Source organism: Veillonella sp. VA139 (genome assembly GCF_003992005.1).
In the GTDB taxonomy this organism is placed as follows: Bacteria; Bacillota; Negativicutes; order Veillonellales; family Veillonellaceae; genus F0422.
Genome location: NZ_RQVL01000004.1, coordinates 55,785 through 113,455 on the forward strand (window position 1 = coordinate 55,785; position 57,671 = coordinate 113,455).

The following is a 57,671-nucleotide window of genomic DNA, read 5'->3' on the forward strand; positions in this document are numbered from 1 at the left end:
ATCTTTCCCACAATAGGAATCCACGCATGCAACAGCAAGCCTTGTTCCTCTTCATAACATTGGCTATCTAGTACACATCGATCGGGCTCTACTTTATCTCGTATATATTCTACGAGGCTCGTTTTACCACTTCCCGTTTCTCCTGTGATACGCAAAGCTAAGGGAGTATCTTCAAAGAAATGTAAATACTTCTGTACCTCTCCTGCTTCTGCATCACGGCCCTTAAACATTGTATGTTCTACAAAGGACACCGCCTCTTGCTTTTGTACTTTTGATAACTGCATGGCTTCTCGAAGAGAGTTAGGTACACTTTCATCTAAATCATCTGCGTAAATACATTGTAGTTGATGGTATAACTGTTTCCCCATGGTCGTGAAACCTTGGCTCATAATCAGTTCCAAAATCGCACTAAACCGCTCTTCGTTATAGGGGTCATAGGACAATAAGACAGGAATATATCGCTCAATACAGGCGATATTTTTTTCCTCAATCCCTGCATCTACTAAATTATAGACCGCCTCCATGTACATAGATTTAAGACGACTTCGTTCCCCTAAATACCAATCTTCATAAGCCACTGCATCTTTTACATAAAATCCTTGTAAAAATTCCCCTTTATAAATATCTATATATTGTTTAGGATTCCTTTGAAATTGATGTACATCCACATAGATATGTGCCGTAGGATTCCATTGTAATACAGCGTTCCTCGGTGATACAAATACATCTGCCCCCAATAGCTTTTTTGCCTCATAAATGGCATTTCTTAAGTTTTTTCTGGCATTGACCTCCGATTTTTCCGGCCACAATAAACCGCTAATTTCATCTCGGAGGGCTACTCCTTTTATCACCATATAATAAATGAGCGCTTGTACTTTTCCATAGGTAAAAAAGATATCTTTCCCATCTACTTGTATCCGTGGTGTCCCTAATAAATGAATTTCTATCCCCATATGATTTCCTTCATTCCATTATGATGGGTCTTATACCTTAGCAAGACCTAACAATCGTTGTTCCTCTGCATCTAACACAGCTTCTATCTCTTCCATGCTATCTGCCAATTGTTTCACAAACTCTGCATCTTGTATAGAACCTAAATTAATTTTCACATTTAAAAAGGCACTCTTTACAGCAGCTCTTGCATTAATCACAGCAATCATCCCATCCGTAATGGCATTAGTATTTCCTTTTACAATGACTGTTTCCACCAAGGGTAATAAAGTATATGCTAATTTACCAATTTCATAAGGCACTAAGGCTGCTTGTTTCGTCGTACGTTGTATTTCAGCTTTACGGAATGTTTTTTCTTCATCCGTTTCTTTTGGTAATTTGAAAGCTCCCATTAACTCCATAAACGCAGCACTATCTTTATTAATATAGTGAACAAAGTCTTCTTTGACTTGGCTTACTTCTTTTTGAATAGCCTTCATCTCCTCATGGACCGCTTCGTATTTTGCATTCCCAATTGTTAAATTCGCTACCATTTCAATTAAAGCCGCCGCCATGGCGCCATTCATCGCCGCCACACTGCCACCTCCTGGGGCTGGTGCACTAGACCCAAGGTCACGAATAAACTCTATGACAGATGCGTTATGTAATTCCATCATTCCTCCTAAAACAATCCTTTAATAGTCCCTTCTGCTGTGACATCCATACCAAGAGCGGCTGGTTGTTTCGGTAACCCTGGCATGACCATAATATTGCTTGTTTGACACACAATAAATCCAGCCCCATTAGCAATTCGTACATCTTGCACAGTGATGGTAAAATCTGTAGGAGCTCCTAGTAACTCCGGATTATCACTTAAGGAATATTGTGTTTTTGCCACACATACCGGTAAGTCTGCCAATCCCCATGCTTCCAATTGAGCAATTTGCTTTTTTGCTGCACTTGTAAATGTTACACCATTGCCACCATAAATTTCTTTTACAATCGCCGTTAACTTGTTAGGGATGCTATCTTTCACATCGTATAAAGCAGTTGGCTTGATGTCTGTTCCTTCTAGCATACCCATCACTTGTTTTGCCATATCAATGCCTCCGGCGCCACCTTTTTCCCAGCATTCATTAAGACTTACATCCACACCATAGTGATCGCATAATTGTAATAACGCATCGATTTCTGCTGGTGTATCTGTAGCAAATTTATTAATGCTCACTAATACTGGCAAGCCAAAGGCTCTCATATTGGCAATTTGTTTCCCTAAGTTCACAAAGCCTCGTTCTAGCGCTTTTACATTTTCTTTGGTCAACTCTGATTTTGGAACTCCTCCATGCATTTTTAAAGCTCGAATCGTAGCTACGATGACCACTGCATCAGGGAAAATGTCTCCATAATGACACTTAATATGCAAGAATTTCTCTGCCCCTAAATCTGCACCAAATCCAGCTTCTGTAATAACTACATCCCCTAATTTTAATCCTAACTTGGTCGCAATGATTGAGTTACATCCATGCGCAATATTTGCAAATGGACCACCATGAATCAATACTGGTGTATGTTCTAACGTTTGTACCAAGTTCGGTTTGATAGCATCTTTCATGAGTAACGCCATCGCTCCTTCACAGCCTAATTGGTGCACAAATACAGGATCTCCAGATAGATTTGTACCAATTACAATACGACCAAATCGTGCTTTTAAATCTTCTAAATCACGAGCCAAGCATAAAATGGCCATAATTTCAGAGGCTACTGTAATCATGAAATGATCTTCCCTTGGTACGCCACTCATAGGGCCACCCATTCCAATGACCACATTACGTAACGCACGATCATTCATATCTAATACGCGTTTCCAACTAATGCGACGTACATCAATTTGTAGTGCATTACCTTGGAAAATATGATTATCAATCATTGCTGATAACAAGTTATTAGCGGCCGTTATGGCATGCATATCCCCTGTAAAATGAAGATTAATATCTTCCATTGGTACTACCTGCGCATAACCACCACCAGCAGCACCACCTTTGACACCAAATACTGGGCCTAAGGATGGTTCGCGCAATACAGCAATACTGTTTACACCAATTTGTTGTAAAGCTTGTGTCAATCCAATAGTCGTGGTAGACTTCCCTTCTCCTGCTGGTGTAGGTGTGATAGCAGTAACTAGAACTAGCTTACCGTTCGGCTTATCTTGTAAGCGTTCCATCGCATCAAAGGACACTTTTGCTTTATATTTTCCATATAATTCTAATTCATCTTCTGCTAAATTGCATCGTTTTGCAATTTCCACAATAGGTTCCATTTGTGCCTGTTGGGCAATTTCAATATCACTTAACATAGTCGCTCTCCCTTCACATCACTATCGTACACTCGTACGAAAAACTCTATACTATGATTTTCATTACCTCGCTTGTAAGGAGACTCCCATCCATACTTTTCACTAGTATCATAGTAAAGAAACTGTCTATTAGAACTATGATACAACGATTTCCCGTATTTCGTCTATTAATAATTACACTGAAAGTACTTTCATTTCCTATAACCAGTAATAGGAATCGCCCATTTCTATCTAAGAGAGTTGCAACGAGTCTTTGTACCATACTAGATACATAGAAAACACCCTATCCCATCTCCTAGAGATGACATAGGGTGTTCTATCTAACAATATGTGTTATGTGCGCGACATCCGCTATCTGTTATGCATGCGATTTATTACCTATTATGCGTGTGTTTCTGCCATATCTTCTAAACGTTTTTGTTCCATAGCAGCTACTTCTTCATCGGTTAATGGATTGTCAATTAATCGTGTTAAGTCTTCTGCGGACACTTCATTTTCCCAGCGGCCTACTAGAGCGGCTGCAATACAGTTACCCAATAGGTTACATACGGTACGACCCATGTCTAACACACGGTCAACCCCTAAAATAAGAGCCAACCCTTCTACAGGAAGACCAAAGGCAGCACTGGTAGCGGCTACGACGATTAAGGAACCACCTGGTACACCAGCGATCCCTTTCGTAGACAACATCAAGGTAATCATCATTAAGATTTGTTGTTCTAATGGGAATGGTACTCCATATACTTGCGCAATGAAGACTACTGTCAAAGCAGAGTACAATGTAGATCCATCTAGGTTAAATGTATAGCCTAATGGCAATACGAAACTTACGATATGATTTGGAATCCCCACTTTTTTCAACTTTTCCATAGCGATTGGCAACGCTGCTTCTGAAGCGGCTGTGGTAAATGCCAAGATAGTTGGTTCTTTCAAAGCAAAAAATAATTTAAATAAGTTCACCTTCGTAAATGCAGAGGCCATACCAAGAACGAGCACTAAGAATACAATCAAGGCTGCATATAAAGTAAGAACTAATTTTAACAACGGAATAAGCATTTCCAAACCGAATGCCCCTACTGTATACGCAATAGCTCCGAAAATACCGATTGGCGAAATATACATCACATAGTGTGTCACTTGGAACATGATATGGGTAACGCTCTTCGACAAGTCGACGATTTGTTTCCCCTCTTTTCCCATACTCGCTGCGGCAATGGCAAATAAGCAACTGAAGAAAATAATTTGCAACATATCCCCACGAGCCATAGCATCTATGATATTCGTAGGAATGATGTTCACCAACATTTGTACATGGTCCATTTGTTTAGATGCCGCTTTGTTAACGATGTCTGTGGCACCACTTGTGGCTGCCAAATTGACGCCTACCCCTGGTTCCGCAATGTTAACGGCAAAGAGAGCGATGAATAATGCCAATGTAGTAGCTATTTCAAACCATAAAATTGCTTTCCCGCCTAAACGACCTAATTTTTTGAAATCTCCGGTGCCTGCAATCCCCATAATGAGAGAGCTAAAAATCAAGGGCACCACGATCATTTTGATCATGCGAATAAATACGTCACCTAACGGCTTCAACTGTTTCGCAAAGTCTGGTGCTATGGCACCCACGACGACACCAGCTAAGAGGCCAATGCCGATCCAACCTGATAGTCCAATTTTCTTTATCATGTCATAGAATCTCCTTTTTACATACCAACACTTACCTAGGTCATAGTAAAAAGAGGCGATGGTGTACAAGTACAGAACGTCTCTTTTAGAACCTATTTTAAAATTCTATAGAATGTATTATAACAAATCTTAATCCATGGATATAATAAAATTTTTTTATATTTGACATTCCTTGGACGTTCGTGGTTTATACTACAGATACAGAGTAACAAAACTTTGATACTCTCTTTCTTGTGAAGTGATGTACGTATATTATAAACTCCTCAACTCCTTTATAGGGCCTGATAATATATGTATGCGACATAACCAGCTACCTCTACCATGCTACCTCTATGGTGTGTCGCGAACAGGTACGCATCCTTCATTCACATCTTTGGGTCTTCTCCTCTACTCTTCCCTACAGATGACCTAAAGAACTCTATCAACAAATACCATGTACATCGTGAAGATGGGCATGGTATTTTTTCGCCTATTTTCATCTATAATCCCATTTCTACAAACTCTACAGCCCTACCCTTATACATCACTATATCTTCTACTATCACAACATGCCAAAAGAGACTGTTCAGATGCGTCTTATCTAAACAGTCTCTTATGATACACATCTATTGAAAGTGTAGTTCTTTCAAGACCTTACCTAATTGAAATACCTTTACCTTTGTAAAGAAGAACCCTACAACTATTTCTTTATTCCTTGTATCGACTAAACGGTAATACTTTTACTAGGGTTCCTTTCTCTAGTTCTCCACTATTACCTGGGATTTTAATTAAACCATTAGATACAGATAAAGCTTTTAGCCCCCCCGATGTCATTCCCAAATTAGGGTATGCCCAGCAAGAACCTGCTTCGTATCTAATCTGTCCTTGATAATAACGGTCAAGAGGATGTTTTCTACCTACCATTTCACCTAGGTGACATTCTATCCAGCTAGTCATAACTGCCCGCCCAGATAACCGTGCTAATACAGGCAACACCAGCAAATAGAACTGATTCATCGCTGCCGTAGGGTTTCCAGATAAGCCCATACACCACGTAATATGCCCCTCAGTAGCAATGATACCACCAAACGATGCCGCACCTGGTCGCATATGCAATCGGCGATACAAGGTATTAGCGCCTAATCGTTCATATAATTCTGGCATGGTATCATAGTCCCCTACGGATACACCTCCAGTGCTGATAATCATATCTACTGGTCCCAATGTATCTAGCATATGTTGTACGGCAACAATATTATCATCTACTGTACCAGGCGCATCCGACAGATGGGCTACGCCTACCACATCAATCCCTAGAGTATGTAAGGTTCCTTCTAATAAATATCGATTAGAGTTATAAATATGCCCTTCTCGACGTGGCTCTGTCGGATCTTGCACTTCACGACCTGTGGTTAACACAATCACTCTCGGTTTGCGATATACAGATACTTCACTATATCCTTGCCCTGCTAAGATACCTACTTGTTCTGCTTCCAACACAGTACCAGCAGATAATAATTCTTGACCAATTTGTATATCTTCCCCTTCTGGGATAATATGTTGACCCACTTCGATTCGACTAGGCACCGTTACTTCTGACTCATGAATCCAAGTTAGCGCCTCTTTTACTACTACCGTATCTGCTGTGTTTGGCACCATGGCGCCTGTCATGATTTGAATCCCTTCGCCAAGTGCCAATTGCCCCTGAAAGACCTCTCCTGCCCCAATGGTATCTACTATCCGATAGGTCCTTGTATCTGGTGTATATCGAATCGCAATGCCATCCATGGCAGATTTTCTAAAAGGAGGATAGTTCATCTGTGCTAAAGCCGTTGCACCCAGTACTCTGCCATAGGTCTGTCCAATCGGTACAGATTCTACCTCTACTCTATACTCACTATCTATAAAAGGAGATTCCACTAGATGCAAGCCTTCTTCTACACTTACTACTTGCATTATAACAACTCCTTTACAATCCAATCTGCTAAGCGTTCCATATCTTCTTCACTGAAACTGAATTGCTCGCAGATCGCATTTCCTTCTAATGTATCATCTATATCGGTGACTACCGCCACAATCTCTTCTAATTGTGGTAATCGTGTTTCATTATGGTTGGCACGGACCACTTCAATAATCGGTGCCACTCCATGACTGCGACTTTCTAAAATGACCAAGTCCACCGGCATTTCATTAGCCAAACGAATTAATTGCTGTTGACGTTGCATACCTTCACCATGTACCACCATAGCATATCCATTGGGGCCAGCTATTGCCACCGCCTTCGCTCCAGCTTGGCTAGCTTTCCACGTATCAGTACCTTCCTGATCCATGCTGAATCCATGACCATCGCTTTTCACCATTCCCACCACGATGCCTCGTTGTGAAAGTTGATGAATCAGCGCCGTAGCCACCGTTGTTTTTCCCGATTTAGATTGACTAGCACTGATTGTCACAATCGGCACTGAACGTTCCCGATTAAGTGCTTTTGCTTTCGCCAATTTATAGGATAAACGCGTATTCACATTGCTATACAACTCGGCTTCCTCAATCATGTCCATTTCCATATAAGGAATCTTCTCTAAGATGCCGTGCATAGATACATCTTCGCCATCTAACGCCTCTTGAATCGTATCTAGTACAGACCGCTTATAAATGGCCGCCAAAGGTTCGTATTCTTGCAGCCCTACATAAGGAACCATAGCTAATAACTCCCCTTGTAAAAATGCATCGATATGTACTTCCCAAGATGGCAACCAGTGAAAGGAAAACCATGGCATATCTGCAGACACTACGATATAGGCTTCCCGAGTGCCTATTGAAAGGGCTGACTGCAATCCACTCAAAGGGCCTTTCATAGCAATCGTATCTGGCACTAATTGAATATCTCGCCCAAAGGAACGAGCTTCTTCAATAATATGTACCTCTGACTCCTCTAATTCTCGATTGATGGAAACTAAAATTTCTCCACACTCTGTAAGGACCGCCTTGCGGAGCATTTCCCCTAATAAAGTTGTGCTCCCCCAAGGCAATCTCGTCTTATCTGTTCCCATACGAGTGCTGAGTCCACCCGCTAACACAATAATTCCTAATTCAGAAATCATACATATCTCCTGTCCTAGATGTTTTCTTATTTATGGCTTGGGGTCACACGACCTAATCCACGCATCACTGGCACATATAATAATGCCAATACTACAAGATTAATCACCATATCTGGCAACATATACGTTGCATTATACGTTAGGGAGTAAATCCAAGGGCTTGTTCCCTCTGGTGCATAAGACCCAAATACGACCACACCGCTAATGGCAGACATAGCAAAACGTGTTAAAATCGCATAGATAGCGCCAAAGAAAGCTTTCACTGTACCAGAACCGCCGAAGAAACCAGCAATACCAATGGCACCATAGGCTAAGATATAGTCCAATACGATACTCATATAATGAATAGAAAATTTAAATCCCAATAGGAAGTGAACAATTCCATAGGCAATACCAGTTAAGATGCCCGCACGACCACCCCAACGATAAGCATAAATTAACAATGGCACCAAGTTAGCTGCTTTCACAGCACCACCTTGTGGCATTTGGTAGATGACATACATACTTAAAATTTGTGCCATAGCGATGACTAAACCGCCTTCTACTAACATTTTTGTTTTACTTGAACTTGTATAACTCATATCTATCTCCTTTTCACACTATGATACATTGAAATACATTATCAAAATACTTTTATTTATTCCTCATATTGTATCACTTTTAATCTATTTTTATCTATATGTTTTTTCACAAAACACGGTATTCCTCTAGTACAAATTAGCATATCAAAGATGACTAAGTATATCTATCCCCTTGTTGCCAAGATAGGAGGTCTTATGTATAATAGATAAGGATTATGTCGTAATCCTAATTCTGTCTATTTAGGGGGCAACAAATAATGATCAATACTACAAACATTTTCGATTATGAAGACGTGCAATTGATACCGAACAAGTGTATCGTATCTAGCCGTAGCGAATGTGACACAACGGTGAAACTAGGAAATCGTACGTTCCGTTTACCAATTGTGCCAGCTAATATGCAAACTATCATCGATGAAAAGTTAGCCAAAGAATTAGCTGCAAAAAACTACTTCTATATCATGCACCGATTCCAACCTGAAAAACGTTTGGCTTTTGTAAAAGACATGCATGCGGCAGGTTTATTTGCATCTATTTCCATCGGTGTTAAACCAGAGGAATTTGCATTCGTGAAAGAATTAAAAGAAGCAAATCTATGCCCAGAATATATTACCATCGATATCGCTCACGGTCATTCCAACAGCGTTATCGACATGATTCAACACATTAAACGTGAACTTCCTGAAAGCTTCGTTATCGCTGGTAACGTAGGTACTCCAGAGGCAGTTCGTGAACTAGAAAATGCTGGTGCTGATGCGACCAAAGTAGGCATCGGACCTGGTAAAGTATGTATCACAAAACTAAAAACTGGTTTTGGTACTGGTGGTTGGCAATTGTCCGCTGTTCGTTGGTGTGCCAAAGCGGCTACAAAACCTATCATCGCTGACGGCGGTATCCGTGACCACGGGGACATTGCAAAATCTATTCGCTTTGGCGCTTCCTTTGTCATGATTGGCTCTTTATTCGCTGGTCATATCGAATCCCCAGGTAAAGAAGTGACGATTGACGGCGTAGCTTATAAAGAATATTTCGGCAGTGCTTCTGAACATCAAAAAGGGGAACGCAAAAATGTAGAAGGCAAAAAAATCACAATTCAGTCCAAAGGTAGTATCTTCGATACATTGACTGAAATGGAACAAGATTTACAATCTTCTATCTCCTATGCTGGTGGTACTACACTACAAGCTATCAAAAAAGTTGACTACGTTATCGTGAAAAACTCTATTTTTAACGGAGATCGCTAATCTCTTATACACACCATAAGAGGACCCTTGCCTAACAGTGGTCCTCTTTTTTATGACTAAACTGTTTTTACATCTTGCCTCTATCCCTCTCAATACACAATTAACACCGTAACAAGTTCTATGTCAAAGGAAGCACTACTTATTTAAAATTTATATTCAATATTTCGTCTCACACTTAATACCTATCTACATATCATATATCACGAATCACTAAAAGAGCTATGAGAACTCCTTTACAAAGATCTCATAGCTCTTTTCATACTTACATCATCAGATGCACTATTTAAATTTTGGTCGTCTTCCTTCTGCAAAGGCTCGTACACCTTCACGGAAGTCTTCTGTTTCGCCCAAGGAATTTTGGATTTTTACTTCTAATTCTGCATATTCCTCAAAGTTTGTAAAGAAACTAGCCCACATCATTTGTTTCATGGCCCGGAAAGAATTGACTGGACCTTTCGCCAAGCGTTGCACTAAACGATTCGTCGTACGTTCCAAAATCTCTGGTTCACATACTTTATAGACAAAGCCATATTCCTTACCTTTTTCAGCTGTTACCGCTTCCCCTGTCATAGCCAGTTGCATAGCCCGGTTGATACCCACCGCACGACTCAACAAGTACATACCACCAGCATCTGGCGCTAGCCCTACATTGACAAAGGCTTGAATAAACCGACTATTCGTAGATGCCACGCACATATCCGCTGCCAACACCATATTAAAAGCCGCCCCTGCCACAGCACCATCCGTGCACATCACAACAGGTTTTGGCAAATGTTTCATAGCTAAAGAAATTTCCATCACCAAATGAGTAATCTCAAACAAGGACTCTGTATCATCTTCTTCCACGGCTCTTTTCATTTCCGTTAAATCACCGCCTACAGAAAACACTTTCCCTTCCGCTTTAAAGACTAATACACGAGCATCATCAGTTTCCTTAACCACACGGATAGCGTCCAGAATTTCTTGACACATCGGCACATTAAAGCCATTTTGCACCTCTGGACGATTAAAGGTAATGGTAGCAACATTGCTCTCTATGGTAAACAATATATTATTGTACGTCATATATCACCTATTATAACCCCTTCGTAGGATCTGCATCATCAGACTCTTCCGCCAACGTGAACGGTTTGCCTACCCCATCATTACGTAAACGGTCAGCTTTAATCTTAGCCCAATCAATAGGTTCCCCTTTTTCAAGAGCTTGCCCTGTTACTGCATCTACGATTACGCTGTACTCTTTTTCATCTGTATCTTGAGTCCGTACAATGTAACGAACTTCATTATTTTCTGCTTTGATTTCCCAACCTCTAGTGAAAGAGCCTTCTCCCACCAAACCACGAGCTGCTACTTCCGCTTCTTTTGGAGAAATTACTTTCAACGGGTTGAACACTTTGGATGCTACATCTTTTGCCTTGCTAGAACGGAATTCACGTACTACTTTACCAGTGATTACATCTACATCAATGGTAATTTTTTGTTTTGGTGTGTACCCTACCACCACATATTGATAATTACCTTTTGATGGATCCAGTGTAATGGAGCTAACCGCTGCTTTCACATAACGACCCACAAAGATACCTGCTACTTCACGCATGGACAATACCATGGATTGACCAGGTTGGCGCACCACCACGGTTTTATCATTTAAATTCGAATATTCATTGATTTCAGCATGTGCTTGCGGTGCCACTGCAAAGGTTGTAGCAAATGCCATAGCGCCTATTAAAGCTAATGTACTTTTTTTCATTGGTCTCTCCTATATATACAATTCTATGAACAAAACTTACATGACCATACTCCATGAAGCTTGCATTCTCAATCTTGAGATATCTCTTTCATTATACCGTATCTATGCTAATTCTTCAATATAGTACATACATCGTGCTGATTATCTATCCCCTCTTAGCACTTATTTCTCATCTATGCTCCTCATAATTCCGAGACGTTTCTACCTATATAGAAGAGCACCATATTACTTAGGTTATCATACGATGCATCCACGTTCTTCCTTACTTCCACGCACCTATCTCAATAGAAACTAAAAACGCCCTTACCTAAGTAAGAACGTTTTTATATACATTATAGATATTTACTAAGCACGGCTTGGAATGCTTCTGGTTGTTGTTCTTTCCATGTGTCAAAATCTTGATTTGCTTCTTCAAGAGCTTTCACAAGATCGATAAAGAACTTAGGAATGTCCGCTACTGTGATAACGCCTAGTTCATCGGACATACGCTGACCTTCTACTTCGCCATTACCGTTTACGAACACCTTGAAAGCCGGTTGAGGTTGTTTGTCTACCACTTTTGTAAATCCATGGAACCCTAATGAACCCACTTGGTGTGTACCGCAGGAAGATGGGCAACCCGACACATGCAATTGTGGTAAGCAATCTGTAGATAATCCTTCTGCTTCCAACGTTTCTTTAATCACTTTCACAAGTCCAGAAGAATCTTGGAAACCGATTTGACAAATCGTAGCACCTACACAAGAGACCGTCTGCTCGAATTTGTTTTTCGCATGAGTATCAGCGATAATAGTTGCTACCGCATCTGCTTCTTCACCAGTTAAGTTCACAATATATACCGATTCGTCACCACAGATACGGATTTCTGTTTCTTCTAAGCCACCGACATACTCAAATAATTTTACGAATACATCAATCGGTGGTGTACCTACTAGTGGTTTATATTGAATATAATACAAACCTTTTTGTTTTTGAGGTTTTGCCAAGGCTGTCGTCGGTGTTGTTGTACCTGCTTTTTTCACTTCGTAAGGAGGCACTGACAATGTTAAATCATGAGTCGCTTTAGATTTTGCTAAGTACTCATGGTAGACTTTGCGGAACTCCTCAGCCCCTAAGCGTTGCGCAATGAAACGAGAACGAGCTTTGCCACGATTTTTAAAATCCCCTAATTCATGATACAAGTGCAACATACCTTCGACATGGTGTAATGTTTCTTTTGGATCTACATCTTCTGCTACCAATACGCCAAAAGCAGAACCACCACCGATACCGCCACCCGCATAGACATCAAAAGTACCATTTTCTTTTGCCAAGAACCCTAAATCCTTAAAGTTGGCATGCCCCTCATTGTCTACCACAGAGAAACCGATTTTATATTTACGTGGTAACGCTAATGTACCAATTAAGGACACCGCATATTCACTCGCTGCTTGTAAATAGGGAGTCACAGCGAACGGCTCATCAGGATGCACTCCATGTAATGGACTTGCCGTTACATTACGCAAATTATCTCCACCAGTCCCACGATTGTATATATCATGTTCAAAACAGTCTTTATACAATTCTAAGATTTGTTCACCTTGCAATTGATGGAATTGAATACATTGACCTGTTGTAAAATGTACATATTTCAAATCATATTTCTTTACAGAATCGACTAAGAATTTCATTTGGTAAGGAAGAATACGGGAGCCCATGAAACGCAAACGTAACATCGCGCTTTCAAACCCACGTTCCGCATAACTACCAAATCCTCCACCAATGCCTTTGAAATCCTTTGGGGCAATTTCCTTCTTAAAGAAACCTTCAATCCCTGCTTGGAACTTTTCAAACTCTCCCGCAAATCGTTGTCGTACTTCTTCTGAAATAGCCATTATACCTTCTCCTCTCTGAGCACTCGCTCAACAGAAAACTCTTCTTCTCAAGTATAACAGATATTAAGGCGGATTTCTATAGATTGAAATCCGCCTCTTTTCATAGGTTATATCACTTAGTTACACAGTGAATAACCGCTTTCTATTCATTTTTCTATTCGATGAAAGCCACTACTCCATCGGTCAATTCATTCTGCAATTCATTAGAACGATCTTCAGAATCGAACGTATCATCAAACGTCACCGCCATGCGACGTGCTTTCGCTTTCATTCCTGTCACGAGGCGCATAAACATTTTCTTTGCCCCTTCATCATCACTATACACAATGTCCTGCACATCATCCACTAAGAGCAAGTGCAGTTTGCAGTATTCTTCCATATAATCTGCTACTTCCCCATAGGTCACGCTGTCGTTATATTCTTTGATGAATTGCGCGCCTGTCACATAACGCACACGAATAGCAGCATTCTGCTTCACTGCCTCTTCTTCCATCGCCTTCAATAAATGCGTCTTACCCACACCAGACTGACCAAATAGAAATAGTACTGGCTCAAAACACTTTGTAAAATCAGTCATCGCCAACGCCGATGCCATACCAAATTTATTTTGTTCTGTTACGTTGAAAGTTTCAAATGTTTGCATAATAACTCCTTATTTCCTTGCCACAATGGAAAAGAGTGGCACTGGATTATATAATTCATCTTCTTCATCATAGATACGGCTACTTACCGCCATATCTAAATACACTCTGGAAAAGCCTGCTTTACGCATCATATGTGCGTCCCAATGAGGCCGATCCATACGACTGATAGAAAGTTCCTCTGTAATGGCAATACATTCTTGCATCGTTTCATTCGCTACCCCTTCATGAATGTGATGATGGGCCACTACGGGCACCTTAAGTTCTACTCCATAATCGCCATCAATATTGATGAGCACCCCTTTTGGTGCAAGTACTCGATACCATTCCTTGTAGGCCGACTCCACATCTGGCAAGGTCCATGTCAGATTCCGTGCCAGAATCACATCGAAAGATTGGTCAGGAAAATCTAATTGCATCGCATCCATACAGCAAAAGTCCACAGTCCCACGCAGAGAATCTTGTAACTCCACAGCTTGCGCCTTAGCCACCGCAATCATATCTTCCGTTAGATCAATACCAGTCACAGAGTAGCCTTGTTGTGCTAGCAAAAAGGCAAAAAAGCCCGTTCCCGTCCCCAAATCTAAAATTCGTTGGTGAGTGTCCTTAATATGCGGAGTAATCTCTCGCAACCAGCGAGGCGCTAAGTTCGATTGTAATTCCTTCATGCGTAGCGCACCAAAATCACCGCTCCGCCCTTTCCAGTAGGCAATAATCCTATCTCGTATCGTCATAGGCCCTCCTTGTATCGTATGTATTATACCATGAGGAGAGATGCTTTGTATGTAGCTTGAGTCACGAACAAATATATAGTACAATCTTTCATTATCCTTTACTTGTTGGTCCTATATCTTTACTTTCATCCAAAAATCTTTACTTAATTGTATAACGAAATTGGACACCCATTAAAATAAAAAATCTGAAATTTGTACATCCTTATATCGTCATTTCTGTACATTCTTATGATAGCATTTATACTTAGTACCTGATATATAAAAAAAGTAGTTAAAACATTAGATAATTTAAGAATATAGTTTATCTATTATATTCATAGCACAATTAGACCTTTTACCTAATCTGGTTGACTAGTCTCCCACTCCAATAAATCTTTTCCAAGTTATTATCTACAACAATCCAAGATCCATCAGATTCATATAATTTAGCTGCTGAAAGTAGATTCTCTTTCAATATGTTCTTCTCTATTTTTCGTAAAGTTCTACATATGTCATTGTATGTCTTAATATCTCTTAATGATTCACCTGAGCAGGCTATCCCCATCGATGCATTCATCATAACACAAATTTTTTTATGCATTTTTTTGTCATATACCTCATCTATTACATTCAAATGAGATTTGCGAAGTTCGCCTCTTTGATAATCATCAAAATTTACTTCTAGTTGTGCCCCAGGAAGAGCACTAAACATCTCTGGCCAATTATCATAAATCTTTTGAAGAAGTTCTTGTCTAGACCAAGACGGCGGATTATGATGGTATAGACCAAGTACTCTAATCTCATTAACTGTATATAACAAAAAGAGCAACTCACCTGTTCGCTCTATAAACCGTGAATTATTTATATGAGGTTTCTTTCCTAAGTGAATATGAAGTATATTCCAATCATTAAACATTAAATCTTGCTGACAATCGAGATTTATACTTTGTGTTGATAGATAAGGAGTTATATCTTCCCCATTTGATAAATACTTTAATATACTTTTAACTCGTTTTTGCCATTTCTTTAGAATTTGAATATTTCTAGCGTAAGAAACAACCTTTTTGTTTCCAACACCTATTTTTCTATAAAAATTTAAGATTCTAATAACAGCTTGTTTTCTATCACAATCAGAAAAAACAAGACCTTTCTCTTCTCCATATTTTATAACTATATCCTGAAAATCTTTTTCTAAATTAATCATACTCACCTCATTTGATTACAAATAAATTGAACTATCCACTTATGTACTCTGGTGATCCAGGAGGGATACGAGAACAACTTAGGGTTTAAGGAGCCTAGCGACGCAAAACCCTTAGTGTTCCGATTCCTTGGAATAGCGGCTAGCTTAGTTCTCTAGAAGCGTAGCGACGCAGAGAACTTAGCGATAGCATCCCTGCCACACAAAAAGAATCCTACATCAAGTAGAATCCTTTGTACTCTGGTGATCCAGGAGGGATACGTAAGCAACTTAGGTCTCTAGGAACGCAGTGACGCAGAGACCTTAGTGCGTCGATCCCTCCAACATAAAAAGGATTCTAGAAAACATAGAATCCTTTGTTAGTGGTGATCCAGGAGGGATTCGAACCCCCGACCCACGGCTTAGAAGGCCGTTGCTCTATCCAACTGAGCTACTGAACCATATGTAGTTATGTCATGGTATTTTACTGTAAATAATAAAATAACCCATTACATAGACATTGTCTCTGTATGGGAACGTATTAAATACAATCACATGTATAAGTGGAGCGGGTGAAGGGAATCGAACCCTCGCAACCAGCTTGGAAGGCTGGGGCTCTACCATTGAGCTACACCCGCACATAAGAAAATGGTCGGAGCAGCAGGATTCGAACCTGCGACCCCCTGGTCCCAAGCCAGGTGCGCTACCAAACTGCGCTATGCCCCGATATCTTCCATTCATAGTAACGAACCATCTTAACTGTCCTTGGGAAACACTATTTCGCTACCGTTTGCTACTCACTGTAACAACAAATATATAATATCATATCCACCACATCTATGCAAGTGTTTTTTTATAATTTATTTAATTTTTTCTAACCCTTAAATTGCAAGTAGAAATTGAACACTTTAATATAAATAATTTAACACTTACATGGCAATTAGAAATGAAACATATTTGATCTATACTTTAATACAAATAATGTAACTTAGTAAAAGGGATATCTAGCTTTCTACATATCCCTGTTACATTCATCCTATCAGTAACTGCGGTAATGTCCATCACATATGCTTGAGTTTCCACTTTTCTTGTATACGTTCTATCAGGTCTGACCATTCATAAAAACCGTTATCTACAGGAAGGATATCTAACTTTTTTCTTTCATCTTCAACTTCTTGCATTTTCCGACTTACCTCTGCCTGCAACCTATAGAGCCCCTTTTGTATTGCGGTTACCATGTCACTTTCAAGATCTAGTCCTTTATTGTCATGGGACTCCAGCAATGCTATCAACGCTTGTAACGCATACAAACCATATGCATGATAGTCTAATGTAAGCAAAACTGCCAAAAACTTAGCAAACAATGCAGCTACCACTTGTATTCTCTGAGATTGACCGTCATACAGTAACACTTGTCCTACTACACCTTCCTTCGTAGGATTATAGTCAATATATAATCGAGCTTTACCATCTTCCGACTTAGCAATCAAGCACGCATTCCATTGCGACAAACGAGCTCGTACCCCTTTCGGTCGTACTGAATACTCTAAGGCTGGTTTTATAACCTCTAGATCTTCAAGACCGTGTGCCATCATCTCTTCTGCTGACAATAGATATAGTTCATGCTTTTCAAACATAAAAATAGGTACTTTTAGTTGGAACTCTGAAAACCTTTGATTACAAGTTCCATTCACTATACCAAGAATGTCCAGCAATCCTTGTGGAGTTTCAGGAAACACTCTTTTTAATTCCTGTTGACCTGCATTCTTTAGACCTTTCCAATCCTGTTGCATCTTTCGCCATATAGGTTGCACAAAATGACGATATGGTCGAGTTATTTGATTCATATAATACTCTTGTATTGTCATGTTTGAATCAGCCGTGTTAATAGAGACTCCCAAAAACCATCTAAATTGATCTATACTAGCATTGATGGCGTCTAGAGCTAATTTTTTATCAATCACATAAAAATACAACACCGCACTATGATTAGTTATATCTATCACCGAACTGCTAAATATTTGCATGCCACCAAGTAATGCGAGCACTCTCGAATACACTCGTTTTACAAAGACTTCATTCGCAATAGGGCTCACACGAAGCTCATAGCTAAGGTCTACTTTAATCACATGCAATCGCCCTATACGTTTGATCACTTTGTCATTATGACACAATTCACTGCCTAAAGGAAGCCCATGGTCTGAGAGAGTGGAGATAATACGGTCTATCACTTTGTTAGTATTCCGTGCAATGAAATCAATAGAGCAATTTCCTAAAACTTTAAACAAACCAAAATGTTTCCCATAGTCACAGACTTCCCCATCATCCTGCAACTCCTCTTCTATAATCTGCGCTAACGTTTTTAAGGAAGATTCCTCAATATATGCTGGAATGATGAGTTTATACAACTTCTTAGGTCGTATATCTTGCTGTGCTTTTACCTTCTTTACCTTCGTGTCTTTTCGCTGTCTTCTAGTTCCTTTTTTCTTCCCCACATCTGTCTCCTATTTAGTACTTTATCCTAGTAACTCGTTTTATATGAAAGGAGCATCGCCAACGCCACGCCCCTTTCATCATGTATGTATGTATTTATTCTTCTTCGCTTTCATCAAAGTAAATTTGTATACTTTTCAACCCATCTGCGTGAACCGGTTCATCGATATGAACTATCATTTGCTCTTCCTCAGTTCTACCAACGGAATCACCATCTTGTACCGTTTTATCTGATGTTAAGACATACTCTGCTACACTTAGCACATAATTCCAAGCTTTTTCAGGATGCCATGGGCAATGTAGAAATTCCACATTTAATTGTTTAAACAATTCCATACCACTCGTAGATAAGGAAATCGTACCATCATCTTCAAAATCCATATCTATCCATATTAGATTCGCCATAGGCAACACATCATCTCGTAACTGTTCGGTCTCCTCATGGTACTTATTCGCTTCATACAAGACACCATTCGTATATATAGCACTAGCTCCCGTTTGCTCCGTCGCCACTGAAAGTAATTTCGCTAATAAAATCCCGTCTTCTAATGGCTTGCCAGGACCTTCTACAATGCTAATCGCCACATGCCCCGTATGATGAACTACCGCATCCAATGCATCTTCCCAGAGATAATTTCGGGTAGCTCCTTGCATAACAGCTTCCATCGGCATGGCAAAGGAAAATGGTGCCACCACTACTTTATAGTCATCAATCACCAGAAAGTGTGCTTCTTCCATATCCTCTTCGTCCACGGAGTCTACATCCTTTGTAGCAATGGCTGCACGAACTTTCATTCCTTCAGGACTTGTAATTGACTCAATATCCCATTTTCTGAGTAAATCTTTCTTAAAACGATTCACATCGAACTCTGCATTGTCCAGCAGTACCATGCCCATAAACCCACGTTTACCAACCATAGGCCCCATGCCACCAGTGCTTCCCAAGATTCTTTCAGCCAAATTACGCATAGCATCAAACAACAGTTGATTCTCTGCACTTTGTACATCCGCCATATCTATATCAAGACTCATCGTTTTTTGGATGATGTTTTCAATTAAATAATCCCCTACACCATTCGACTGTTCTCGCATCAACACCAACAAGGCTTCGCTAAAAGACGCCCCTAACAACGTCAATGTATTCGTATCTCCATCAAAATAGATAACTTGTCCTATAGTGCCAGATTTCGTTGGATTATAGTCGATGTACAACCGGGACGCCTGTTCCCCTTCTCCAGTAGCTGCAAACAGGCATAGATCTCTCTGTTTAGAAGGTGCTCGTACTTGTGTTGGTTTTACATCAGGTCCCAGTACATCCATATTCATCACTTCTCGCCCGTGAACATCAAAGTCTAACATTTGACGAGCCGATAATAAATAGAATTGTTTATCATCATACATAAACATAGGGAATGTTACTTTCAAAGACGTGTATTCCTTTTGGTAGGTACCATTCACTACATTGAGTAAGAAACTAAGACCCTCTGGTGTATGAGGGTATCGTCGCAATAGATTCATCCAGTCTTGCGGCGATATACCTTTCCACTCGCTTTGGATAACATTCCATACATCAGGGACTAAGCCACGATACACACGCGATATATCTGTCATATACCGTTCATGAATCGTAAGCCCTGAGTCCACTACATCAATAGTAGCCCCTTTTCCCAGCGAACTTCTACGAAGATACTTTTCAATAGTACTAATAGCTAGGTCCTTATCTGCGACGTAATAGATAAAGGTAGCTATTCCCTCTGGGATACGCAATCTCGTACCACTAACAATGTTATTTTCTTCTAAAGCACGAGAGATTTTTGTATCCAAGCGCTTGAACTGCTTCGCATCCCCAAGAGAGGCGTCCAAAATTACATGAATATGATGTAAATTTCCTAGTTCCGCAATGACATTCCCATTTTGATATAACTTAGCACCACAAGGTATACCGAGTTCCTCTAAAGAGATGAGTATTTCCTCCACTAACTCATCGCCTTCATCCATAGAAAACCGAAGTACACAATGGTCAATTTCACCATTTTCTTTATACACCGATTCCCCTTCATGAACAGTACCCACATCTGTTAATTTATGCTCCATCAGCACTTCCAAAGAACCCCTACAGGAATCATCAAATTGAGCTGGAATATATAGTTCATAGGATATTTGTTGTTTCTTTTCTTCTGTTGCCATATCTCTTAGTTCTCCACTGTACACATTGTTTCTAACCATGATTACCACTATGTGGTGTCTCTCTTTCACAACTTGCTTCATCCACGAGAGTCACAGAAATGGGTAGGGATTGCAAAATTTGTACCGCCAATGCACGGGTTGATTCAGTGGTGCGCACCATGCACAACCCCTCTGCATTGACCGTCGTCATGACCCCCACATATTCATAGCCTTCTAATATACGATTCACATAATTCGTATGCGTTCGGTCAATCTGAAAGTACACATACTGCGGATCATAGACAATCTCCTGTTCTTGCATCCTTGACCTCCCTAGTTCGTTACAGACTTATTTTTGCTTTGTTTCACGGCGCATCATGGAGTACTCTTCCAATGGTGTGTCGATATATAGTCGTAATTTCATTTGTGCATGTTTTGCCACATCAATATCATTACCGTCTTCATCGGTCATACGTGTGATAACATGTTTTACTAATGGCCCATTCGGTTGGCAAAATTCTACTGTTTCCCCGACTTTGAAATTATTGCGTTGCTCCATATACGCATAGCCTTCTTCTGCATTGTACCCTTCTACAAGACCGATGAAATCATGGGTTTGTGTATTGGAAGATTTGCCGTAATTTTGCGCCTCTTCCCCTGGTTTTTCCATGGCAAAGGCCTCTGTATATGGACGGTGAGAGATTTTTTCTAATTCCGCATACCATTCATCACGTACATACCAATCGTCACCTTCTTCTAAGAATGTATCGATAGCTTCACGATACACTTTAGATACGGTCGCCGCATAGTGCACAGATTTCATACGACCTTCAATTTTCAAGCTATCTACGCCTGCTTTGTACAGCTCAGGGATATATTTCAACAAGCATAAATCTTTGGAGTTAAAGATATATGTGCCATGTTCATCTTCTTCGATTGGGTAATATTCACCAGGACGGTTTTCTTCCACCAAATTGTATTTCCAACGGCACGCTTGTGTGCAAGCCCCACGGTTTGCATCACGGTTGGTCATATAGTTACTCAACAAGCAACGGCCAGAGTAAGAAATACACATAGCACCATGAACGAAGGCTTCAATTTCGATATCTGCTTTTTCACGCATTGTTTTGATGTCTTCAATGCTCACTTCACGAGCTACCACCACACGAGCCGCTCCTTGTTCTTTCCAGAACTCCGTTGTCAAATAGTTTGTTGTATTCGCTTGGGTGCTCACATGCAATTCCAATCCTGGAGCCACGCGTTTGGCTAACAAGAAAATTCCTAAGTCTGCCACGATAATAGCATCCACTTTGATACTTTCCAAGAATTGTAAGTATTCTTCTAAGCCTGTTAAGTCCTCATTGTGAGGAATGATATTACAAGTAACGTAGATTTTTTTGCCATGGCTGTGTACAAATTCTACAGCCTCTTTCAATTGATCATTGTCAAAGTTAGAGCTAGCTGCACGCAAGCCAAAGGCACGGCCAGCACAATATACGGCATCTGCTCCATAGCGGATGGCCATTTTTAATTTATCCATATTACCAGCTGGCGCCAGTAATTCCATATGTCGTTTCTTCATAATCTATCCTTTCCATACACTGACACTCATGCCATCTCCCATAGGATAAATGGTGGTGTTATAGTGTTCTTTTTGTTCTACATAGTTTAAGTACTCTTGCAACCGCTTCACAATGGTTTTGAAGCGGCGTGGCGGCTCTTTCTCTCCCCGCACATAGCCTCGGAACAGTACATTATCTGCTAGCACTACGGCATTTTCGGCTAGTTTCGGTTCAATCAATTCTAATTGTTTTAAGTACTGCCCTTTCGGACCATCTAAAAACACTAAATCAAAGGGACCTTCTAGACCTTCGAGCAATTCTGTGGCATCTCCTTTTAATAGAGTGATTTTCTCTGCATAGTCTGATTGTGAAATGAAATGAGTCGCCATACCATGACGTACATCATCTAATTCTATGGTGATGAGGTGACCTTCTTTATCCATATGTTTTGCCAGTAACAGGGATGAGTATCCAATAGCTGTGCCTACTTCTAGAACACGTTTTGGCTTATATAAGCCAATTAAGTCTTCAAACAGTTCTACTTCCGATTCTCGCAAAATTGGCACATCATGCAAGAGTGCATAAATGCGTTGTTCATTTAAAATCTCTTTAATCTTCATAAATTTGATCCACTATTTTTAAATGTTCTTCATAGGTTTTCGTGAAATGATGGTGCCCCTCTTTGTCAGCCACAAAGAATAGGTAGTCTGTCGGTGGTGCATAGAGAACAGCCTCCATGGATTTGATGCCTGGGTTTGCAATTGGCCCCGGTGGTAATCCTTTATGAAGGTATGTGTTGTATGGGCTTTCTAATTTTGTATCCTCGATGGTGATGAGCGGTTTTGGATAGCCTAGAATGTATTGGATACTAGCGCAAGATTCTAGAGGCATACCTGTTTTCAAGCGTTGACGAAATACAGCAGCAATAATCGGTCTGTCTTCATCAAACTTTGCTTCTTTTTCCACTAACGATGCTAGTGTGATGAACTCAAAAATAGTCATCCCTTGGGCTTCAATATCTTGACGCATTTTCGGTGTCAATTGACGGTTCATTTCATCCGCCATGATGGTCATCACATCTTCTGCTTTACTGCCTACGGGAATCTCATAAGTGCTAGGGAATAGGAATCCTTCCACCCGATAGGTCACAGGCTTCGTGCCTACCATGTACTCGTAAGGCGTATAGGTCTTGCCATATTCCATGAAAGCATACTGCGTATCGATACCTTGCTCTTCGATGCGTTTCCCAATTTCACCGATGGTAAATCCCTCTGGAATGGTCAGTTTCACCGTTTGTAATCTTCCTTGTTGGAGCAGCTCAATAATCTCACTTAAGCTAACGTGATGAGGGATTTGATAATATCCATGTTGTAATTTATCCATGGTCCCCGTCAAGCGTAAAGCTGCACGGAACACCGTCGGTGACGTGATGAGGCCTCTTTCATAGAGCACATCGCCAATCTCCGCACCGGTTTGGTTTTCACTAATGACAACCGTTTCTACCTCTTCCTTAGAACCGCCTGTCCAAGGAATATAATACATACCTGCTAGCACACCAAGTACAGTGGCCAACAGAATCGCTACACATCCGTAGATGTATTTTACATATTGTTTCACAGCAATCTCCTTTTCAATGAATACTATATTATACCATTTTAGGAGTGTATATAGCAATTTTTCTATATAGCATAGGTCAATCTAGGAACTACACTCACCTATACTATATCCTTCACAGTGAAAGTTCTATTAATCTCAGTACTCCACCGTTCTTTTACGTAAGTCCTTCCATACAGAAAAAGGGCTGTAACCCCACTGCCTATCGACAATCTGTTACAGCCCTCATGACTGATTAGTCCATTGCTTCGTACAATTTGATCACTGCATCGAATTCTTCATCAGTAGGAGCCACGTAAACTTGTTCTCCCTCTTCTTCATCAATGCGTGCAATAATCACTTCTGGTTCATCATGTTCAGTGTCTTCTTCTGGAGGAAGAGATACTAAAATCGCAAATGCTTTTCCATCATATTGAATTAGCATTTCCTCTTCATAGTACATTTCTTCTCCATTTTCATCCTCAATGACAATCACAGATACTTCACCTTCGTAACCTTGTTCGATCATGGTAACCTCCTTATGAACGACTATCTAAATAGCCTTGTAAAATGACAACTGCTGCCATCTTATCAATGACTTCTTTCCGTTTTTTTCGACTTACATCAGCAGCGATCAGAGATTTTTCTGCCATCACCGTGGATAAACGTTCATCCCAAAATACAACTGGTGTGGAGATGACTTCTTTCATCTTCTCCACAAAGGCTTCCGTTTTTTCTGCCCGTTCCCCTTTGGTACCATTCATATTTTTCGGCATACCTACCACAATGGTATCTACCTCATATTCACGGATCAATTCCGCAATGCGCTGAAAGTCTTTTTCGTGAGATGTGCGACGAATGGTTTCGATGCCTTGCGCTGTAATATACAACGCATCACTGCATGCTACACCTATAGTCCGACTTCCCACATCAAGTGCCATAATACGCATTATAATTGTTTCGCTTTCACATACTCTTTCACAAGTTCTTCAATGAGCTCATCCCGTTCGATACTACGAATATCTTTCCGAGCATTGTTATAACTTGTAATATAGGTCGGGTCTCCCGAAATGAGGTACCCCGTAATTTGGCTAATCGGATTATATCCCTTTTCTGCCAAGGCCTGGAACACATGTTGGAATACTTCTTCTGGTGTTAACGGCGTCGTTTGTACCGGTTTAATCACCATTGTTTTATCTGAAAGATTCATACAATCCCTCCTTTTCATGAGTTTTCTACTGAAAGTCTCATCTATCGTAAACTTATCCAACCATGGATTGGATCGTTTCTTTACCTGCTGCTAAGGCTTGGTCCATAGCTGCTGGATCTTTACCACCAGCTTGCGCCATATCTGGACGACCACCGCCATTGCCACCAGCTGCTTGCGCTGCTGCTTTTACGATGTTACCACAATGGATACCTTTGCCCACTACGTCTTTTGTAGCCATGCAGACAAAGTTTACTTTATCGCCACCAGCTGCACCTAATAATACTACGCCAGATCCGATTTTGTCACGAACCATATCTGCCATGTCACGCAATTCGCCCATATCAGATACTGGTACAGACGCAACTACAGCTGTCACATCGCCTACTGTGAATTGACCAGCTAAGACACCATCAAGATTACCGCTGTTCAATTCTTTTTTCACTTGCTCTAGTTCACGCTCTACGGCTTTCGCATGGTCAAGCACTTGCTGTACTTTGCCTACCACGTCTTGTGGTTTCGCTTTCACAAGAGAGGCTACAGATTTTACTGTTTGTTCTTCTTGTTGTGCTAAGGCAAGAGCTGCTTTACCTGTGACCGCTTCGATACGGCGTACACCGGAACCGATACCACCTTCAGAAGTGATACGGAATTGACCGATAAAGCCTGTATTTTCTACGTGAGAACCACCACACAATTCGATAGAAAATTCCGGCACAGATACAACACGCACTTCGGAACCATATTTTTCACCAAACAATGCCATCGCACCTTTTGCTTTTGCTGCATCAATGGACATAGTTTCTACTTCCAACGTGGAAGCACGAAGAATTTGCTCATTCACCATGTTTGTAATGGTTTGCAATTCTTCTGCTGTCACAGGGGAGAAATGTGTAAAGTCAAAACGCAAATAGTCAGGTGTTACTAAGGAACCTGCTTGGTTCACATGCGTACCCAATACAGAACGTAAGGCAGCATGCAATAAGTGCGTTGCTGTATGATTGCGTGCCATATGTTGACGGCGTTCTACATCCACTGCAAAGGTTACTTCGTCGTTCACAGAAATGCTACCTTCTACCACGGTACCTACATGGTACGTAGTGCCTTCTGGTAATTTTTTCGCTGTATGTACTTCTACTTTACCCAATGGGCCAACGATGAAACCTGTATCACCTAATTGTCCGCCTCCCTCTGCATGGAATGGAGTTGTTTTTACGATGATCGTCACATCTTGACCATCTTCGGCACGGTCGATAGCTTTCGCACCTTCACCGATTAATAATACAGTGGATGCTGTAGCGCTTTCATCATCAGAAATATGTTCATTAGATAAATGCGTAATGTCTGGAGTTGCCACTTTTGCATCTACATCTTCACGAGCCTCACGAGCACGAGTACGTTGCTCGTTCATAGCGCTTTCAAAACCGGCTTGGTCGATAGTGAAACCTGCTTCGTGAGCGATTTCTTCTGTCAATTCCCAAGGGAACCCGTATGTATCATATAATTTGAACACGTCTTGACCTGGTACAGTGGTAGTGCCCTCAGCTTTCAATGTATCCAACAATTGGCTTAACATATCAAGGCCAGATGCTAGCGTTTGGTTAAAGCGCTCTTCTTCGTTCGCCACAACACGTTTTACAAAGTCTTGTTTTTCCACGATGTTAGAGATAGCTCCGCCCAAGATATCTACTACGATATCTACTAATGGTACCAAAAATGGTCCTTGAATGCCTAATAGGCGACCATGGCGAACAGCGCGGCGCAAAATACGGCGAAGCACATAGCCACGGCCTTCATTAGATGGTAACACACCATCTGCAATCAATGCCACAATAGCACGAATATGGTCAGCGATAACTTTCAAAGAAACATCTGTATTCGCATCTGTATGATACGTAACACCTGCTTTTTTCTCTGTGGCTTCGATGATTGGGAAAATCAAATCTGTTTCAAAGTTGCTTTCTTTGTTTTGTAGTACAGATGCCAAACGTTCTAAACCAGCGCCGGTATCAATATTTTTCTTAGCCAATGGTTCATACGTACCTTCTGCAGTACGGTTGAATTGCGTAAATACAAGATTCCAAATTTCAAGGAAACGGTCACAATCACAACCTGGTGCACAATTCGGATCGTCGCAACCACGTTCTGGCCCTAAGTCAAAGAAAATCTCGCTATCTGGACCACATGGACCTTCGCCAATTTCCCAGAAATTATCTTCTAAACGGCTGATATGGTCTTCTGGCAAGCCAATTTCATTATGCCATGTATCGTAGGCTTCTTGGTCATCTGGATATACAGTAACGTATAATTTCTCTTTATCTAATTTGATGACTTCTGTTAAAAATTCCCATGCCCAATGGATGGCTTCTTTTTTGAAATAATCACCAAAAGAGAAGTTCCCCAACATTTCAAAGAATGTATGGTGACGTGCTGTACGTCCTACGTTTTCAATATCACCGGTACGAATTGACTTTTGACTCGTCGTAATACGTGTACAAGGTGGCACCAATTTACCTGTAAAAAATGGTTTCAAAGGCGCCATACCAGCACCGATTAATAACAAAGATGGGTCGTTATCTGGAACAAGAGAATAACTCTCTTGCTTTAAATGTCCTTTACTTTCAAAAAAATTCAAATACGCTTGGCGTAATTCATTTCCTGTCATGGTTTCCCTCCTAAAATTGTCTATTGCTTTTATTATATCATAGATTTTGATGAAAGTATGCATTTAGGTGAGGTCATTGACGTATAAGCACTATTGCTAGATTAATTATATCGTTGCTTCATCTCCCTAAGCCACATGCCTAGATTTTGACTAAACTTAAGTTTATGAACGAAAGCGTTCTCATAGACCTGTTCTATTGCACTCTCGAAGTTAATAGAGTTATCCAATTCTTCCTTATTAGGAATAACTTCAGGTTCTTTTAAAGAATATTTATCATACACCTTTTTTAGAACTGCAAAATTTACACCATATTTTACTGCATAGTCATGTATCTCTGTATCTCTCTTTTGCTCTTTCCATGCATAAAAGGCATCTAACTTTTCTTCTGAGCTTAATTGACTATACTTTTCATATTCCGTATATATAAACTCTCGCAACAACTGTGCTTCTTCATAATGACCCAAATTACTAAATTCTTCTATTTTTTCCTCAATGATATCTGGTATTTCCCCATTAGCAGTCTCCTTGATAAGACTTAATATATATGATGCATCAATATCTTGTACTCCTACTATTGTGCTTTCTCTTTCTAATGGTCTGATAGGAACTTCCTTATCCTCATCATGGTCACCAGGGAATAAGTTTCTATAAGCGCCTACATACTGTTTCCAAGTCGTTTCACTCATTCCAAAGGTTTCTGGATTCCATGCGTACGCATAATATTGCTGAACAAATCTTAGTTGTTTTTTCGCATGCTTATAGGCTACTTTAAAAGTCTCTTTCATCTCATCATCACGACAGAACGCTCCCCATCGTGTAGGGTCTTTTAATACTGCTTTCAAGGCTATCATAGCTGCATGTAATTGTCGCACGGCCTCATCATAATAGGGCATAATTACCGAACTACTCTCTCCACCACTACCATATAACTTTAAAGCCTCATTCACATTATATTCCGAGATTCGAGGAAACTTAAAATTAATTATACTACCAAATTCTTTGTCTTCCCCATAGATTCGATTCGTTCTGGAATAAGCTTGAATTAACTTCTGTAATTCCAGTTCTCTATCTACATACAGTGTATTTAAATATTTAGAATCATACCCAGTTAGTAATCGTTCTGCTACGATAATTAAATCGATATTCTTAGGATTTCTACCGCTACCACCTCTAGTCCCTCGCTCCGTAAGATCATCATAATAGGCTGATTCATCATAACCCATATCATTCACATTAAAACTAATCCCCGTAAAAGCTGCATAATCTTCATAGGTTTTACCGATGAACGCTTGCTCTTCTAAAAATTCCTTTTGATTCTCCCCAGCTGGACTAAAGGTAACTGCTACATTTAATTCAACATTCTTGTCATGCAATTGTTTTTTAAACTCTAAATAATAGGCAATAGCACGTTTTTTCTCAGCTACGGTCAGAATAGCATTAAAGTATTTTTCACGGGACTGATTTTCCCAATTTTGTATGATATCAGACACCACACGAGGAATATGTACTTCATCTTGATAAAGCAATATCTTTCGGTCTCTAGCCTCTATTTCAACCCTTGTTTCATCCCAACTATTGACTAATTGTTTCACTTTGGTAGGCTTAGAATCTTCCTCTTTGTTCAACATATGTTCCACTATTTTTTCTCGCAAAGAGTCATAACTTGTAAACTCGCCTGTATTAATATATTCCACATGAAAGCCTAACACATTGTGATCTGAAATTGCCTCATCTATAGTGTATGTATGCAGACAAGGTCCAAATAAGTGCTCTGTAGTACTTATCCTTTTATTATTCTCATCAATTTTTCCTTGCACCTTATTTTCATCAAATAAAGGAGTGCCAGTAAACCCAAAGAATAAACTGTTTTTCTTAAAATAGCTTATTATACTGCCCATCATATCTCCCATAGTTGTTCGATGGGCTTCATCAACAATAAATACAAAATGTTTATCCCTCAAGGAATCATCTTGATTCTCTTGCAATACTTTTATTAAGTTATGTAGCTTAAAGATTGTGGTAACGATAATTTTACTTAATTTTGACTCTAAAAATTTTTTATATCACCGCTATACTGTGTTTCATCTACATTGACTCCCTCATACATAGCAAATGCCTTAAAACGATCTATCGTCCGAGCATCTAGCTCTTTCCGGTCCACTAAAAATATAACCTTATCATATCCAGATTGGGTTGATAAAAATTGTGCCGTTTTAAATGCGGTTACTGTTTTACCAGAACCAGTGGTATGCCATATATAGCCACCATTACCTTTATATTTTCCATTAGCTTTATCAATGGCAACACCCCTAATAGCTTGTAACGCAAAGACTTGATACGGTCTCATTAACATATGTCGTTGTTCTTCTGCTAATTTGGCATTATCAATGATTACAAAATCCCCCACCATTTGGTGAGCCATAGGAATCATCAAAAAATTATCCACAATATCTTCCCAAGAAGTCATCTTTTCATTGCACTTGCCATATGCAGTTTTTCCATCATATGACCAATTAAAGAGAAAACTAGGATTGAATGCATCCACTGACTTTGGAGTGGCAAAATACTGCGTATTCACTTCACTCATGACAATCATCATTTGAGAGAATGCCATAAAATTATTGACAAATTCATTTTTTGCATAATATCGTTGAAATTGATAAAATGCTTCTTCCATAGATTGATCACTTCGTTTTTGTTCAATATTGATTAATGGCAATCCATTGATAAGCAGAACTATATCAAATCGATGGTCTTTCGAATGCCCCCATACTTCTCTCGCAATTTTATAACTAGAATCACCGCCACTGACCTCTTCTTTTTTAAAGATTGTCAATGTGAGTTTGTGATTTCCTGGTCTATCACTGACATCACGGATAATGCCATCTATTTTTCCTTTTCCTGCTTCCGCTGAAAGTAATTTGGCAGCTTCAAAACTATTAGAGATTTGATTAACCCTCGTCATCACTTGCTTGAACTCATTATCGGTTAAAGGAACACCGTCTAACTTATCTGCATTAAGACGATTTAACTCTTGTCTCCAATTATTAATTAAGTCATCTACCGTCACTCTTCTTTTATTACCATTTAATTCCTCTGGCGCTTCCCACTTGTATTGTTCCATACGCTTTACAAATTTTTCTTGAAACAACCTTTCTGAGTAACTTTTTTCTCTGCGAGCCATAATTATCTCCTTGTTAACACAGGTTTATACCTTAATTAATCATAACTATAACAAATTATACCTATTTACCTTCGTAGTATAGAATAAATATATCTCTAGGCCACTTTTCTAAAAGGAGTTAGTATGATTTCTCACCATAAAGAAGAACTGTTTTGTGATTATTACGAAAAGTGGATTATCACATATAAAGAAGGAGCCATTCGAGAAGTAACTTTAAAAAAATATCGCATTACATTATATTGGTTGCGCACTTTAATTCCCACATTACGCGTCTGTGACATGACACGCACGGCCTATCAACAATTATTAAATGCATTTGCTCAATCTCATGAACGCCAAACAACGATGGACTTTCATCATCAACTGAAAGCTGCTATTCTTGATGCTGTTGACGATGGGTACATCGATCGTGATCCTACAAGAAAAGCCATCATCAAAGGTAAAACACCTCGTCCTAAAAAAATTAAATATCTGAATCAATTTGAATTACATACTTTATTGTCAAGTCTCAATCTCCAAGATTCATTAAATTGGGACTGGCTGATTTTATTAATTGCTAAAACTGGGATTCGATTTTCAGAAGCACTCGGTATTACGCCAGAAGACTTTGACTTTTCACACCAAACCCTGCACATTAATAAAACTTGGGATTACAAAGAAAGTACTGGTTTTCAACCCACGAAGAACGCCTCATCAGTTAGAAAAGTCCAATTGGATTGGTATACCATCATGCAATTCTCTGAATTAATTAAAGGATTACCAGCTGATAAACCGATTTTTGTTCATGGACGAGTCTTTAATTCAACTGTCAATGATATCCTCGCACGGCACTGTAAACAATTGAACCTTCCTATCATTTCTATTCACGGGTTACGACACACACATGCATCACTTCTCTTATTTGCAGGTGTTTCCATCGCAAGCGTTGCTAGAAGATTAGGACATGCCAGCATTAATACAACTCAAAAAACGTATTTACACATCATCCAAGAACTAGAAAATAGAGATATCGACATTGTAATGCGTTCTCTATCTAGTTTAACCTAGATTATCATTGGCCTAGAGATATTTATCTAACTAAGGCAGTCATTATATATATGATACATATCACAACATTTCATTATCAAAATCTTCACTTATGCTGATGAAGGGTGATAGAATCATTTAATAGCTTAAATATTTTACCAATACTAATTTGTTCCTCTATACTTACAGGTATCAGATACTCTGTATTTGCCACTAAATTCCAATCAGCCCTTGGCATTTTAGTTCCAATGGATTGGTTTGACGCTAGCTCAAACCTTTTACTTTGTATAAGATTATACAAAAAACTACTTTCTACCTTTTCTGATCTTAACACCCAAAAGTCCCCTATAGCTTTTCCCGAAAACTCTGGTAATAACCAGTTTTTTAGATATGGTCTTAACTTTCCGTATAAAACATCCCCTTTTCTAAATAATATTCCTTTTTTATTACTTAGCTTTTTAGTGATATCTTTATTTAGCCTACCTTCTCCAGAAATTATATCTTCATACTCTACTTGAGGTATTTCAGAATCTTCGCTTGTACATGATACTCGTTCAACAACATCCCCCAACTTACGCTGTTCCCAAGATGGCGTATTTAAAAACTGTTTGAAACGACGTTTTGGTAGTTTTTTTTCATCACTCATTCTATCACCACCAGATCTTGTAATAAAGTTTCTAAACTTTCTTCTAGACGAGCAATTTCTTCATCCATATCTTGTAATGTATCTTCATAACGTTCCCGTAACATAGCAATCACATCGATCTCAGATTGAATCGAATTTTTTAATATCTTCGTAAATGCCTCTTCTATACCATCGAACCATTTACAATATACAAGATGTTCAATTTCTGCATTTGTTAACTGACTAAATTTATTAGATACTAAATTATTTAGTTCTACTTCAGCTTCTTTATATATTTTATCTATAGATGATTTTTGCTCTAATATTGCCTCTGTTTCTTTTAATAATACATATTCTTCACTATTTTTTTCATAGTTTTTTAGCTCATTTGTTATATGTTTCTTTACAAACTTCCGTTTTGCTTCTCCTGTTACCTCTTTTTCAAGGCATTCATATAGAACGTCATACTCAAGCGTTCCTTCCTCTAAGGCTTTATCTATGGCTTCATTTAATGCATCTATGTTCCTATCCAACTGCGATTTAATAGAATTTAAATGCTCTCTTTCAGCGCTAAACAATGTTTTAGATAATAACTCATTAGGAATCACTTCTCCTATCCAGCCTTCTTGAACCATATATGTTTTTTTATTCTTCGTCTTTTTCACCATATTTGGCTTAGTTAATTTCGCACCTTCATAGAATCCTTTTTCGAGGATACATTCTAAATCATGTGTCAATGTTGTTTTCCATAGTTCAGCAATGATTTGATACCCTTCATAGGGATCGACAACACCTACGCGTTTTAGTAACTCTTTCATATCATACAGCATGGTTTCTTTCACATGCACTAAATTTTTATCGCTGTTACTATGTAATAATTGCTTCCACCATTTTTGAATATATTCTTGTAGGCTATCATGCAAATTATTAAATAAGGCTTGCACATTTTTATTTTCAAAAATGTCTCGACTTATCTCTTCTGTAGGTTTCACAAAATCAATATAACCAGCTCTAATTTCTTTATAAGAACTTTCCAAGGTATCTTTTGCTAATTGATTTAACAATGTTAATCCTTCAAGATTTTTATATAGGATCCCCCCATATACATGAGCTTCCACATCTTGTGGGATATCCTTATTCACATCCTCTACATATCTTGGAATATTAAGATTATATTCATTCTTTTTAATTTCATCTATAGTAGTTACATGACTATATCCTGCTATCTCAGTTTTATATATGCAGGCATCAACAATTTTTGCAATATCTTTTTCTTGCAACACATTATTCTTTCCTACTTTCACAAAGTTTTTAGATGCATCAATAATTTGTATTGGTTCCCCTAATGTACGGTTTTTCTTCAATATAATAATACATACTGGTATCCCCGTATTGGTAAATAGGTTTGACGGTAATCCGATAATCGCATCAATTTGATTTTTATCTACTAACCGTTTACGGATTTCAGCTTCTGCACCACCTCTGAATAATACCCCATGTGGCAAAACAATGGCCATCGTACCTTTTTGTCCCAAATGGTATAATCCATGCATTAAATAGGCAAAATCACCTTTTGAGCTAGGTGGCAACACACCAAAATCAGCAAATCTAGGATCATTTACTTTCAAAGGGATATCTTCTCTAGAATTCCATTTTTTATCAGAATAGGGTGGATTCATAACAACAATATCGAACTGAACCCCCTCATTAGGTCTTTCAGGATCTTCTGGCCAATCTTGTGCTAAGGTGTTACCGTTTTTGATTGTCATTTTTTCTGGACGAATGCCATGTAATAACAAATTCATACGTGTTAAATTGTATGTCTCCGTATTAAATTCCTGTCCATAATAGTGCAAATCGTCTTGCACATCACCATCCAAATGTTTACGCACCGTCAACAATAATGAAGCCGACCCTACTGTAGGGTCATAAATAGATGGATGAGATTTGTGAAACTCTGTAGACTTTGCCACAATTTGTGCCATAACCTCACTAACTTGTCTTGGCGTATAGAACTCGCCTGCTTTTTTTCCTGCATCTGAGGCAAACATACCGATTAAGTATTCATAGGTATCCCCTAATACATCACCATTTTGCAGGCTAATCATATCTAAATCAGAAAATAAAGAGATTAAGCTCTTAATATTTTTACTTCGCTTATTTAAATCCTCGCCTAATGCTGTATTGCTGACGTCAATAATTGATGATGAAAATAGTCCTTTGAAATCATTTACATCTTTTGTGCCTACAATTAATCGTTCAAATTCACTTAAACTATTGCTTACATCATCTACTTCAAAGGTATTATCTTCAATTTTTTGTAACCATGTTTGGTACAAACAATTTGGTTGAATGACATAGCCTAAGGTAGTTTTGATATTTTCTATAAACAGATCTTTATATTCATCATTTTCAAAACAAGCTGTGTATTCTTCTACTACCTTTTCTTGTGGTACCTCACCTAGTTCTGCAAATTTTCTAAAATAATCTAATGTTCTATCACTTAAAAATTTATAGAACATCAGCCCCAACATATAGTCCTTATATTTACTGGCATCCATTGAACCACGTAATTCATTAGCACCTTCCCATAATATACGTTTTATCTCTTCCGATGTTTTCATGTTTATACTCCTTACGAAACATTTCTGTATATATTCAGTATAGCATAAAAGCAGCCATCAAGGCTGCTTTTACAAAATTTATATATAATTGCTATCTGCACTTCACCAAATTCACTAAGAATGTCACCACATACAGCCCAATAGCTGTCAACACGATGGTCCCCCCTGGTGCAAAGTCTAGCCAAAAGGCACTACAGAGTCCACCGATGACGGATAACACTGAATATACTGTAGCGATGCCCCATGTTTCTTTAAAACCTCGTTTCCATAAATGGGCGGATGCCACTGGTACTATCATCAATGCACTAATTAATAGAATGCCCACCACAGTCATCCCCATGACAACGACCAAGGCTGTTAAGACAGCAAAGATCATGTTCACACGGTTCACATTGATGCCCACGGTACGAGCAATCTCTTCATCAAAAGAAGTAAGCATCAAGGAGTGATACACGAATTTCATGATGATGCCCACCACGATCGCCACAGTACCAATACCATAAATATCTGTCATAGTTACCGTCAAAATACTACCGAATAAAAAGTTCAATAGTCCTGTACTTGGCATTTTTACCAGTGTGGAAAATACAATAGCTAGGGCTAAGCCTGCATAAAAGAATAGCGCCATAATCATATCGGCGTATTGTTTTTGATAGCGACGTACTAGTTCTATGCCCATGGCGGACAGCACGGTCAACACCACCGCACCCAATGGAGGGTAGACTTTCAGTAAGGATGCCCCCGTCACACCAGCAAAGGCAATATGTCCTAAGCCATCGCCAAGCATGGATTGCCGTTTGATGACGATGAACATACCGATTAAAGGGCACATGAGCGCCACAATGAGCCCCGCTAAAAAGGCACGTTGCATAAATGTATAGGATAAAATATCCATCTTAACCTCCTAAATGCCATGCCAAACGAGAGCCTTGATGACTGTCCATAAAGCCTTTACAAGGTCCGTAGTAACAAGCATGTCCATCCACACATAAAATTGTATCTGCCACTTCCATGGCTTCCGTCACATCATGGGTGACCATGATGACGGTGATATTTTCTTTTTTTAGAGAACGTAACACGTCATAAATTTTTTTACTTGTTTCATAATCAATGCCGCTGGTCGGTTCATCCAACAAAATATAGTTTGGTTTCCGTGCTAAGGCCTGTGCTAACATGACACGTTGCTGTTGACCTCCGCTGAGCTCGCCGATGCGGCGTTTCAAGAAATCTTGCATGCCCACCAATTCCAACGCATCCAAGATGCGTCCTTTTCTATCTGCCTTCGGCACATGAAATAATGCAAGTCCCACTACCTCTTCTACGGTGGCTGGGAATTGTGCTGCATTTTTGTTATAAATTTGCGGTACCAAGTGAATAAGACCTTTCATCTGTGCCTCTTTCGGACTTATGCCATCTAAGCAAAGACGTCCAGAGGTCGGTTCCAGTAATCCTGCTACCATACGAAGCCACGTGGTCTTACCTGACCCATTAGGGCCGACCACCAACACAAACTCACCTTTGGGAATGGTGATGGTCATATTATGGATAATCAGCTGCGACCCATAGGAAAATTGTACATCTTGTATATGAATGCCTGCGTGCGTCATAGTTAACTCCTTTATATTTCTAGTTATCGCAGATATGGTAAAAGCTGTAATGACAATAGCATTACAGCTTGTATGTTATAGTACGCGTTTTGCCCCTCTGTAGCGCGGTCCCCAATAGCTGTCATCAATATCAGCCACGGCTACGCCACTACTCGATGTGGCACTAATGAATTGCCCATCTCCGATATAAATACCAGAATGGGAAATCCCTGGTTCATAGGTTTCAAAGAACACTAAATCACCTGGTTGTAGATTACTTTTTTCTACTTTTTTGCCTACCCTGAACTGTTCGTCCGCTTGGCGTGGCATATCATAGCCTATTTTTTTGAATACATGGCTAATATATCCAGAACAGTCGAAGCCTTCTGGCGTAGTACCACCAAATTTATAAGGCACGCCCGTGAACGTATGGGCATAAGTTAACACCTCTTTCACATTGCCAGACACGTGTTGATGTCCAATGTCTAATCCTTTGTATGTTTTACCTTTCTTTTTGAAAGTCAGCCCTTTCGGTGTAGCTTTTCCTTTTTTATGCTTCAAAGTAGAGGTAATCGCTGTAGACTCTGTGGATCTACTCGGATCGATATGAGACAATAGAAGTGCATCTTTTTCAGAAATGGCTTTCTTTTTAGATACTGTTTTTGTCACCGTTGGCAAAGATTTCCCCATTAATTTTTTATAGGTCTCTGCCCCTAGTATACCATCCACTGTTAATCCATGATCCTTTTGGAATAATCTAACAGCCCATTTTGTATTTGCATCATATTCGCTAGTCTCTCTAGCTTGATAACCAGCAGCGATGAGTTTCTTTTGAATACCAAGAATTTCCTTGCCTGCATCACCATATTGATAAGCACCTTGTACGCTAGTACCTAAAAAGCCTACTAATAGAGCAACCGCCAGGTATTGTTTCTTTTTACTCGTCATAGGACTCCTCTCTTATATACGATTATTTGTCTTCTATGTGACAGTTTATGGTGTCTTTCACCCAATATAACGGTCGTTGTTTAACCTCTTCAAAAATTCGTCCCACATATTCTCCGATGATACCAATGCCTACCAGTTGTACGCCACCTAGGAAGAAGATAGCTACCCCTAGGGTAGACCAACCACTGATAACATTGTCAGAGAAGAAGTGAACAAACAATATGTGTCCGATCATAATTAGGCTCAGCAGTCCGCATAGCAAGCCGATATATAAGGCTAACCGCAAGGGCACTCTAGAAAATGCTGTAATGCCATCTAAAGCAAAGCGCATCATTTTCTTGACACTAAATTTAGAAGTACCTGCAAAGCGTGGGGGTGCTACGAAGTGAAATTCATGTTGCACGAACCCTAAGTCGCCTACGATACCTCGCAAAAATCTACCATGTTCCCGGAAGGATTTCAATGTTTCCAAAGATTTACGATTCATCAAGCGGAAATCAGAACCGCCTTCCACAATAGGGACATTGGCTAATTTGTTAAGCACTTTGTAATAGTATTTCGATGTAAACGCTTTTGCCCAACTAGCATCTTCTGTGGAATCGCGAATGGTACGCACTACATCTGCACCAGATTCCCAATGTTTAACTAGTTCTGGAATCAACTCTGGTGGATGTTGCATATCTCCATCCATGGTGATGACCGCATCACCTTGGGCATAATCTAGTCCACAGGTTAAGGCTAATTGATGACCGAAGTTACGTGCCAACAACAACACTTTTACCTTTGGATCTTGATGTCCAATATATCGAAGCATGTCTGCACTATCATCGCTGGACCCATCATCGACGAAAATAATTTCATGGTCATAGTCAAGACTTTGCAATACATCTTTGACTGTTGTATAAAATTTTTGAATATTATCTTCCTCATTATACACGGGAACAACAATTGACAGTAACATAGCTCCTCCTTATGATCTTTACCTATCTATTTTACAGGATTGAGGACGCTTTTGCAAACTTCATGAAATCAGACATAATAGCTACGCCATTGAAAGAATGTTGCAGGCATTGTTGATAATTGTGCTCGTGTATGCCACCTAAAGCAATGCCTTGTACTTGTGGGTAATGTGTCTGAATTTGTGTCAACAGATTTTGTCCACGCTTGACTCCGATGCCGGGGTGTCCTGTTTTGCATGGTGTGGGAAAGATGGGGCTGATTAAGACGTACTCCAAATTAGGGATTCCTAGGGATGCTAACAACTTGATGTCATCTTCGTTGTGAACGGTGCTCCACAAAGTTATGTTCTGAAAATGTTGTTGCAAGGTAATCCATAGTTCTTCTTGTTCAGATTGCCAATGGCGTATTAGATTTGTAGGCATATGGATGCGTGGTTGTCTGTGTAAGATAGTCTCTAGCTGCATTCGGGTAGTGATTGCTTTTCCATGGTATACCACGGTACTCCCTATAGTATCGCAGAGATGGAGATACTCCTCAAAGGGTAAGTCTGTGTCACGGCATAGTGTATATAGACTACTGTGATTTCTCATCCAGTTGTCTGGTTCATCACTATCTGCCCTCGCATCAGGCAATCTAGTGCTATGAAGATTCGCTTTTACTGTAGATCTATATGCTCTACGTATATTATACGTTAAACTGCTTTCTTCTGTATGATTAATACAATGCTTGCCATACTTTTCTAGTCTTTCTATCCCTCTAGACAGTACTACACCATATGTTGCTAAGCTAATGTCATCTTTCAGTAGCTGTCGATTTGTAATCAACACTAAGGTGTCTATAGATGGGTTATTTTTCTTCATAGAGCACATCGATATAATCACTCATCACCACTTGCATTCCTAAGGCTTTCACATCTTCCATAGCTTCCGCTACGGTTCTACTGTCGGCAATTTCAAATTGCGCATCCCCTTCTTCTTGTTTCTTTTCTTCCGACGAATGTTCCCCAATGCCTGTGCTGACACCTGCTGACAATTTCGTCGCTGCTAATGGTAGGACCCCGTTACGGAACCTGGCTGTTTCTCTAGTGGAAATCGTAATATTTGCATAGGGTAGGAATAAGCGATATGCCAAGATGACTTGCAACAATTGTGCTTCTCCTACGTCCCCTGCATTGATGGTGTCATCATTAACGATAGGGCGTAGGCGCGGACAAGAAATACTAATTTCTCCATGGGGATAGGCACGTTGTAGGAGATGAGCATGCAAGGCTGTGGCAAAGGCATCTTTTCGGAAATCATCCAGCCCTAATAATGCTGCCAAACCTACTCCTCGCATGCCCCCTCGCAAGGCTCTTTCTTGTGTTTCTAAGCGATAGGGAAAGATACTTTTATTACCTAACAAATGCAATGTTTTGTAGTTTTCCCAATTATACGTTTCTTGGAATACGGTCACATAATCGCAACCACATTCTCGTAGGTACGCATAATCGTCTACATTGGCAGGGTAAATTTCTACGCCTACTACTTTGAAATATTTTTTTGCTAATTCACAAGCACGCCCAATGTAGGAAATCGGACTATGACGTTCACTTTCACCGGTGAGAATTAAAATATCTTGTAATCCTGTTTTGGCAATGTTTTTTAACTCTTCTTCAATACCTGCTTCATCTAACTTCGCTCGATGGATCTGATTTTTACAGTTGAAGCCACAATACACGCATAGGTTATCGCAATAATTTGAAATATATAACGGTGTAAACAAATATACAGAATTGCCAAAGTATCGTGTTCGTACGGCCTTTGCTTTTTCTGCTAGTTCTTCCAAAAATGGTTCTGCTGCAGGAGATAGCAAAATTTTTAGACCATCTACATCAATGGTATCTTCTTGCAATACACGTCGTACATCCTCTGCTATATAGTGATTGTACGTATATTGTTCACGTTCTTGTAACACTGTTTCTAAAATAGGACTTTCAATTTGATCCATGTGGGGACGATACTTCCAACAGGGATCGTCTATATGGTATCTGGTGGTACTAGACATGGCTATTCCTTTCCTCATATTGTCAATCTATCACTGAGGCAATTTTCATATATTTTCACTCAGTATCAATTCTTAGGTTCATTTGCTCGTTCATAGGTATATCTTACATAGGACTATAGTTGTCACTAACTGTAACATATCACCTTATATTACCGTAAAAATCCGGTTAACGGAGAGGATGCTGTACCACCTGTTTCAAGGGTTGGCCCCAATTTTGACAAATACGCTAATCGTCCTGCTTGGATGGCTAAACCAAATGCTTTCGCCATACCTCGAATATGACCCGCAGATGCTACGGCAGTATTTGCCATGATGGCAGCTACGCCCATTTCCATAGCTTCTGCTGCTTGGGATGGAGCTCCAATACCTGCATCTACGATGATAGGCAAGTCAATTTCGTTCACTAAAATTTTGATAAATTCCTTCGTCTGCAATCCCCGATTAGATCCAATTGGCGCCGCCAAAGGCATCACTGCAGCGGCTCCAGCATTCACCAAATCACGAGCCACTTCTAAATCTGGATACATGTATGGCAATACGATGAATCCTTCTTTTGCCAATATCTCTGTAGCTTTAATGGTCTCCCCATTATGTGGTAATAAATATTTTGAATCTTTCATGATTTCTACTTTCACAAAATCTCCACAACCTGTGGCCCGTGATAGTCGCGCAATGCGCACCGCTTCTTCCGCATCTCGAGCACCACTTGTGTTAGGGATTAAGATGGTATCCTTTGGAATGGCATCTAGGATATTTTCCACTTCTCCACCTACCGCACGACGCAATGCTAGGGTAATCATTTCTGCGCCCGCTTCTTCTAGGACTGCTTCAATTAAGTCGATAGAAAATTTTCCCGACCCCAAGATAAATCGAGAATGTAATGTATGTCCCCCTAAGGTCCATGTATCTTGTGTTTCCATATCTTTCACTGAAAGTGTCATAGGTTCCTCCTTAATCAATATCTTCTCCATGTAATAGTTGAATCACAGCATTTGCCATATGTCCGGCACAAACCATGACACGAGCGGCAGTAATTTTTCCGATAGAATCGATATCACTCACACCGTCACCGCATAAATACCAACGATGATGTCTCCGTTCACGGCGGATACCATTACTATCCCCCCAACCTGCCATACCGGAACAGCCAACTAATAAAGGCTCTGATGGATGGGTCAAAATAACTTCTGTCATCCAAGCTTTTGTAACCGCCTTGTCTACTGCTTCTACGACCATGTCATAGCCATCAATTAGTTCAGATAATCGCTCTGGTGTGAGGCATTCATTATGCACGATGACTTCACAGTTTGGATTCATCCGATTGAGGTGACCTTTCATAGCCTCCACTTTTAACACGCCTACATCATTCACATCATAATATTGACGCCCTAAGTTACTTTCATCCACAACGTCAAAATCTACAATTTCTAGATGTCCAATTCCTGCACGGCACAATGCCACTGCCACATGGGAGCCAACACCGCCCACACCGATAAGCAGAACTTTTTTATCTTGTAAAGATACCATTTAGCCACCTCCTACAAAGGTTACTACTTCCATTGTGTCTGCAGCGCTGACACGAGTGGATTCCCAATCCGCTTTGGAAAGGATTTTACCATTATACTCCACAACAATGCGATCCATACGAAATGCTAAAGCTTCCAGTACTTCCTGTACCGTTTGCCCTTCATAATTATAAGTACTTCCGTTGACTTTCATAGTATCCTCCTAACTATAGCGTTTGCTATATACCTATTTCAAACTAGCATAATGCCAATCATTTGTTATGGATCTTTCACTACATACTAGTATAAAAAACAGCACGAAAAACCATACCCGCGGTGGTATGCCCCTTCATGCTGTAGCACTCTATCGTCTCACTATTCTATTCCACTTGTGCATCCATTTCGATGTACCTCTATTCTGTACCCCTATAGGATAGACCATCCTATGAAAGATACAAAAAAAGGACATCCTGTTGGATGTCCTCAGTATGACGAATCAAACTTATCCTACGTTGGCATTATCCAAATCAGGTTATGGGTCAAAACTTTCGTTTACTCTCAGCCATTAGGCTCCCCAAAGTTCTCTTTCAGTATACGCTGATACGTTGCAATTTGCAAGCCTAAGTATCAACAAAATCTATCTTCTATGAACGACATATAATACTGCCACACTAGTAAGATATATTATCCTCTTCGCTTAGACACAGAGGCATAGTTTTTAATCACCACAATCGGCGTCATTTGGCTATCGTTACCAAATGGATTGTCAATCAAAATTTGCGCAATTTGTTGTGGCTTTAATCCACGGCTATGCCCTAAAATAGCTGCTCGTTTTAAATCATTCACATCTGCTACACAAGCCCCATAGGCACCTGTTGCTTTCATAATAGCATCAGCTACTGCATGTGGTTGTTTTGGTCCATATACAATGCATTTATCAAAAGGTGGCATCGTACCCGTTACATCATCTGTTAAGGATGCGGTCCGTGCCATTTGATAGAACACGCCAGATTTTTTAAACACTTTCGCTACGGCTCCACAGAAGAAGGCAAACATCATTTTCCATTCCCCTTCTTTATCCATAGCTGCTTGCATACCATACACAGATGCCATCGATCCATCTGGATGGATAAAACGATTTAAGAACTTCGCTTGCCAAGATACTTTTAACTCTTCTGGTCGCGTGAACTCCCCTTGCGTGATAGCCACAACGGATTCTGCGACGCACACAATATCTTCTGGTCCAATATAAGGACCTGCAAATTCAACGATAGCCTCTACGATATCATCTTTATTCGTTAAAATGCGAGTAGGGATTGGTAAAAGTTCTAATTCTGCCATGATGTACCTCCTATTTACGCATTGCTACTTCTAACTCTTCTGCAGTTAGAGTAATTCTAGTTTTTGAAATACGGTATGCCTCCCGACCTACCACTTGATGGTAAATATCGATAGGCATATCAGGGAATCCCACTAAATCTTTACGAATGTTACCACTATTAGCAGTCATGACTAGACGCAAACGAATCGTACTGCCTTGTCGTTGCTTATAGACTAAGGCTTCCCAATAGCCATCATGACGTTCTGCTTTTGCATCGGTCAACCACGATTGAATGGATACATTGTCGAATTGCTCTTGTGGCAACAAATGACGTGGGAACATATCCATGATAGTTCCGTATTGTTTTCCTTTATTCACAAAAGGAATATCTGTAGACAACACGACTTGATCAAAACTAATATCTTCCACTACAAAGGGAGTACGGCGTTTCACCATGATTACTATATCTTCATTGCCTTGGCGCCATGCAAAGATGCGGTAGGCGATATAAATGATGGCAATGATACAGGCTATCCACACTAGGGTATCTATGAATGTGTAAATATACATAATTCCTCCTAAAGAGTAATGAGCTTAGCTTCTAAGCTAGTATCCTTGAAAATATCTTGTACGATAGAGGTTACTCGATCTGCATGGCTAGTAACACAAACTTGTATAGAGCCTATTCTACCTGATGTCTGTTCCAAATCTTCTCCGTACAAAATAGCCCCTACAGCATCGGATGTTTCCCACGCAGGGTCTACAAAGCAAATACGATTATCCGTCAACTCTTGCAATACAGGTTCTACTAATGGATAATGGGTACAGCCTAGAATGGTCACTTCTACATTGGCATCTATCAATGGTTGTACATATTCTTTTGCACAATGTCGTAAAACCGCATCATCTAAATGGCCTTCCTCAATGCAGGCTGCCAAGTCTTTACAACCTTGTTCTACCACTTTCACATGAGGTTCTAAATTATGCACCGCATCCATATGTGTATGACTATTGATGGTTGCTACGGTAGCCATAATACCTAATGATCCCTTTCGCTTCTGTTTCACTTTGATCTGTAGTGCATCATGAATCCCTTGCGACATGCCTACAATAGGTACGTTAAATCGTTTTGATAGTTTGTCCAAAGCTACTACAGAAAATGTATTACAAGCAATCACTATGAGCTTCACTGGCTGTGCCACTAAAAATTCTGCAATCCTAGTTGCTATGCTTTCAATTTCCTCAATTGGCCTATTCCCCACTGGATTGTTAGCACTATCTCCGACATAAATAAAATCTTCTTCTGGAAATTCCTGTACGAGCACAGATAATACAGATAATCCACCGATGCCAGAGTCGAATACTCCAATAGGCAATTCTTTCTGTATGGGCGTCATTCCCTATTCCTCCTCTGCTACGGCTTTCATAGGTTTAAAAAATACATCTGGCAAACGAATTATTTTACCGGTTTCCTTAGAGGTAAACACATTTTGTGTCTCCCCTGTACATATCAGCGCATCATCACTGTCACGGATAATCCGATATGTGAAAGTACATTGCGCCCGCGATAAAGAAGCCACCGTTAATTCTACCCGCAATACGTCGTCAAAACGCGCTACTTCCTTATATTCACAGCTCACTTTTGTGATAGGAAATACGATGCCCTCTTGCATCATGTCCCACAGACTAATACCACAACGGCGGAAATATTCAATTCTTCCCATTTCAAACCATCGTAAATGATTCGTATGATGGGCAATCTCCATCATGTCCGTTTCGTAAAAGCGGACGCGCAATGATGTAGAAATCATCGTATACTACCTTTCCTATGCAATAAGAGGCTCCAAAGAGCCCCTTCTACTACTTAATCAATTGATCCGATTGGCACAAATTTTTGTGCTTGCTCTTTATGAGAAGCCTTAATATAACGATTGGCTACTTTCATAGCAATCGCTAACACAGCTACATCGTCTACCCAGCCAAGACCTGGTACACTATCTGGAATAAAATCGATAGGTAAAATTAAATATCCCAGAGCCCCAGCTATAACAGCTTTCACAAATTTTGGTGTGTCATTGTCACGTAAACAATAATATAACATAACTGCTTTTCGTGCAAACATAATATTACGGCCCATACGATTTACAGTAGACATAAAAGCATCAGATGTAAATGTTTTTCCATACTTAAGGATTTGTAAAATATTCATAGTGATGACCTCTCTGATTATTGTCTGAACTTATCTTTTGCTTGTTCTGCTAAATCGATGGCTTTTTCTTTTGTTTGTTCCGCTAATTCTACGGTTGCTTCCTTCACAACTTCTGCTTTTTCACGAATGTCTTGCACCGCTTCCTGTGCTTGATCAATCGCTTTGGCTGACAATTCAGAAGCTTTCTCTTCAACTTGCTGTAGTGTTGGTTCTACTGCTTCTTTAACTTGTTGTAATTTCGGCTCTACTGCATCTTTTACATCTTGCATAACAGCTGTCGCTTTTTCTACTACTGGTTCTACTTTAGTTTGTAAGGAACCATTTAATGTTTGTCGCACCGTATCTGCTTTTTCATAAGCAGCCTTTGTATACATACTTGCTTTAGATGCAGATGTACCAGCTACCGCTCCTGTTAAGGACAATGCTTCCGTTGCTAAAATTTTAAGTAAGGAGCCAACGCCTTTTGCCGCATGACGTGCATTATCTAGCAATTCTTCATTCCCACTTTTTTCTAATGTATCCTGTACAGTTGCCGCCAAAATAGATACGGCCCCTACCGCAAGGTCTTTTACAGCACCAATATTAGCTAATACATCAGCACCTACGAAAGAACTTGCAAAGCCTTTGGCACTTGCTAGGTAATCATTACCAGATACCTGCACACCTTCTAAAAAATCTACATTTTCATTACCCAATGGCTTATCACGAAGTGGGGTATTGGCCAATGTGATAACTGTTTCTTTATTATATTCATAAATATCTACCAAGCGTTGGCGATATTCTTCAAAATTAGGACACGTTGGCATACCATCTTCAATCCATTTTGCGGCCATTTTACCAACACCATAGGTGATAGCAGCTGCCACAGGAACACGAAGAATTACTGTTGGTACCATAGTACACACTAAGGCAGCTACAGCACTCCCACCAAGTCCTACTAAGAATCCAGTAATACCTTCTTTCGCAGGGCATACACCATAGACTTGAGCAATGCGAGATACCATGTACACATCATTAGCCAACAAACCTGCATAATTAAATTTTGGCAACGCCGCGATGCCAGCAGCACGTGCTGCTGCCCAACGGCAAATCATTTCTACTTCTTCTTGTACATTCGTTGCTTGAATAAGTGTTGCATTATTGTATTCCATATTTGTCTCCTATACGTACCACAAAACTTTAAGTGTCAATGTACTTATTATCCTTATTGTATCAAATTTCCCTATGAATTACCAACTTGTTAATCCACCATCTACCGTCCAAGCTGCTCCCGTCACAAAAGAGGCTTTCTCACTGATAAGAAACGCAATGACTTCTCCTACTTCGCGCGGTTGAGCAATCCGCCCTAATGGATAATGTAAAGCCATTTCTTCCTTGGCTTTCACAATATCCCCTGATGGTTCATTAGCTAATTGTTTCGCCACTAGTGACGTATCTACATCACCAGGGCATACACAATTGACCCGAACACGATGCGGTGCCATTTCTAAGGATAGTGATTTCGTAAAGCTCACTATCGCCCCTTTGGAAGCTCCATACACAGTGCATGCCACATTACCTTGTAGTCCTGCATCACTAGAGATAGTCACAATACTACCATGGACTTGTTTCAAATACGGTGCTGCCGCTTGGCAAAGGAATACAGTACCTTTTACGTTGGTGCCAATCATTTCATCAAAACTTTGCTCATCTACTTCCTCCAAGAGACGCTCCTCATAATATCCAGCTGCCGTTACTAAAGCATTCAAATTACCAAATAAACGAATCGTATCTTCTACAACACGACGGCAATTCATCACCTTGCTCACATCACCTTGTACAAATCGTACTTTTGAGGAAATACGACGCAACTTTACCACCGCTTCTTGCCCATCCCATTCATTGCGACCGTTGATGACCACGCACCAACCTTGTTTTAACAACAATTCCGCAGTAGCAAAACCTATGCCAGATGTGCCGCCGCTAATTAATGCTACTTGATTATCACTAAATTTTTGCATAGTTACTCCTACTATATAATCCCCTGTGAAAGTAAATAGTCATAGGACAATTTCATTAACATCGTCAAAGACATGGCGATAAATACAAATCGTACTAGCCCTACACCTTTCACCATGGCTAATTTAGATCCCGCCGTAGCTCCTATAATTTGTCCTACTGCGACTGCTAACCCGTAGCCATAATTCACTTGATCCATATAGATGAACACTAGTAAGGACCCAAAGTTACTTACTGTGTTCAGCACTTTGGCATTCCCTGAGGCTCCTAAGAAATCGTAGCCCATAAACAAAAAATAAAATATTAAAAACACCCCTGTACCAGGACCTAAAAATCCATCATATAAAGCAATGCTAATAGCCACTCCCACATAGGCAAGTAATTTCCACCCTGTTTTACGTTCCACTTGTGCTATGGTACCCCAATCTTTTTTGGTAAGTACCACAATGAATACAGCTAGCAATAATACGATAATAAGTGGTTTTAAAAATGTACCTGGCACATAGACTGCGATGTATGCCCCAATCATGGACATGATAAGGGTAAATGGCATAACCCGTTTCACAAAGGACCAGTCCACTAATTTATTTCTGGCGAAGTTAAGCATCGCTGTGCCTGACCCAAATACGCTAGATAGTTTATTCGTTCCCAAACACATAGCTACTGGCATATTTGTCAGCATTAATGCTGGCAAGGAAATCAGCCCACCTCCACCAACGATGGAGTCAATAAATCCTGCTAGGGCTCCTGCAAAAAATAGTATGACACCTATAAGTACATCGCCTTCCATAGTGTGAGCCCTCCTCTCTTCATCACTTTGATATATTCATTCCTGTTACTCACTCCTCAATACGAGGTAAAATTTTATTATATCCATCGGCACCATAGTGTAAGCATCGTTTCACACGACTTATAGTAGCTGTGCTTGCTCCTGTTACTTCTACAATTTGCTCATACCCTGTACCAGCTTTTAACAGTCGTGCCACTTCTAGGCGTTGAGAGATAGATTTCAATTCTCCGATAGTACAAATATCTTCAAAAAATTCATAACATTCTTCTAGTGTTTCCAAGGACAAGACCGCCCGAAATAACTGGTCGTGCATTGGATTCTTAAGCTTTTGATTCAATCTTCTACTCCTTCTTAATTCTATTCGGAATGTACTTTATTTCACTACCATTATACCATAGGAAATACTATACACATATCATAAATTCATTGTTCTTGTACAAAAAACAGAGGTTAGTTGATACTCGTGTATCAACTAACCTCTGTTGTATAATTGTTTGCTGATTCTATTCCTTAGAATGCTGGAATGATCGATCCTTTAAATTCATCTTGAATGAATTTGCGTACAGCCTCAGATTGATAAATAGACAATAATTTTTTGTATGTTTCGTTATTTACATCTTCTGTACGAACAGCCATTACATTAGCATATGGAGAGTCTGTACTTTCCACTACTACGGCATCTTTTTGTGGATTCAAACCAGCTGGGATAGCATAGTTTGTATTCACAGCTGCTACATCAACGTCGTTCAAGGAACGAGCAATTTGTGCTGCTTCTAATTCGCGAATTTCAATGTTTTTAGGATTGCTTGTAATGTCTGCTACGGAAGATTTAACATTACCCCCATCTTTCAATGTAATCAACCCTGCTTGTTGTAATAATAGTAAGGCACGACCACCATTGGTAGGATCGTTAGGAATCGCTACAGTAGCGCCATTTGGTACATCTTTCAAATCTTTATATTTGTTAGAGTAAATGGCCATTGGTAATAAAATCGTTTTACCGATAGATTGAATTTTTAAACCTTTATCTTTCACCATGTTATCCAAGAATGGTTGGTGTTGATAAGAGTTTACATTCAATTCTTTTTGATCTAAGGCAATATTTGGTTGAATGTAATCACTAAATTCAACTACTTCAATGTTCAATCCTTGTTTTGCCGCTTCACCTTTTACAAATTCCATAACTTTTGCATGCGGGCCTGCTGTTACACCTACTTTGATTGGTGCATCTGCTGCTGGTTTCGCTTCTTCTTTACCGCATCCTGCTAATAATAACACTAAAGATGCAATGGCTAATAAGCCGACTAAAATACGCTTCATAGTATCTCCTTTATTTTTTATTCACTTTACGGGATAAGTAGTCACCTGCACTTTGGATGACTTGTACTAATACAATTAAAATAACAATGGTTGCTAACATCACATCTCCTTGGAAACGTTGGTATCCATAACGGATGGCAATATCCCCAAGACCGCCGCCACCGATAGCCCCTGCCATAGCAGAATAACTAATTAAGTTAACGATTAACACGGTAATGTTGTCGATTAATGTTGGTAACGCTTCTGGCAACAACACTTTCCAAATAATCTGCAATGGTGTAGCCCCCATGGATTGAGCTGCCTCGATGACACCACCATTTACTTCTTTGATGGCTGTTTCCACTAAACGAGCCAAGAACGGGATGGCCGCCAATGTTAATGGTACGCAAGCTGCAGTGGTACCGATGGATGTACCTGCTACTAAGCGAGTGAACGGAATGATAGCTACCATCAAAATGATGAACGGAATGGAACGTGTGGCATTTACGATAGCCCCTAGCACTTTATTGACCGCTTCATTTTGCATGATGTGTCCACGACTAGTAATAACTAAAATCACGCCCAACGGAACCCCTAATAGAACGGCTACCACTGTGGAAATCACCGTCATTTGTACAGTTTCTAAGAAACCTTGTAACAATAAATTAATGATTTGCTGTGACATAACCGATCACCTCGCTTCCAATTGGTAAATTATGTAAGTAGTCGATAGCCGCTTCTGATTTAGCACGCTCGCCTTTTAATTCTACAATCAAATGACCAAAGCTCATATCTTGAATGTAATCCACACCACCAAACAAGATACTCACATCTGTATCAAACTTACGGATAATGCTTGCCACTACGGGTTCATCTGTTACATTGCCTTTGAAAGTCAATCGTACAATCGGATTCGCCCCTTCTACCCACGTTTCATTCATCGTTAAGTGAGCAATGGCGTCTTCTGGCAAGTCATGAGTGATGATAGCAGACACAAACTCTTTCGTAGTGGCTTGTTTTGGTTCCGTAAACACATCCACCACAGGACCTTCTTCGATGATAGTGCCACCCTCGATGACCGCTACACGATCACAAATTTCTTTGATGACATTCATTTCATGCGTGATTAACACGATAGTCAAGTTCAATCGACGATTGATATCTTTCAACAATGCCAAAATAGATTTTGTTGTTTGTGGGTCGAGCGCTGATGTAGCTTCGTCACATAATAACACTTTTGGATTGCTTGCCAAAGCACGGGCAATACCAACACGTTGTTTTTGACCACCGGACAATTGAGACGGATAATTGTCTAAACGATCCGACAATTTTACTATGTCCAAAATTGGCAAAATACGCTCTCTGATTTCTTCCTTTGACAATCCTTGCAATTCCAATGGAAATGCTACATTTTCATAGACTGTGCGGGATGAAAGTAAATTAAAGTGTTGGAAAATCATCCCAATGTGCTTACGTTCTTCACGTAATTCAGCTGTGTTTAGTTTTGTTAAATCTACACCATCTACAATCACAGAGCCAGCTGTAGGACGTTCCAACATATTGATACAACGAATCAAGGTAGACTTACCGGCACCAGATTGTCCGATAACACCAAAAATTTCGCCTTCTTCTATAGTTACATTAATTTCTTTCAAGGCTTCCACGCGGACAGCACCTTCATAGACTTTTTGAATCTGTTTAAGTTCTATCATGAAATCCTCTCCTTTTCAAACTAAATAAAATAAGAGCTCTCAGTTACCTAAGAGCTCTTGGGTATGCATAAATTGTACAATGTGAGTAGACAAACTGTCAATAATTCCCACTATACTACTTGCCTATCGTTTGTTATAGTTTAAATTTATAAGTTGATATGTAGAGGTATTCACTCTTTATAACAAGTACCATATTGCCCTAAATAAGTAAACACCTGTACTTTTCACAATGACATCGGTCAATAGCAGACTAAATATACTCCCTTACTTACTATTCATATGCTACTTAGTCTTGCTTTTCTATGCGAATACCACCACGTTTCGCAATGAAAGCCGCCAAAAAAATACCGCAACTACCAGTAATCAGCTGTGGCCAGCCCATACTGAACAAGATGCCTTTTTGCATGGTTTCCGGAATACTCGGCATCAATTGGAATAAAGTCAAGAATAGCCCATAAAGAACTACACTCTTTACAATGGCACCTGTAATAGCTGTCATCCATACACGTTTTGTGCCTAATACTTTCACAGTCATTGCATATGCCATACTACCAATAGCCACCACTGGTACAAATAGAGGTATCGTCAACATGCCTTGTAAGAATGCCATGAGAGGCGTTACACAAGCTACTACGAATCCGCTCCACAAACCATAGCGCCATGTAGCCAACGCCGTACAAGCGCCTACGATGGAGCCCACTAAAAATTGCACTAAGCCGTGCATAGGAATAATCATGCGAAGAAATCCTTGGCTTAGCAAAGCAATTGCTAAGAGTAAGGCACTTCCTGTTATCGTTTTAACTGACATTATGCTAACCCTTCTTCCATTAAATGTTGTAATTGTTCAGCTAATACTTTTGCCGCTTTGCCTGGTTTACCATCACCCACAGGCTCCCGATTTAAAGTTGTAATCGGAATAATGCCACCAATCGTATCTGTGAAGAAGATTTCGTCTGCATCTTTTAGGAAAGCTTCATCAAATTCACGTTCAATAATCGTAATCCCTGCCGTTGGTGCTACACGAGTTACCACTAACTGACGAGTGATACCCTTTAAAATATGATGATCAGCTGGATGCGTGTAACACACACCATCTTTCATAACGAATACATTGGAAGTAGCCCCTTCTGTAACAATGCCATCACGCACTAAAATCGCTGTATAAGCGCCTTTTTTCTCGGCTTTTGTTTGTGCCAAAATATTAGGAATTAAGTTTAGTGTTTTGATGTCTACACGAGCCCACCGTTCATCTGGTAACGTAATGGCTTTTACACCTTCTTGCAAGGTCCCTAAATCCGTTGTAATCGGTTTGATGAACATATACATTTGCGGTTCTAATTTAGAACGCTCAAAGGCATGATGACGTGGAGATACACCACGAGTAATTTGCAAATAGATATATCCATCAGTAATTTCACTTTGTTCAATCATGATTTCGTGCAACTCTTGCAATTCATCAGGAGGCATGCGCACAGGAATGTCCATTTCACGCATCGAACGATACAGACGATCTTGATGGTAGGAAAAAGCAAAAGCACGACCATTATACACACGCACTACCTCGTATACACCATCACCAAAACAATATCCTCTATCATCAAGACTAACCACCTTGGCACCAGACTCTACCATCTCGCCATTAAAATATGTTAATTCTTTCATAATAACACCTCATAGTATACATACGAATCAAGTATTACTTTCATTATAGTACAGACGAATATAAAATTCTACACCTTTTACATCAAATCTCCTGTAGAAGGAAACAATCTACCACTAACGCAAACTAAGCAACGCGCAAGTTTGCAAATAACGTCCCTCCACCTGAAGAACGCAGTTACACGTAGCAGCCTTGTGGCGTTCCTTTCTACCTGAATCAAACAAACACAAGAAGACCGTAACATACCCCTGAACAAACATAACCACTGTATCAGTTTGTGGAGGAATATGTCGTGCTCTTCCCATCCCCTGAGGAGCACAGTTACAAGTAGCAACCTTGTGGCGTTCCTTATTACCTAAATCACACAAACACCAAGAAGACCGTAACATACCCCTGAACAAACATAACCACTGTATCAGTTTGAGAAGGAATATGCCGTCCTCTTCCCTCCACCTGAGGAACGCAGTTACACGTAGTAGCCTTGTGGCGTTCCTTTCTACCTGAATCACACAAAACCCAAGAAGACCGTAACATACCCCTGAACAAACATAACCACTGTATCAGTTTGAGAAGGGGTGTGTTACGGTCTTCCCTTTGCCTATTCAGTTACGAACGCCACAGGCTACATAGCGAAACCAGAGACGATCCACAGACTGCATAGCGGAACAAGTGACGCCCTACTTGCCCAGCATATACCCACGTACTCGTTTAGGCAACTGTTCAAATCCTTTTGTCACTCCCAAAGACAAGATGACCGCGCTCACATACATAAACACAACTGTTGTCGTTGTATATCCTAGTCCGCCGATTTGCAATACTTTATCTATTACTATCAACATAAATGGATGCACTAAATAGATTCCATAGGACGCATTACCTAATTCTGTCCAAAAGGTTTCCACGATGTCACTCATGGATGACACGGTGAAAGCCCACACAAAAAAGAGACATCCCATACCTGTATACACCAATCCTTGAGGGCTCAATTGATGCACTGTGTAAATGGCCTCTAGTCGAGTATATCCCCACTCTGCCATCACATAGTAATAGGAGCCTAACATTGCCACTAAGGATAAAATAAATCCAACAGTGATACCAAAACCGTGGGAGTCAATCCATTCCAACATCGCATCAAATCGCTCTGCTAATAATCCACCTAAAAGGAAAATCCATATATAAAATCCTACAAAATAATTAAGGCGCATACTAAAGATATACTGTAACCATTCTTGTTCAAACTTCACGGAACCCGCCATGTAAGAAGACCAATAGTTCACTGCCATTTGTGCAAAAAACAATACCGTCATACTAAGAATAGGCGCTTTCAGTATAGACCGTAGGGTCCATCGCCAAAGTGGCATCAAAGCGTAAAACCAAAGAAGTATGACTAAAAAATACAGGTGATACATGCCATTCCCAAAGAGTAGAGTCAGTCCTAGTACATGTGGCATCAATCCCCAGGCGCTATGGGCTAACACCGCATTATAGGCTGTATATAAAATAGTCCATACAATGTATGGATAGAGCACTACCTGCGTGCGACGACGCAAAAAGTCAGAGTAAGAAAATTCGTCTTCCACCGATGTATGATAAAACAACCCGAAGGCAGATAAAAAGAAAAAGGCTGGCACTGTAAAGCGAGACACAATTTCTAACAGTCCTAATAGATGTATATTAATCGCAGGGTTCGCCAAGGCATAGGACCCTACATGGATACCGATCACACCTAACATACATAGTCCTCGCATGTAAGTGATCGCCGGTATAGCTGGCTTTCTCATAGTTCCTCCCAAAAAAGAGGGGCTTAGCCCCTCTCTCCTTGTTCATTATTACTTTATTGAGCCTTAGCTTTGGCTTTAGCCATTTCTGCATCGGCCTTTTCCTTGGCTGCTTTCGCTTCAGCTTCCGTTTTGGCTTTGGCTTCTGCTTCTAGCCGTGCTCGTTCTGCCGCTTCACGTTGCAATCGCAATTCTTTTTGTAACGGAGCCACCGGTTCACGATATACGGTAATATCTGTTTCAAATAATCGTCCCCATGGGAAGCGAGCCGATACGGTACGAGGGTTTATCTTTAAATAGGTTTCCGCAAAATCTTGTACCCGTTCCCCTAAGTAACTTTCTAGCTTATCATTTAAAGTCCCTGTATATTTCACATTGTCTGTACGGATGGAATCCTGCATGCGATACACAGATTTACGGATATTGGCTTGGTATGCCCAATTGTCTAGATATTGTTGGGTCAACATATTTCGATGGCTTTGGTCGTCCATATGTCCACTTAAAATACCTTGTGCTATGGCATAGCCAATGGTATTGCTCGCTGTATTCCAACCGTTATAGGCCGCCACACGGTACAGTAAATCTCGTTGGTATAACCCGTACACGAGGGTATTATCCGAACCATTGGAGTACGCAATATCCGCAATGCTGACAGGTACGCCTTGGTTCATAGATGCTTGAATGTGATCTAAAAATTCATTAGTACTTCTAGAAATCATTGGGAAATTTTCAAAGGCTTCTGATTCACCTGTGACCATACCTAGTGGGGTATTCACTGCTAGTAACACAGATGGTTTGCCTTTGACTTTCATCGTGCCACCTACAGCTACCACATGTTCGGCAATCGTTTTTTCTATCTTTTGATCTTCATAGTGTGGCACTGTTTCGCCACCACCACCTAATGGATAGATGACCTCGAAGGTAGGTGTTAAGTGATTACGGTCCACATGGTCACGAGCAATCAATAGCAGCCCTAATTGGTCTGCCCCTGGGAAACTGCCATATTGGGTAGGCGAAAGTCCTTTGCTATATTTCTGTAAATAACGCCCTTCCATAGCTGATTGAGATAAGCTACTCGTGTCGTCATGACCTAACGCAAAATATTTAAAAACACCTTTTTTCGTAATATCAATTAACTGACGGTTGATTTCCATATTTTTTTGACGACGATGAAACCAATCTTGTAAAAACTCCACCGGCACTGTAGCTTGCAACATGAACAACTCTTTTTGTTCATCTGTCGTCAATTTTTGGCTGTCTAATTTATCTTGTAATGCGGCAATACGGAAAATCGTTGGACCATATTGATCATAATAGGCTGGCTCCACACCGCCTCCACTAGCACGTGGTGAGCGCATCACCGTACCAAAGGCATAGATTGGCACATTGGGATACTTTTTGTGCAAGTCCTCAATATGACGCACACGGTATTCCAAGGTATGCAAATCTAAATTATGTTTTCTAGAATCTACAAGACCACCATAAATTAAGGAATCCGTGCTTAAGACCAGCACATCTGCTTTGCTCGCATTCTCATCCACCCATCTCCACATGGCCTCCGCATTTCCTTGAAAGTTTCGCCCAGAAATATAGTATTGTGGTGGTGTTAACACCGTATATCCTGCATCTTGAGCCGTCGCCACCGTATAGGCTAAGCTCACAGGACGGTCATCTTGTGGTACATACAGTACCGTCGTAGCCTCTGCAGTACTTGCATGACTCAGTATCGCTGTGGCAATGGCTGTAGCCATCACAGCAAACTTACGTCGCCATAACTGTTTACTCATATTCAATATCTCTCCTATTGCATAGCATAGTCACTAATTATCTTTTTAGTAAATCCTGCTCTTTCTGTATTATACTTTTACAAAATATATTTGTATACTTTTAATATATTGGTAATGTGTGGATAATTGGGTATTATTTCTTCTCAATTACTATACCAACCAATATCATCTTTTATATTTCAAACAATTTTACACAAGTGCCCAATTTCTACTTGCAATTTAAGTATCTTTTATATAATTCATTAATAGAATCTTTTATTATCTTTTTACATGTAACAAGCCTGTATCCTATAAACTTTCGACACCACTGAAAGCCTACGCTGCATGCATTCTATCACATATCATAATCACCGATGAATCCGATCAATACGCGGTAGATTCCAATGATACTCAATGGCCACCATGCGAATGATGAAAACAATGAGGAAAGTCACATAGGACGCAATAATATAATGCTCGCTTTCATACACCAAATAATAAGCAACCCCACCCAATAGAGCAGGTAAGGCATAGACTTCTTCTTTCAACACACTCGGCGTGCGGTGCGCTAAAATATCTCGGATGATACCACCACCTACAGCCGTGAGAACACCTAATATAACCGTAAGCACCAAATTATGCGAGTCCGTAGTAATCCCCACCGTAGCACCAGTTACTGTAAAAGAAGCCAACCCTAACGCATCTGCCGTAAGATATACCTTCGTTGCCCCTTTACCTTCAATATAACGATTCCAACCATAACGATACATGATAAATACAATCCCCACAGTAATCAAAGTGATAGACATATATAAACCAGTTTGTAACGATGTAGGAGGTATACGCCCTACCATAACATCACGCACAATCCCACCGCCAATAGCAGTGACCAGCGCTAAAATCAATATACCAAAAATAT

General features: G+C 40.0%; 54 protein-coding genes, 3 tRNA genes, 1 pseudogene and 1 riboswitch (2 of these 59 cut by a window edge). Of the genes and pseudogenes, 2 read left to right on the forward strand and 56 right to left on the reverse strand.

Features of this window, described 5'->3' with window-relative positions; genetic code table 11:
* The 7 genes from EO125_RS03135 to thiT all read right to left on the reverse strand — a co-directional run.
* Nucleotides 1–953, reverse strand: partial view of an AAA family ATPase gene (locus EO125_RS03135; RefSeq protein WP_127147627.1) — the 5' end (the start) only. 2,056 nt of this gene lie to the left of the window's left edge; only the first 953 of its 3,009 coding nucleotides appear in the window; it begins with the start codon at nt 951–953; its stop codon lies off the left edge, out of view.
* A 30-nt stretch (nt 954–983) separates the two neighbouring features.
* The gene (locus EO125_RS03140) at nt 984–1,604 is read right to left on the reverse strand and encodes a cyclodeaminase/cyclohydrolase family protein (RefSeq protein WP_127147628.1); all 621 of its coding nucleotides are present in this window, start codon (nt 1,602–1,604) and stop codon (nt 984–986) included.
* 8 nt (nt 1,605–1,612) lie between these two features.
* The gene (locus EO125_RS03145) at nt 1,613–3,283 is read right to left on the reverse strand and encodes a formate--tetrahydrofolate ligase (RefSeq protein WP_127147629.1); all 1,671 of its coding nucleotides are present in this window, start codon (nt 3,281–3,283) and stop codon (nt 1,613–1,615) included.
* Nucleotides 3,284–3,664: 381 nt separating this feature from the next.
* Nucleotides 3,665–4,969 (reverse strand): dicarboxylate/amino acid:cation symporter, encoded by a 1,305-nt coding sequence (locus tag EO125_RS03150; RefSeq protein ID WP_127147630.1) that lies wholly within the window; start codon nt 4,967–4,969, stop codon nt 3,665–3,667.
* 687 nt (nt 4,970–5,656) lie between these two features.
* Nucleotides 5,657–6,904: a molybdopterin molybdotransferase MoeA gene (locus EO125_RS03155; RefSeq protein ID WP_127147631.1), complete on the reverse strand. Its 1,248-nt coding sequence runs from the start codon at nt 6,902–6,904 to the stop codon at nt 5,657–5,659.
* The gene (locus tag EO125_RS03160) at nt 6,904–8,049 is read right to left on the reverse strand and encodes a molybdopterin-guanine dinucleotide biosynthesis protein MobB (protein ID WP_127147632.1); all 1,146 of its coding nucleotides are present in this window, start codon (nt 8,047–8,049) and stop codon (nt 6,904–6,906) included. The genes EO125_RS03155 and EO125_RS03160 overlap by 1 nt, the downstream gene beginning before the upstream one ends.
* Before the next feature lie 26 nt (nt 8,050–8,075).
* Nucleotides 8,076–8,630 (reverse strand): energy-coupled thiamine transporter ThiT, encoded by a 555-nt coding sequence (thiT, locus tag EO125_RS03165; protein ID WP_127147633.1) that lies wholly within the window; start codon nt 8,628–8,630, stop codon nt 8,076–8,078.
* Between the two features lie 257 nt (nt 8,631–8,887).
* Here thiT and guaC point away from each other — a divergent pair, with 257 nt between their 5' ends.
* Nucleotides 8,888–9,874 (forward strand): GMP reductase, encoded by a 987-nt coding sequence (gene guaC / locus EO125_RS03170; protein WP_127147634.1) that lies wholly within the window; start codon nt 8,888–8,890, stop codon nt 9,872–9,874.
* A gap of 279 nt (nt 9,875–10,153) precedes the next feature.
* Here the strand turns inward: guaC and EO125_RS03175 are convergent, their stop codons facing one another.
* The 21 genes and pseudogenes from EO125_RS03175 to EO125_RS10100 form a co-directional block, all read right to left on the reverse strand.
* The gene (locus tag EO125_RS03175; RefSeq protein ID WP_127147635.1) at nt 10,154–10,939 is read right to left on the reverse strand and encodes an enoyl-CoA hydratase; all 786 of its coding nucleotides are present in this window, start codon (nt 10,937–10,939) and stop codon (nt 10,154–10,156) included.
* A gap of 10 nt (nt 10,940–10,949) precedes the next feature.
* A complete protein-coding gene (locus EO125_RS03180) occupies nt 10,950–11,624 on the reverse strand; it encodes a PepSY domain-containing protein (RefSeq protein WP_127147636.1) in 675 nt (224 codons plus the stop codon).
* A gap of 332 nt (nt 11,625–11,956) precedes the next feature.
* Nucleotides 11,957–13,498, reverse strand: coding sequence for a nitrite/sulfite reductase (locus EO125_RS03185; protein ID WP_127147637.1), 1,542 nt, complete (start codon nt 13,496–13,498; stop codon nt 11,957–11,959).
* Between the two features lie 154 nt (nt 13,499–13,652).
* Nucleotides 13,653–14,141: a DnaA ATPase domain-containing protein gene (locus tag EO125_RS03190; RefSeq protein ID WP_127147638.1), complete on the reverse strand. Its 489-nt coding sequence runs from the start codon at nt 14,139–14,141 to the stop codon at nt 13,653–13,655.
* Nucleotides 14,142–14,150: 9 nt separating this feature from the next.
* Nucleotides 14,151–14,873, reverse strand: a complete 723-nt coding sequence (locus EO125_RS03195) for a class I SAM-dependent methyltransferase (protein ID WP_127147639.1) — start codon at nt 14,871–14,873, stop codon at nt 14,151–14,153.
* 334 nt (nt 14,874–15,207) lie between these two features.
* Nucleotides 15,208–16,056, reverse strand: a complete 849-nt coding sequence (locus tag EO125_RS03200) for a hypothetical protein (protein WP_127147640.1) — start codon at nt 16,054–16,056, stop codon at nt 15,208–15,210.
* Nucleotides 16,057–16,416: 360 nt separating this feature from the next.
* Nucleotides 16,417–16,493: transfer RNA gene (locus EO125_RS03205), tRNA-Arg, on the reverse strand.
* Between the two features lie 103 nt (nt 16,494–16,596).
* A tRNA-Gly gene (locus EO125_RS03210) sits at nt 16,597–16,670 on the reverse strand.
* An 11-nt stretch (nt 16,671–16,681) separates the two neighbouring features.
* Nucleotides 16,682–16,758, reverse strand: a tRNA-Pro gene (locus tag EO125_RS03215).
* A 335-nt stretch (nt 16,759–17,093) separates the two neighbouring features.
* The gene (locus EO125_RS03220) at nt 17,094–18,527 is read right to left on the reverse strand and encodes a hypothetical protein (protein ID WP_127147641.1); all 1,434 of its coding nucleotides are present in this window, start codon (nt 18,525–18,527) and stop codon (nt 17,094–17,096) included.
* A gap of 94 nt (nt 18,528–18,621) precedes the next feature.
* On the reverse strand, nt 18,622–20,712 hold the full coding sequence (locus tag EO125_RS03225; RefSeq protein ID WP_164726425.1) for a DUF4261 domain-containing protein: 2,091 nt from the start codon (nt 20,710–20,712) through the stop codon (nt 18,622–18,624).
* Between the two features lie 31 nt (nt 20,713–20,743).
* Nucleotides 20,744–21,013, reverse strand: a complete 270-nt coding sequence (locus EO125_RS03230; protein WP_127147643.1) for a DUF4911 domain-containing protein — start codon at nt 21,011–21,013, stop codon at nt 20,744–20,746.
* A 27-nt stretch (nt 21,014–21,040) separates the two neighbouring features.
* Nucleotides 21,041–22,273 carry a U32 family peptidase gene (locus tag EO125_RS03235; protein WP_127147644.1) on the reverse strand — a complete coding sequence of 411 codons (1,233 nt, stop codon included), beginning with the start codon at nt 22,271–22,273 and terminating at the stop codon, nt 21,041–21,043.
* 3 nt (nt 22,274–22,276) lie between these two features.
* Nucleotides 22,277–22,873, reverse strand: a complete 597-nt coding sequence (locus EO125_RS03240; protein ID WP_127147645.1) for an O-methyltransferase — start codon at nt 22,871–22,873, stop codon at nt 22,277–22,279.
* Nucleotides 22,863–23,870 (reverse strand): endolytic transglycosylase MltG, encoded by a 1,008-nt coding sequence (mltG, locus tag EO125_RS03245; protein WP_127147646.1) that lies wholly within the window; start codon nt 23,868–23,870, stop codon nt 22,863–22,865. Before mltG ends, EO125_RS03240 begins: the two co-directional genes overlap by 11 nt.
* 232 nt (nt 23,871–24,102) lie before the next feature.
* A complete protein-coding gene (locus tag EO125_RS03250; protein WP_127147647.1) occupies nt 24,103–24,375 on the reverse strand; it encodes a DUF1292 domain-containing protein in 273 nt (90 codons plus the stop codon).
* 10 nt (nt 24,376–24,385) lie between these two features.
* A complete protein-coding gene (gene ruvX, locus EO125_RS03255; RefSeq protein WP_127009348.1) occupies nt 24,386–24,796 on the reverse strand; it encodes a Holliday junction resolvase RuvX in 411 nt (136 codons plus the stop codon).
* Nucleotides 24,796–25,056, reverse strand: a complete 261-nt coding sequence (locus EO125_RS03260; protein WP_127147648.1) for an IreB family regulatory phosphoprotein — start codon at nt 25,054–25,056, stop codon at nt 24,796–24,798. Before EO125_RS03260 ends, ruvX begins: the two co-directional genes overlap by 1 nt.
* Nucleotides 25,057–25,108: 52 nt before the next feature.
* Entirely contained in the window at nt 25,109–27,718 is a 2,610-nt protein-coding gene (alaS, locus tag EO125_RS03265; RefSeq protein WP_127147649.1) for an alanine--tRNA ligase, read from the reverse strand.
* 101 nt (nt 27,719–27,819) lie between these two features.
* A pseudogene (locus tag EO125_RS10095) lies at nt 27,820–29,751 on the reverse strand (DEAD/DEAH box helicase family protein); the annotation flags it as partial.
* A gap of 14 nt (nt 29,752–29,765) precedes the next feature.
* Complete coding sequence (locus tag EO125_RS10100) at nt 29,766–30,902, reverse strand: type I restriction endonuclease (RefSeq protein ID WP_206168352.1); 1,137 nt, start codon at nt 30,900–30,902, stop codon at nt 29,766–29,768.
* Nucleotides 30,903–31,025: 123 nt separating this feature from the next.
* Here EO125_RS10100 and EO125_RS03275 point away from each other — a divergent pair, with 123 nt between their 5' ends.
* A complete protein-coding gene (locus EO125_RS03275; protein WP_127147650.1) occupies nt 31,026–31,949 on the forward strand; it encodes a site-specific integrase in 924 nt (307 codons plus the stop codon).
* Between the two features lie 85 nt (nt 31,950–32,034).
* Here the strand turns inward: EO125_RS03275 and EO125_RS03280 are convergent, their stop codons facing one another.
* The 28 genes from EO125_RS03280 to EO125_RS03415 all read right to left on the reverse strand — a co-directional run.
* A complete protein-coding gene (locus EO125_RS03280; protein ID WP_127147651.1) occupies nt 32,035–32,574 on the reverse strand; it encodes a restriction endonuclease subunit S in 540 nt (179 codons plus the stop codon).
* Nucleotides 32,571–35,177, reverse strand: coding sequence for a type I restriction-modification system subunit M (locus tag EO125_RS03285; protein WP_127147652.1), 2,607 nt, complete (start codon nt 35,175–35,177; stop codon nt 32,571–32,573). Before EO125_RS03285 ends, EO125_RS03280 begins: the two co-directional genes overlap by 4 nt.
* 91 nt (nt 35,178–35,268) lie before the next feature.
* Entirely contained in the window at nt 35,269–36,072 is an 804-nt protein-coding gene (locus tag EO125_RS03290) for a metal ABC transporter permease (protein WP_127147653.1), read from the reverse strand.
* 1 nt (nt 36,073) lies between these two features.
* Nucleotides 36,074–36,784: a metal ABC transporter ATP-binding protein gene (locus EO125_RS03295; RefSeq protein WP_127147654.1), complete on the reverse strand. Its 711-nt coding sequence runs from the start codon at nt 36,782–36,784 to the stop codon at nt 36,074–36,076.
* Between the two features lie 75 nt (nt 36,785–36,859).
* On the reverse strand, nt 36,860–37,711 hold the full coding sequence (locus EO125_RS03300) for an NlpC/P60 family protein (protein WP_127147655.1): 852 nt from the start codon (nt 37,709–37,711) through the stop codon (nt 36,860–36,862).
* Between the two features lie 22 nt (nt 37,712–37,733).
* Nucleotides 37,734–38,672 (reverse strand): glycosyltransferase family 2 protein, encoded by a 939-nt coding sequence (locus EO125_RS03305; protein ID WP_127147656.1) that lies wholly within the window; start codon nt 38,670–38,672, stop codon nt 37,734–37,736.
* Nucleotides 38,673–38,703: 31 nt separating this feature from the next.
* Entirely contained in the window at nt 38,704–39,531 is an 828-nt protein-coding gene (locus EO125_RS03310; RefSeq protein ID WP_164726426.1) for a thiamine phosphate synthase, read from the reverse strand.
* On the reverse strand, nt 39,518–40,657 hold the full coding sequence (gene thiH / locus EO125_RS03315; protein ID WP_206168353.1) for a 2-iminoacetate synthase ThiH: 1,140 nt from the start codon (nt 40,655–40,657) through the stop codon (nt 39,518–39,520). The genes EO125_RS03310 and thiH overlap by 14 nt, the downstream gene beginning before the upstream one ends.
* A 206-nt stretch (nt 40,658–40,863) precedes the next feature.
* Nucleotides 40,864–41,655 carry a thiazole synthase gene (locus tag EO125_RS03320; protein WP_370447285.1) on the reverse strand — a complete coding sequence of 264 codons (792 nt, stop codon included), beginning with the start codon at nt 41,653–41,655 and terminating at the stop codon, nt 40,864–40,866.
* 10 nt (nt 41,656–41,665) lie between these two features.
* Entirely contained in the window at nt 41,666–42,241 is a 576-nt protein-coding gene (gene thiF / locus EO125_RS03325) for a sulfur carrier protein ThiS adenylyltransferase ThiF (protein WP_127147659.1), read from the reverse strand.
* Nucleotides 42,242–42,433, reverse strand: a complete 192-nt coding sequence (gene thiS / locus EO125_RS03330; RefSeq protein WP_127147660.1) for a sulfur carrier protein ThiS — start codon at nt 42,431–42,433, stop codon at nt 42,242–42,244.
* A 273-nt stretch (nt 42,434–42,706) separates the two neighbouring features.
* Nucleotides 42,707–42,806: riboswitch (TPP riboswitch) on the reverse strand.
* Nucleotides 42,807–42,903: 97 nt separating this feature from the next.
* Complete coding sequence (locus EO125_RS03335) at nt 42,904–43,560, reverse strand: coenzyme F420-0:L-glutamate ligase (RefSeq protein ID WP_127147661.1); 657 nt, start codon at nt 43,558–43,560, stop codon at nt 42,904–42,906.
* A gap of 10 nt (nt 43,561–43,570) precedes the next feature.
* Entirely contained in the window at nt 43,571–44,110 is a 540-nt protein-coding gene (locus EO125_RS03340; RefSeq protein WP_127147662.1) for a hypothetical protein, read from the reverse strand.
* 8 nt (nt 44,111–44,118) lie between these two features.
* A complete protein-coding gene (gene murI, locus EO125_RS03345; protein ID WP_127147663.1) occupies nt 44,119–44,937 on the reverse strand; it encodes a glutamate racemase in 819 nt (272 codons plus the stop codon).
* A 3-nt stretch (nt 44,938–44,940) separates the two neighbouring features.
* Nucleotides 44,941–45,351 (reverse strand): thioesterase family protein, encoded by a 411-nt coding sequence (locus EO125_RS03350; RefSeq protein ID WP_127147664.1) that lies wholly within the window; start codon nt 45,349–45,351, stop codon nt 44,941–44,943.
* A gap of 53 nt (nt 45,352–45,404) precedes the next feature.
* A complete protein-coding gene (locus EO125_RS03355) occupies nt 45,405–45,749 on the reverse strand; it encodes a YkvA family protein (protein WP_127147665.1) in 345 nt (114 codons plus the stop codon).
* Nucleotides 45,750–45,766: 17 nt separating this feature from the next.
* Entirely contained in the window at nt 45,767–46,900 is a 1,134-nt protein-coding gene (locus tag EO125_RS03360; protein WP_127147666.1) for a hypothetical protein, read from the reverse strand.
* Between the two features lie 78 nt (nt 46,901–46,978).
* Nucleotides 46,979–47,749: an SDR family NAD(P)-dependent oxidoreductase gene (locus EO125_RS03365; RefSeq protein WP_127147667.1), complete on the reverse strand. Its 771-nt coding sequence runs from the start codon at nt 47,747–47,749 to the stop codon at nt 46,979–46,981.
* Between the two features lie 11 nt (nt 47,750–47,760).
* Nucleotides 47,761–48,537 carry a TSUP family transporter gene (locus EO125_RS03370; RefSeq protein ID WP_127147668.1) on the reverse strand — a complete coding sequence of 259 codons (777 nt, stop codon included), beginning with the start codon at nt 48,535–48,537 and terminating at the stop codon, nt 47,761–47,763.
* A gap of 49 nt (nt 48,538–48,586) precedes the next feature.
* Entirely contained in the window at nt 48,587–48,850 is a 264-nt protein-coding gene (locus EO125_RS03375) for a YerC/YecD family TrpR-related protein (protein ID WP_127147685.1), read from the reverse strand.
* A 197-nt stretch (nt 48,851–49,047) separates the two neighbouring features.
* The gene (locus EO125_RS03380) at nt 49,048–49,857 is read right to left on the reverse strand and encodes a MetQ/NlpA family ABC transporter substrate-binding protein (RefSeq protein WP_127147669.1); all 810 of its coding nucleotides are present in this window, start codon (nt 49,855–49,857) and stop codon (nt 49,048–49,050) included.
* Between the two features lie 10 nt (nt 49,858–49,867).
* Nucleotides 49,868–50,521, reverse strand: a complete 654-nt coding sequence (locus EO125_RS03385; protein WP_127147670.1) for a methionine ABC transporter permease — start codon at nt 50,519–50,521, stop codon at nt 49,868–49,870.
* Nucleotides 50,502–51,548, reverse strand: coding sequence for a methionine ABC transporter ATP-binding protein (locus tag EO125_RS03390; RefSeq protein WP_127147671.1), 1,047 nt, complete (start codon nt 51,546–51,548; stop codon nt 50,502–50,504). Before EO125_RS03390 ends, EO125_RS03385 begins: the two co-directional genes overlap by 20 nt.
* A 286-nt stretch (nt 51,549–51,834) precedes the next feature.
* A complete protein-coding gene (locus EO125_RS03395; RefSeq protein WP_127147672.1) occupies nt 51,835–52,356 on the reverse strand; it encodes an ECF transporter S component in 522 nt (173 codons plus the stop codon).
* The gene (gene dat / locus EO125_RS03400; protein WP_127147673.1) at nt 52,356–53,210 is read right to left on the reverse strand and encodes a D-amino-acid transaminase; all 855 of its coding nucleotides are present in this window, start codon (nt 53,208–53,210) and stop codon (nt 52,356–52,358) included. Before dat ends, EO125_RS03395 begins: the two co-directional genes overlap by 1 nt.
* Before the next feature lie 675 nt (nt 53,211–53,885).
* On the reverse strand, nt 53,886–54,989 hold the full coding sequence (locus EO125_RS03405) for an acyltransferase (RefSeq protein WP_127147674.1): 1,104 nt from the start codon (nt 54,987–54,989) through the stop codon (nt 53,886–53,888).
* A gap of 53 nt (nt 54,990–55,042) precedes the next feature.
* Nucleotides 55,043–56,773 (reverse strand): DUF4127 family protein, encoded by a 1,731-nt coding sequence (locus EO125_RS03410; protein WP_206168354.1) that lies wholly within the window; start codon nt 56,771–56,773, stop codon nt 55,043–55,045.
* A 347-nt stretch (nt 56,774–57,120) separates the two neighbouring features.
* Nucleotides 57,121–57,671: the 3' portion of a trimeric intracellular cation channel family protein gene (locus EO125_RS03415; RefSeq protein WP_127147675.1), read on the reverse strand. The gene runs 88 nt beyond the window's last position; 551 of the gene's 639 nt are visible here — the last part of the coding sequence; its start codon lies off the right edge, out of view; its stop codon occupies nt 57,121–57,123.

What these genes read in the sequence shown, in the direction of transcription:
- EO125_RS03140 (WP_127147628.1), bottom strand. Translation starts at nt 1,604, where the DNA reads ATGGAATTACATAACGCATCTGTCATAGAGTTTATTCGTGACCTTGGG.
- EO125_RS03145 (WP_127147629.1), bottom strand. Translation starts at nt 3,283, where the DNA reads ATGTTAAGTGATATTGAAATTGCCCAACAGGCACAAATGGAACCTATT.
- EO125_RS03150 (WP_127147630.1), bottom strand. Translation starts at nt 4,969, where the DNA reads ATGATAAAGAAAATTGGACTATCAGGTTGGATCGGCATTGGCCTCTTA.
- EO125_RS03155 (WP_127147631.1), bottom strand. Translation starts at nt 6,904, where the DNA reads ATGCAAGTAGTAAGTGTAGAAGAAGGCTTGCATCTAGTGGAATCTCCT.
- EO125_RS03160 (WP_127147632.1), bottom strand. Translation starts at nt 8,049, where the DNA reads ATGATTTCTGAATTAGGAATTATTGTGTTAGCGGGTGGACTCAGCACT.
- thiT (WP_127147633.1), bottom strand. Translation starts at nt 8,630, where the DNA reads ATGAGTTATACAAGTTCAAGTAAAACAAAAATGTTAGTAGAAGGCGGT.
- guaC (WP_127147634.1), top strand. Translation starts at nt 8,888, where the DNA reads ATGATCAATACTACAAACATTTTCGATTATGAAGACGTGCAATTGATA.
- EO125_RS03175 (WP_127147635.1), bottom strand. Translation starts at nt 10,939, where the DNA reads ATGACGTACAATAATATATTGTTTACCATAGAGAGCAATGTTGCTACC.
- EO125_RS03180 (WP_127147636.1), bottom strand. Translation starts at nt 11,624, where the DNA reads ATGAAAAAAAGTACATTAGCTTTAATAGGCGCTATGGCATTTGCTACA.
- EO125_RS03185 (WP_127147637.1), bottom strand. Translation starts at nt 13,498, where the DNA reads ATGGCTATTTCAGAAGAAGTACGACAACGATTTGCGGGAGAGTTTGAA.
- EO125_RS03190 (WP_127147638.1), bottom strand. Translation starts at nt 14,141, where the DNA reads ATGCAAACATTTGAAACTTTCAACGTAACAGAACAAAATAAATTTGGT.
- EO125_RS03195 (WP_127147639.1), bottom strand. Translation starts at nt 14,873, where the DNA reads ATGACGATACGAGATAGGATTATTGCCTACTGGAAAGGGCGGAGCGGT.
- EO125_RS03200 (WP_127147640.1), bottom strand. Translation starts at nt 16,056, where the DNA reads ATGATTAATTTAGAAAAAGATTTTCAGGATATAGTTATAAAATATGGA.
- EO125_RS03225 (WP_164726425.1), bottom strand. Translation starts at nt 20,712, where the DNA reads ATGGCAACAGAAGAAAAGAAACAACAAATATCCTATGAACTATATATT.
- EO125_RS03230 (WP_127147643.1), bottom strand. Translation starts at nt 21,013, where the DNA reads ATGCAAGAACAGGAGATTGTCTATGATCCGCAGTATGTGTACTTTCAG.
- EO125_RS03235 (WP_127147644.1), bottom strand. Translation starts at nt 22,273, where the DNA reads ATGAAGAAACGACATATGGAATTACTGGCGCCAGCTGGTAATATGGAT.
- EO125_RS03240 (WP_127147645.1), bottom strand. Translation starts at nt 22,873, where the DNA reads ATGAAGATTAAAGAGATTTTAAATGAACAACGCATTTATGCACTCTTG.
- EO125_RS03250 (WP_127147647.1), bottom strand. Translation starts at nt 24,375, where the DNA reads ATGATCGAACAAGGTTACGAAGGTGAAGTATCTGTGATTGTCATTGAG.
- ruvX (WP_127009348.1), bottom strand. Translation starts at nt 24,796, where the DNA reads ATGCGTATTATGGCACTTGATGTGGGAAGTCGGACTATAGGTGTAGCA.
- EO125_RS03260 (WP_127147648.1), bottom strand. Translation starts at nt 25,056, where the DNA reads ATGAATCTTTCAGATAAAACAATGGTGATTAAACCGGTACAAACGACG.
- alaS (WP_127147649.1), bottom strand. Translation starts at nt 27,718, where the DNA reads ATGACAGGAAATGAATTACGCCAAGCGTATTTGAATTTTTTTGAAAGT.
- EO125_RS10100 (WP_206168352.1), bottom strand. Translation starts at nt 30,902, where the DNA reads ATGGCTCGCAGAGAAAAAAGTTACTCAGAAAGGTTGTTTCAAGAAAAA.
- EO125_RS03275 (WP_127147650.1), top strand. Translation starts at nt 31,026, where the DNA reads ATGATTTCTCACCATAAAGAAGAACTGTTTTGTGATTATTACGAAAAG.
- EO125_RS03280 (WP_127147651.1), bottom strand. Translation starts at nt 32,574, where the DNA reads ATGAGTGATGAAAAAAAACTACCAAAACGTCGTTTCAAACAGTTTTTA.
- EO125_RS03285 (WP_127147652.1), bottom strand. Translation starts at nt 35,177, where the DNA reads ATGAAAACATCGGAAGAGATAAAACGTATATTATGGGAAGGTGCTAAT.
- EO125_RS03290 (WP_127147653.1), bottom strand. Translation starts at nt 36,072, where the DNA reads ATGGATATTTTATCCTATACATTTATGCAACGTGCCTTTTTAGCGGGG.
- EO125_RS03295 (WP_127147654.1), bottom strand. Translation starts at nt 36,784, where the DNA reads ATGACGCACGCAGGCATTCATATACAAGATGTACAATTTTCCTATGGG.
- EO125_RS03300 (WP_127147655.1), bottom strand. Translation starts at nt 37,711, where the DNA reads ATGACGAGTAAAAAGAAACAATACCTGGCGGTTGCTCTATTAGTAGGC.
- EO125_RS03305 (WP_127147656.1), bottom strand. Translation starts at nt 38,672, where the DNA reads ATGTTACTGTCAATTGTTGTTCCCGTGTATAATGAGGAAGATAATATT.
- EO125_RS03310 (WP_164726426.1), bottom strand. Translation starts at nt 39,531, where the DNA reads ATGAAGAAAAATAACCCATCTATAGACACCTTAGTGTTGATTACAAAT.
- thiH (WP_206168353.1), bottom strand. Translation starts at nt 40,657, where the DNA reads ATGGATCAAATTGAAAGTCCTATTTTAGAAACAGTGTTACAAGAACGT.
- EO125_RS03320 (WP_370447285.1), bottom strand. Translation starts at nt 41,655, where the DNA reads ATGACACTTTCAGTGAAAGATATGGAAACACAAGATACATGGACCTTA.
- thiF (WP_127147659.1), bottom strand. Translation starts at nt 42,241, where the DNA reads ATGGTATCTTTACAAGATAAAAAAGTTCTGCTTATCGGTGTGGGCGGT.
- thiS (WP_127147660.1), bottom strand. Translation starts at nt 42,433, where the DNA reads ATGAAAGTCAACGGAAGTACTTATAATTATGAAGGGCAAACGGTACAG.
- EO125_RS03335 (WP_127147661.1), bottom strand. Translation starts at nt 43,560, where the DNA reads ATGGCAGAATTAGAACTTTTACCAATCCCTACTCGCATTTTAACGAAT.
- EO125_RS03340 (WP_127147662.1), bottom strand. Translation starts at nt 44,110, where the DNA reads ATGTATATTTACACATTCATAGATACCCTAGTGTGGATAGCCTGTATC.
- murI (WP_127147663.1), bottom strand. Translation starts at nt 44,937, where the DNA reads ATGACGCCCATACAGAAAGAATTGCCTATTGGAGTATTCGACTCTGGC.
- EO125_RS03350 (WP_127147664.1), bottom strand. Translation starts at nt 45,351, where the DNA reads ATGATTTCTACATCATTGCGCGTCCGCTTTTACGAAACGGACATGATG.
- EO125_RS03355 (WP_127147665.1), bottom strand. Translation starts at nt 45,749, where the DNA reads ATGAATATTTTACAAATCCTTAAGTATGGAAAAACATTTACATCTGAT.
- EO125_RS03360 (WP_127147666.1), bottom strand. Translation starts at nt 46,900, where the DNA reads ATGGAATACAATAATGCAACACTTATTCAAGCAACGAATGTACAAGAA.
- EO125_RS03365 (WP_127147667.1), bottom strand. Translation starts at nt 47,749, where the DNA reads ATGCAAAAATTTAGTGATAATCAAGTAGCATTAATTAGCGGCGGCACA.
- EO125_RS03370 (WP_127147668.1), bottom strand. Translation starts at nt 48,537, where the DNA reads ATGGAAGGCGATGTACTTATAGGTGTCATACTATTTTTTGCAGGAGCC.
- EO125_RS03375 (WP_127147685.1), bottom strand. Translation starts at nt 48,850, where the DNA reads ATGCACGACCAGTTATTTCGGGCGGTCTTGTCCTTGGAAACACTAGAA.
- EO125_RS03380 (WP_127147669.1), bottom strand. Translation starts at nt 49,857, where the DNA reads ATGAAGCGTATTTTAGTCGGCTTATTAGCCATTGCATCTTTAGTGTTA.
- EO125_RS03385 (WP_127147670.1), bottom strand. Translation starts at nt 50,521, where the DNA reads ATGTCACAGCAAATCATTAATTTATTGTTACAAGGTTTCTTAGAAACT.
- EO125_RS03390 (WP_127147671.1), bottom strand. Translation starts at nt 51,548, where the DNA reads ATGATAGAACTTAAACAGATTCAAAAAGTCTATGAAGGTGCTGTCCGC.
- EO125_RS03395 (WP_127147672.1), bottom strand. Translation starts at nt 52,356, where the DNA reads ATGTCAGTTAAAACGATAACAGGAAGTGCCTTACTCTTAGCAATTGCT.
- dat (WP_127147673.1), bottom strand. Translation starts at nt 53,210, where the DNA reads ATGAAAGAATTAACATATTTTAATGGCGAGATGGTAGAGTCTGGTGCC.
- EO125_RS03405 (WP_127147674.1), bottom strand. Translation starts at nt 54,989, where the DNA reads ATGAGAAAGCCAGCTATACCGGCGATCACTTACATGCGAGGACTATGT.
- EO125_RS03410 (WP_206168354.1), bottom strand. Translation starts at nt 56,773, where the DNA reads ATGAGTAAACAGTTATGGCGACGTAAGTTTGCTGTGATGGCTACAGCC.